45 protein-coding genes and 2 tRNA genes (1 of these 47 running past the window's edge) are annotated in these 57,671 nt (G+C 62.6%); 28 read left to right on the top strand and 19 right to left on the bottom strand.

All coding sequences use genetic code 11. From position 1 onward, the window contains the following. Window positions 1–2,732 carry the 5' portion of a metallophosphoesterase gene (locus BUB62_RS16180; protein WP_073111887.1) on the bottom strand. 1,159 nt of this gene lie to the left of the window's left edge, so 2,732 of the gene's 3,891 nt are visible here — the first part of the coding sequence; it begins with the start codon at window positions 2,730–2,732; the stop codon falls past the left edge of the window. A 242-nt stretch (window positions 2,733–2,974) separates the two neighbouring features. On the opposite strand from BUB62_RS16180, the gene BUB62_RS16175 reads away from it, so the two are divergent. After that, on the top strand, window positions 2,975–4,210 hold the full coding sequence (locus tag BUB62_RS16175; protein ID WP_073111885.1) for a Pycsar system effector family protein: 1,236 nt from the start codon (window positions 2,975–2,977) through the stop codon (window positions 4,208–4,210). Window positions 4,211–4,462: 252 nt separating this feature from the next. Here BUB62_RS16175 and BUB62_RS16170 read toward each other — a convergent pair whose 3' ends face one another. After that, window positions 4,463–5,635, bottom strand: a complete 1,173-nt coding sequence (locus BUB62_RS16170) for a DUF2652 domain-containing protein (RefSeq protein WP_084539134.1) — start codon at window positions 5,633–5,635, stop codon at window positions 4,463–4,465. 123 nt (window positions 5,636–5,758) lie between these two features. Between BUB62_RS16170 and BUB62_RS16165 the strand changes: the two genes are divergently transcribed. Together BUB62_RS16165 and BUB62_RS16160 are read left to right on the top strand one after the other, a co-directional pair. Next, window positions 5,759–5,833: transfer RNA gene (locus tag BUB62_RS16165), tRNA-Arg, on the top strand. Between the two features lie 150 nt (window positions 5,834–5,983). Next, window positions 5,984–6,637, top strand: coding sequence for a response regulator (locus tag BUB62_RS16160; protein WP_073111881.1), 654 nt, complete (start codon window positions 5,984–5,986; stop codon window positions 6,635–6,637). A gap of 30 nt (window positions 6,638–6,667) precedes the next feature. Here BUB62_RS16160 and BUB62_RS16155 read toward each other — a convergent pair whose 3' ends face one another. The 6 genes from BUB62_RS16155 to BUB62_RS16130 all read right to left on the bottom strand — a co-directional run bounded on the left by BUB62_RS16155 (window position 6,668) and on the right by BUB62_RS16130 (window position 13,517). After that, a complete protein-coding gene (locus tag BUB62_RS16155) occupies window positions 6,668–7,978 on the bottom strand; it encodes a sensor histidine kinase (protein ID WP_073111879.1) in 1,311 nt (436 codons plus the stop codon). Window positions 7,979–8,200: 222 nt separating this feature from the next. Then, window positions 8,201–9,577: a sigma-54-dependent transcriptional regulator gene (locus BUB62_RS16150; RefSeq protein ID WP_073111877.1), complete on the bottom strand. Its 1,377-nt coding sequence runs from the start codon at window positions 9,575–9,577 to the stop codon at window positions 8,201–8,203. A 189-nt stretch (window positions 9,578–9,766) separates the two neighbouring features. Next, on the bottom strand, window positions 9,767–10,087 hold the full coding sequence (locus BUB62_RS16145) for a hypothetical protein (RefSeq protein ID WP_073111875.1): 321 nt from the start codon (window positions 10,085–10,087) through the stop codon (window positions 9,767–9,769). Window positions 10,088–10,228: 141 nt separating this feature from the next. Then, entirely contained in the window at window positions 10,229–11,431 is a 1,203-nt protein-coding gene (locus tag BUB62_RS16140; protein ID WP_073111873.1) for an ABC transporter permease, read from the bottom strand. Between the two features lie 45 nt (window positions 11,432–11,476). After that, entirely contained in the window at window positions 11,477–12,736 is a 1,260-nt protein-coding gene (locus BUB62_RS16135; RefSeq protein WP_073111871.1) for an ABC transporter permease, read from the bottom strand. 112 nt (window positions 12,737–12,848) lie between these two features. After that, window positions 12,849–13,517, bottom strand: a complete 669-nt coding sequence (locus BUB62_RS16130) for an ABC transporter ATP-binding protein (protein WP_073112101.1) — start codon at window positions 13,515–13,517, stop codon at window positions 12,849–12,851. A 373-nt stretch (window positions 13,518–13,890) separates the two neighbouring features. Here BUB62_RS16130 and BUB62_RS16125 point away from each other — a divergent pair, with 373 nt between their 5' ends. Then, on the top strand, window positions 13,891–14,286 hold the full coding sequence (locus BUB62_RS16125) for a YybH family protein (RefSeq protein ID WP_073111869.1): 396 nt from the start codon (window positions 13,891–13,893) through the stop codon (window positions 14,284–14,286). 109 nt (window positions 14,287–14,395) lie between these two features. Here the strand turns inward: BUB62_RS16125 and BUB62_RS16120 are convergent, their stop codons facing one another. Both BUB62_RS16120 and BUB62_RS16115 read right to left on the bottom strand, forming a co-directional pair. Continuing rightward, a complete protein-coding gene (locus tag BUB62_RS16120) occupies window positions 14,396–15,835 on the bottom strand; it encodes a TolC family protein (protein WP_073111867.1) in 1,440 nt (479 codons plus the stop codon). Between the two features lie 6 nt (window positions 15,836–15,841). Next, window positions 15,842–17,089 (bottom strand): efflux RND transporter periplasmic adaptor subunit, encoded by a 1,248-nt coding sequence (locus BUB62_RS16115; protein WP_073111865.1) that lies wholly within the window; start codon window positions 17,087–17,089, stop codon window positions 15,842–15,844. Between the two features lie 258 nt (window positions 17,090–17,347). Here BUB62_RS16115 and BUB62_RS16110 point away from each other — a divergent pair, with 258 nt between their 5' ends. Further along, complete coding sequence (locus BUB62_RS16110; protein WP_073111863.1) at window positions 17,348–18,838, top strand: nicotinate phosphoribosyltransferase; 1,491 nt, start codon at window positions 17,348–17,350, stop codon at window positions 18,836–18,838. Between the two features lie 132 nt (window positions 18,839–18,970). Here BUB62_RS16110 and BUB62_RS16105 read toward each other — a convergent pair whose 3' ends face one another. The 5 genes from BUB62_RS16105 to BUB62_RS16085 all read right to left on the bottom strand — a co-directional run bounded on the left by BUB62_RS16105 (window position 18,971) and on the right by BUB62_RS16085 (window position 25,737). Beyond that, window positions 18,971–19,549: a porin family protein gene (locus tag BUB62_RS16105; RefSeq protein ID WP_073111861.1), complete on the bottom strand. Its 579-nt coding sequence runs from the start codon at window positions 19,547–19,549 to the stop codon at window positions 18,971–18,973. Between the two features lie 63 nt (window positions 19,550–19,612). Then, window positions 19,613–20,452: an agmatine deiminase family protein gene (locus BUB62_RS16100; RefSeq protein WP_073111859.1), complete on the bottom strand. Its 840-nt coding sequence runs from the start codon at window positions 20,450–20,452 to the stop codon at window positions 19,613–19,615. Continuing rightward, window positions 20,449–21,177, bottom strand: a complete 729-nt coding sequence (locus tag BUB62_RS16095) for a hypothetical protein (protein ID WP_143164228.1) — start codon at window positions 21,175–21,177, stop codon at window positions 20,449–20,451. The genes BUB62_RS16100 and BUB62_RS16095 overlap by 4 nt, the downstream gene beginning before the upstream one ends. A 346-nt stretch (window positions 21,178–21,523) precedes the next feature. Continuing rightward, on the bottom strand, window positions 21,524–24,679 hold the full coding sequence (locus BUB62_RS16090; RefSeq protein WP_073111855.1) for a cyclic nucleotide-binding domain-containing protein: 3,156 nt from the start codon (window positions 24,677–24,679) through the stop codon (window positions 21,524–21,526). A gap of 77 nt (window positions 24,680–24,756) precedes the next feature. Further along, on the bottom strand, window positions 24,757–25,737 hold the full coding sequence (locus BUB62_RS16085; protein ID WP_084539132.1) for a YitT family protein: 981 nt from the start codon (window positions 25,735–25,737) through the stop codon (window positions 24,757–24,759). A gap of 639 nt (window positions 25,738–26,376) precedes the next feature. Here BUB62_RS16085 and BUB62_RS16080 point away from each other — a divergent pair. The 5 genes from BUB62_RS16080 to BUB62_RS16055 all read left to right on the top strand — a co-directional run bounded on the left by BUB62_RS16080 (window position 26,377) and on the right by BUB62_RS16055 (window position 33,386). Continuing rightward, window positions 26,377–26,916, top strand: a complete 540-nt coding sequence (locus BUB62_RS16080) for a VOC family protein (protein WP_073111853.1) — start codon at window positions 26,377–26,379, stop codon at window positions 26,914–26,916. Window positions 26,917–26,964: 48 nt separating this feature from the next. Then, on the top strand, window positions 26,965–27,498 hold the full coding sequence (locus BUB62_RS16075) for a hypothetical protein (protein ID WP_073111851.1): 534 nt from the start codon (window positions 26,965–26,967) through the stop codon (window positions 27,496–27,498). Window positions 27,499–27,651: 153 nt separating this feature from the next. Beyond that, window positions 27,652–29,808 carry an ATP-binding protein gene (locus BUB62_RS16070; protein ID WP_073111849.1) on the top strand — a complete coding sequence of 719 codons (2,157 nt, stop codon included), beginning with the start codon at window positions 27,652–27,654 and terminating at the stop codon, window positions 29,806–29,808. Between the two features lie 583 nt (window positions 29,809–30,391). Beyond that, a complete protein-coding gene (locus BUB62_RS16060; RefSeq protein WP_073112097.1) occupies window positions 30,392–31,276 on the top strand; it encodes a DNA/RNA non-specific endonuclease in 885 nt (294 codons plus the stop codon). A 355-nt stretch (window positions 31,277–31,631) separates the two neighbouring features. Continuing rightward, the gene (locus BUB62_RS16055; RefSeq protein ID WP_073112095.1) at window positions 31,632–33,386 is read left to right on the top strand and encodes a lysophospholipid acyltransferase family protein; all 1,755 of its coding nucleotides are present in this window, start codon (window positions 31,632–31,634) and stop codon (window positions 33,384–33,386) included. 163 nt (window positions 33,387–33,549) lie between these two features. On the opposite strand, the gene BUB62_RS16050 is transcribed toward BUB62_RS16055, so the two are convergent. Beyond that, on the bottom strand, window positions 33,550–34,122 hold the full coding sequence (locus tag BUB62_RS16050) for a DUF4468 domain-containing protein (RefSeq protein WP_073111845.1): 573 nt from the start codon (window positions 34,120–34,122) through the stop codon (window positions 33,550–33,552). Window positions 34,123–34,844: 722 nt separating this feature from the next. Between BUB62_RS16050 and BUB62_RS16040 the strand changes: the two genes are divergently transcribed. From BUB62_RS16040 to BUB62_RS15980, 13 genes are all read left to right on the top strand, one after another. Continuing rightward, window positions 34,845–35,879: an amino acid--tRNA ligase-related protein gene (locus BUB62_RS16040; RefSeq protein WP_073111841.1), complete on the top strand. Its 1,035-nt coding sequence runs from the start codon at window positions 34,845–34,847 to the stop codon at window positions 35,877–35,879. A 228-nt stretch (window positions 35,880–36,107) separates the two neighbouring features. Further along, complete coding sequence (locus BUB62_RS16035) at window positions 36,108–36,977, top strand: dihydroorotate dehydrogenase (protein ID WP_073111840.1); 870 nt, start codon at window positions 36,108–36,110, stop codon at window positions 36,975–36,977. After that, window positions 36,965–37,726 (top strand): orotidine-5'-phosphate decarboxylase, encoded by a 762-nt coding sequence (pyrF, locus tag BUB62_RS16030; RefSeq protein WP_073111838.1) that lies wholly within the window; start codon window positions 36,965–36,967, stop codon window positions 37,724–37,726. Before BUB62_RS16035 ends, pyrF begins: the two co-directional genes overlap by 13 nt. A gap of 136 nt (window positions 37,727–37,862) precedes the next feature. Continuing rightward, window positions 37,863–38,480, top strand: a complete 618-nt coding sequence (pyrE, locus tag BUB62_RS16025; RefSeq protein WP_073111836.1) for an orotate phosphoribosyltransferase — start codon at window positions 37,863–37,865, stop codon at window positions 38,478–38,480. 127 nt (window positions 38,481–38,607) lie between these two features. Further along, window positions 38,608–41,715, top strand: a complete 3,108-nt coding sequence (locus tag BUB62_RS16020; RefSeq protein ID WP_073111834.1) for a phosphoribosylformylglycinamidine synthase subunit PurL — start codon at window positions 38,608–38,610, stop codon at window positions 41,713–41,715. A gap of 2 nt (window positions 41,716–41,717) precedes the next feature. Continuing rightward, window positions 41,718–43,235, top strand: a complete 1,518-nt coding sequence (locus tag BUB62_RS16015) for a phosphoribosylformylglycinamidine synthase subunit PurQ (RefSeq protein ID WP_073111832.1) — start codon at window positions 41,718–41,720, stop codon at window positions 43,233–43,235. Window positions 43,236–43,349: 114 nt separating this feature from the next. Then, window positions 43,350–44,750 carry a phosphoribosylaminoimidazolesuccinocarboxamide synthase gene (locus BUB62_RS16010; RefSeq protein WP_073111830.1) on the top strand — a complete coding sequence of 467 codons (1,401 nt, stop codon included), beginning with the start codon at window positions 43,350–43,352 and terminating at the stop codon, window positions 44,748–44,750. Window positions 44,751–44,893: 143 nt separating this feature from the next. Next, entirely contained in the window at window positions 44,894–46,183 is a 1,290-nt protein-coding gene (gene purD / locus BUB62_RS16005) for a phosphoribosylamine--glycine ligase (protein ID WP_073111828.1), read from the top strand. Beyond that, complete coding sequence (gene purN / locus BUB62_RS16000; RefSeq protein ID WP_262490516.1) at window positions 46,180–46,905, top strand: phosphoribosylglycinamide formyltransferase; 726 nt, start codon at window positions 46,180–46,182, stop codon at window positions 46,903–46,905. Before purD ends, purN begins: the two co-directional genes overlap by 4 nt. A 91-nt stretch (window positions 46,906–46,996) precedes the next feature. Further along, a complete protein-coding gene (gene purF / locus BUB62_RS15995) occupies window positions 46,997–48,502 on the top strand; it encodes an amidophosphoribosyltransferase (RefSeq protein WP_073111824.1) in 1,506 nt (501 codons plus the stop codon). A gap of 133 nt (window positions 48,503–48,635) precedes the next feature. After that, a complete protein-coding gene (locus BUB62_RS15990) occupies window positions 48,636–49,823 on the top strand; it encodes an AIR synthase-related protein (protein ID WP_073111822.1) in 1,188 nt (395 codons plus the stop codon). Window positions 49,824–49,836: 13 nt separating this feature from the next. Further along, window positions 49,837–50,373 (top strand): Gfo/Idh/MocA family protein, encoded by a 537-nt coding sequence (locus tag BUB62_RS15985; RefSeq protein WP_234988782.1) that lies wholly within the window; start codon window positions 49,837–49,839, stop codon window positions 50,371–50,373. Window positions 50,374–50,502: 129 nt separating this feature from the next. Then, on the top strand, window positions 50,503–51,573 hold the full coding sequence (locus BUB62_RS15980) for a flavin-containing monooxygenase (protein ID WP_073111820.1): 1,071 nt from the start codon (window positions 50,503–50,505) through the stop codon (window positions 51,571–51,573). Between the two features lie 393 nt (window positions 51,574–51,966). Here BUB62_RS15980 and BUB62_RS19385 read toward each other — a convergent pair whose 3' ends face one another. Further along, the gene (locus BUB62_RS19385; protein ID WP_073111818.1) at window positions 51,967–52,290 is read right to left on the bottom strand and encodes a T9SS type A sorting domain-containing protein; all 324 of its coding nucleotides are present in this window, start codon (window positions 52,288–52,290) and stop codon (window positions 51,967–51,969) included. A 228-nt stretch (window positions 52,291–52,518) separates the two neighbouring features. On the opposite strand from BUB62_RS19385, the gene BUB62_RS15970 reads away from it, so the two are divergent. The 3 genes from BUB62_RS15970 (at window position 52,519) to BUB62_RS15960 (ending at window position 55,505) form a co-directional block, all read left to right on the top strand. Further along, window positions 52,519–53,637 carry an NAD(P)/FAD-dependent oxidoreductase gene (locus tag BUB62_RS15970; protein ID WP_073111816.1) on the top strand — a complete coding sequence of 373 codons (1,119 nt, stop codon included), beginning with the start codon at window positions 52,519–52,521 and terminating at the stop codon, window positions 53,635–53,637. 61 nt (window positions 53,638–53,698) lie between these two features. Beyond that, entirely contained in the window at window positions 53,699–54,811 is a 1,113-nt protein-coding gene (locus BUB62_RS15965; RefSeq protein WP_073111814.1) for a type III polyketide synthase, read from the top strand. Then, window positions 54,804–55,505, top strand: coding sequence for a methyltransferase domain-containing protein (locus tag BUB62_RS15960; protein ID WP_073111812.1), 702 nt, complete (start codon window positions 54,804–54,806; stop codon window positions 55,503–55,505). Before BUB62_RS15965 ends, BUB62_RS15960 begins: the two co-directional genes overlap by 8 nt. A 215-nt stretch (window positions 55,506–55,720) precedes the next feature. Here the strand turns inward: BUB62_RS15960 and BUB62_RS15955 are convergent. Beyond that, a tRNA-Val gene (locus BUB62_RS15955) sits at window positions 55,721–55,795 on the bottom strand. Window positions 55,796–55,996: 201 nt separating this feature from the next. Between BUB62_RS15955 and BUB62_RS15950 the strand changes: the two genes are divergently transcribed. Further along, window positions 55,997–56,716 carry a porin family protein gene (locus BUB62_RS15950; protein WP_073111810.1) on the top strand — a complete coding sequence of 240 codons (720 nt, stop codon included), beginning with the start codon at window positions 55,997–55,999 and terminating at the stop codon, window positions 56,714–56,716. Window positions 56,717–56,793: 77 nt separating this feature from the next. Continuing rightward, complete coding sequence (locus BUB62_RS15945) at window positions 56,794–57,315, top strand: DUF6992 family protein (RefSeq protein ID WP_143164227.1); 522 nt, start codon at window positions 56,794–56,796, stop codon at window positions 57,313–57,315. 48 nt (window positions 57,316–57,363) lie between these two features. On the opposite strand, the gene BUB62_RS15940 is transcribed toward BUB62_RS15945, so the two are convergent. Then, the coding region (locus BUB62_RS15940; protein ID WP_143164226.1) for a transposase at window positions 57,364–57,671 on the bottom strand (308 nt) is incomplete at its 5' end.

The raw sequence follows: 57,671 nt of genomic DNA, 5'->3' as shown, positions 1-57,671 counted from the left end.
ACATCAATGCCGGGCTCCAGGCGCAGGCGGGTTTCGCGGCCCGCAACAATGACGTTGCCCGAGTCGCCGTCGTACACCTGGGTTTTGTGCCCAAACCAGCCGCGCACCTGCGAGTCATCCTTGATAGAATCCTGGCCGGTGCCGGCAATGATGCGCAGCAGCGAGCCGCCTTTGGCGCGGCCCGTCACGCGGTACACGTCGTCGCCGGCGAAGCCGTAGAGGCGGATTTCCTGGGTTTTGTTATCGAAGGTTTTATCAAACAGCTCCTTGCTGACCTGGCCTTCCTTGTTGATTTTATTGACCTGCACGCGGGTTTTGTTGCCCTCCAGGCGCGTCACCACAAATTTCTCGCGCTTCTTGCTGCCCTTCACCTCCACAATGCGGTTGAGGGTGCCGTAGTAGTCGGCGGCCAGCTTGGGCAGCAGCTCGCGGCGGCTCTTGAGCTTGGCTACTATTTCGGGGCCGTGCAGGTCGTATATCTCCTTGCTCCAGCGGGTGCGGAAGGCCTTTTCAATCACCTCATCGGTGAGGTCCTTCTTCATGTCTTCCGCAATCTTCACCCAGTCTTCCTTCGTGACGGAAGCCAGAAAGGTGCGGTCGTTGGCCAAGGCTGTCAGGTTCAGGCCGCGGTAGTCGGCGTAGTCGTAGCCGAAGTTCTGAAAGTTGCGGATGGCAAACTTGCGCGAGGCCAGAAACGGAAACAGGCCGTCGCCCTTGAAGAAGGCAATGTCGCGGTCTTCGGGCACGCCCGTATATTTCCGGTCGCCATCCTTGTCCTTTTTCTCGGCCCAGCGCCACTGGTCTTCGTGCCGGTCCCAGTCGCCGATCCACATGTCGAAAAGGCGCGAGCGGGCGAAGGCCTTTTCGTTCACGCGGTTGTCGTTGTCTTCCTGCAGGCGCTCTAGCACCTTGTCGGTGCCCACCAGGTTGGTCGAGTTGCCCAAAGAGGCCACGTTGGCCTGGTTGTCTTTGGCATCTTCCTCGAAGCCGGCGGGGGTGTTGGCGAAGCGGTTCAGGTACTGGCCCAGCAGCGGGTCCTGCGGAATGTACACCGGCTTGGGGTTGGTGTGCAGAATGCCGGCCGCATCGGCCAGCGGCGGAATGGCAAACGAGGCGTACGGGTGCTGCGACGAAATCTGATCCTGCAGAATGTCCTTGGCCGCGCCCTCGCGCAGGGCCTCGGGCAGCACCGCGGCCGGGTCCTTGTTCAGCCCCCGGATGGTGAACAGGCGGCCAGCCTCGTTGCGCACTTTCAGCGAGGCCGTCTGCTTGCCGCCCCCGATTTTGTAGGCTTCCAGCCCGCCCTGCTCAGTGGCCATATCCAGCACGTTGAACTTCACGGGCGTGGCCCACTCGCGGCGGTAATGCTCGCCAAACAGAAACTTATGAAACGCGCCGCGCTTGGCGTAGGCCGGGTTCACGGCCAGCGTGATGGTGCTGTCGCGGAAGTTGGGGCGCTTCACTTGCTTGGTTTCCAGGCGCTGCACTACCTGCTCGGTTTGCTGGGCATAGAGGGAAGTACGGAACACCAAGCGGCCGGATTCGCCCCGGTCATTGGGCACCCAGAACTCGGTCCAGACCTCGCCGTTGTCGTAGTAGTTCACCCGCGACCAGCCCTTTTCCTTGTCCGAAAACACCGAGCCCGCACCTTTGCCGGTGCGTACGTGCTGGGTTTTGCAGCCCGAGCCGCTCACGATGTGGTGCCAGGAGTTCACCTTGAAATACTGCAGGTTGTGCTCGTGCCCGGCAGCATAGATGATGTTCGGGTACTTATCAAAAATCGCCGTGAGGCCATTCTTGTAGGCCTGGTACTGGGGGTGCGGAATGTCCTGGCTCACGCCGCCGTATTTGCGGGCAAACGGGTAGATGGAGCCGATGATGGGCAGCGGCAGAAACGCGTACTTATAGACGATGGACAGCGGGAAGAAGTGGTCGGCCAGGGTGAAGTAGCCGCCATGGATGCCGTCGGAGTACAGCGGGTGGTGGGCCACCACCATAATGTTCTTGCCCTTGTTGCGCTGAATGATGTCTTCGAGCTGGGTGAAGAAGTCGGTTTCGTTGGCCACGCCGCAGCCGCTGTTGGTGCCGTAGGGCCGCTCGCCGTTGGTTTGCAAAAACCACTGCGAGTTCACGGCAATCATCACCACATCGTCCTGCACGCGCACCTCAAACGGGCCGGGGCAGGCATTGCGCGGAATGAAAAAGTCGCCGGTGTAGGCGAAGGCGGCCGAGTCGGAGGTGAGGTAGTTTTCGACGAAGGCCTGCTCGCGGTTCACTTGGTCTACGCCGCCCGTGAGGCCCTGCTTCCAGTCGTGGTTGCCCGGAATCATGTACTTCTCGCCGGCGTAGTCGCGCAGCGCGTCGAGCTGCGAAATCATGCGCTCCTCGGAGGCTTTGCGGTCGTAGGCACCCTCGCGGGGCATGCCATACTCGTATATATTGTCGCCGAGGTACACGGTGGTGCTTTTGGCCCCGGCCTTCACGATCTGCTGGTGCAGAAAGTTCAGCGACGGCTCGCCGCCTTCGGCTTTGGGCGCGGGCTTGCCCACATCCCCGATCAGAAATACGCTGTAGCGAATGTGGGAGCTGTCGGGCGGCGTTTTGCTCTCCCAATTTTCGCCCCCGTGGTGGTAGTTGGGCCGGGTGGGGTGCGCGGTCTGGGTTTTTTGGGCGAAGGCCGCGTTTAGGCCACCCATCAGCAACAGGCAGCAAAACAGGAAATGTCTTCTCATAATGGAAGCAGGAAGCGAAAAGGCCGGTTCGGCCGAACCGGGCCAGGCAGCGTTGTAAAAAAAGGACGTAAACTTAGTGATACGCACGGCCGCGCACGGCGTTGACCGGTCCGTACGCAGACGGCCCCGCCGCGGTTGGGCCCACCCGACGGGCCCCGGCAAAAACCTCCGCTTCCGATTCGCGTTCTAAGCCGGTCAGGCGGCGCGGTTTCGCCACCAGCGCCCCATTCTTTACCCTCCGCATGGAACCAACTGAAACCATTAAGCCGGCGAAAGCCGAAATCGTGAAGAAGGCCAAAGCCTACATTACGGCCCTTTTCGAGGAAAAACTTCCCCAGCAGCTGGTCTATCACTCGCTCAAGCACACGCTGAGTACCGTGAAGGAGGCCAAAGCGCTGGGCGAGGCCAGCCACTTGAGCGAGGCCGACCTGGAAGCGCTGGTGCTGGCCGCCTGGTTTCATGATGCGGGCTACATCGAAGTGTACGACGGCCACGAATACCGCAGCCTGGAAATGGCGGGCCAGTGGCTGCGCGAGCAGGGCTACCCCGCCGACCGCATCAGCGTGGTGCAGGACACCATCCGGGCCACGCACCGCGACGAAGCCCCCGAAACCGAGCTGCAACTGCTGCTCACCGATGCCGACATCAGCAGCATGGGCCGCGAAGATTTTTTCTCCAACGCCGAGCTGCTGCGAGCCGAGTGGGAAACCATGCTGGGCAAAACCTACTCCAATACGCAATGGGCCGAAAGCCAGCTCGACTTTCTGCTCACGGCCAAGTTCAACACCGACGCGGCCAAGGAGCGCTACGGCAAGCAGTTTAAAGACAACCTGAAGGAGCAGCGCAAGCGCCTGAAGAAAACCGAGAAGAAGACCAAGGAGAAGGAGGAGGAAGCCACTGGCAATTTCGCCGACCCCAAGCGGGGCGTGGAAACCATGTTCCGGACCATGTACAACAACCACATCAAGCTCTCGGATATGGCCGACAACAAGGCCAATATGATGATTAGCCTGAACGCGGTGCTTATTTCGGTGATTGTGACCTACGCCGGGGCCAAGATGGGCAAGACGGCGGCGCTGGGAACCATCTTCTCTAAAAACCCGATTCTGGGCGTGCCGATGGGCATTCTGCTCATCACGGCGCTGGGTTCGGTGGTCACGGCCATCCTGTGCGCCCAGCCCGACGTGACCAGCTTCAAGTGGCTCAAGCGCAGCCCCCAGATTGCCACCAACCGCCGCGTGAACCTGCTTTTTTTCGGCAATTTCAGCAAGCTCAGCCTCGACGACTTCCAGAGCGGCATGAACGAAATCATGCGCGAAAAGGACACGCTCTACACCAACATGGTCACGGACATCTACTATCTCGGCCACGTGCTCACCCGCAAATACCGCCTGCTGCGCATCAGCTATACCATCTTCATGGTTGGCCTGATCCTGGTAGCCCTGTCCTTCGGCATCGCCATGCTGTATAAGAGCTGATTCTTTGATGTGCTGGTTCTTTAATGTGCTGATGTGGAAATGGGTTGATGGATGCCAAAGCGTCTGTCATCCTGAGCCCCGCGAAGGACCTTCCTCAGTTGAGTGACAAACCTTTTGAAATGAGCAAAGCCCTTTACCATTCGCGTGGTAAAGGGCTTTGGGCGTTAAAAGGCGTTTTGTAGGGAGGAAAGAGGAAGGTCCTTCGCTTTGCTCAGGATGACAGAACATTTCACAACTTCACCCTTCACAACTTCACCTTTGCCCCATTGCCTCGCAGAGGGCGGCTAGCTGGCGGGTGGCGCGGGCCAGAAACTGCCGCATCCGGCGCAGCTGGCCGAAGCGCACCAGCGGGCGGGCGCTGGCCACGTAGCCGTAGCGAAACTCCAGCGTGACCAGGCAGGAGTCGTCGGGCTGGGGTTCGAGAAAGAAGAACAGCAGCGAGTTGGGAAACAGGCGGAACAGCGAGATTTTCTCCACGTACTCGATGCGGGTTGCGTCTTCGAAGCGCTGCACGGCCTGAAAGTCAATCTGACCGCGGTTGAGCTGCACTTTGTAGCTGGTGCCCAGGCGGCCGGCCTTCGTTACGTCGTAGTGCACGTCGCGCACGCCGGGCATCCAGTTGGGGCGCAGGCGGAAGTTGCTGATGACGCGCAGCGCGTAGGCGGCCGGCACCCGAATGGGGCGCTGCACCTGCAGGGCGTTGCGCTGGCTGCCGGGCGCGGGCGTGCCGTTCTGGTGGCCGTTCAGCAGCAGGCGCAGCGGCGAGAGGTAGGCGTAGCGGTAGCAGATTTCGCCCAGGTAGTCGTAGAGGCAGGTGCCGCGCAGCAGGCGCGTCCAGGTGAAGCTGCGGGCTACTTCGGCCGGGTCCTGGGTGTTGAGGTAGCCGTCGGACAGCAGGATGTACTCGCTGCCGGTGATGTTGTTTTTGAGCAGCCGATGCACCACAATCACGTCGCGGCCCATCAGCTTGGTAAACTGCCGGATCTGGGCCACGCTCACGCGGCCAAAATGCACGATGATCTTGATGGTGAGGTCGTGGCTGCGCAGGGCCGCGCTCAGGTCCGAGTCCAGGTCGCGCTCCACCAAGCGCACGTAGTTCTGAAAATCGAGGAAGATGCGGCGGCACTGTAGCACCAGCTCCTGCACGGGCGGCGGCGGCCCCAGTCGATAAAACAGGATGGCGTCGCCCTGAATCTCGCTCACTTCCAGATCCAGCAGGTTGGCCTCAATCAGGATTTCGAGCAGATCGGCAATGAGCTGCGGGGCCAGCGGGCTGCCCGACTGCTGAATGAAGCGCGTGAAGCCGCTGATATCGGGAATGAACAGCAGCGCGGGCACCATGCCGTCGGCATCGGTGGCGGCGGGGGTGGCCGGCCGGCGACCAGCGGCGCGGCGGGCGGCGTGCATATCATCCAGTAATCCCATAGAGCGGGAAAGCTAGGAAACAAAACGGTTTGGTGCCCATAGCCGGCCCTGGTTGGCCCCAACGCGCCACGCCGGTTTGGGCCGCCGCCCGATTCGGCCTACCTTTGCCCCGCCTAGGGCTACGGCCCCGTAGTTCAACGGATAGAACAAGGGTTTCCTAAACTTTAGATGTGAGTTCGATTCTCGCCGGGGCCACCAACTGAAGCCCGCCGCTCATGGCCGAATGAGCGGCGGGCTTCCTGCTTTTGGGGCCGGCAGCGGGCCTGAGCCGTTCTGCGGCCAATGCCGTAAAGTAGCGGAGCCAGGGGCTGCCACCTGCCTCTCCATCTGCTTCCTTACCTTCCGCCCATGATTCGCATCATTCTCACCGACGACCACACCATTCTGCGGGAGGGCATCCGGGCGCTGCTGCAGGGCGAGCCTGACCTGCAGGTGGTGGGCGAGGCGGCCAGTGGCCAGGAGCTGCTGGCGCTGCTGGCCCACACCCCCGCCGATGTGGTACTGCTCGATCTGAACATGCCCGGCATGGATGGCTTCGCGGCGCTGGGCCTGCTGCAGCTGCAGTACCCGGCGCTGAAAGTGTTGGTGCTCTCGATGCTGGACCACGAGAAATACGTGGCCCGCACGCTGGAAAGCGGGGCGCGGGGCTACATTCTGAAGAATGCCGACAGCGCCGAAATCATGCACGCCATCCGGACGGTGGCGGAGGGGCGGCTGTTTCTGTGCACCGAAATCGGGCTGGATCTGCTGCGCAAGCTGAGCCCGCTCGCGCCGGAAAAAACCTTCGACCCCGCGGCAAAAGCGCCCCACGAGCTGTCGGGGCGGGAGCTGGAAGTGCTCAAGCTCATTGCCGAGGGCCTCACCAACGCCGAAATTGCCGACAAGCTCTTCACCAGCAAGCGCACCATCGAAACCCACCGCCAGAACATCATCGAGAAAACGCAGGCCAAAAACACGGCGGCGCTGGTGAAATACGCCGTTAATCAGGGGCTGATTGAATAGCCGGCCGGTAGCGCAAAACGGATGTTCGCGCTACTTTTCGGTGGTCGTCAGCTCGATGCGGAAGGCGGTGAGGCCGTCGGGCTGGGTTTCGAGGCGGAAGGGGAAGCCATGCTGGAGCAGAATGTCGCGGATGAGGGTGAGGCCGATGCCCTGGCCGTCGCGCTTGGTGCTGAAAAAGGGCGTGAACAGCCGCTGCTGCACCGCGGGCGCGATGCCGGGGCCGTCGTTGAGCACGGTGAGCGTGGGCGGCTGGGCGGTGGTGCGGATGGTTATGGTGCCGCCTTCGCCGATGGCTTCGAGGGCGTTCTTGGCAATGTTCAGCACAGCCTGCTCCATCTGCTGGTGGTCCAGATTGACCCAAAGCGGGCCGGGAGCCAGCGCCCACTCCCACCGGATATGGCGCGCCTCGCTGGGCACCAGCAGCAGCCGATGAATAGCACGCAGCAGCTCGTGCACGTCGCAGGGACGGCGCGTGGGGGCGGGCAGCCGCACCAGGTTGGCGAAGTTGGCAATGAAATTGGCCAGGTGCGTATTGCGGCCGATGGATACTTCCAGCGCCTCCGTGAAGTCGGGCTGGTCCTGGGGGCGCAGCTGGGGGGTGTAGTGGCCGAAGCTCTGCAGAATGGAGTTGATGGCCCCGATGGAATTGTTGATTTCGTGCGACATCATCCGGATCAGCTTCTCGTAGGCCTGCTTTTCCTGCCGGATCAGCTCCTGGGTCAGCTCTTCCAGCACAATGAAATGGCGGGTGAAGCCCCGGTCCAGGAAGTGCGAGCAGTGGGCGCGGTAGGTCTGGATGCCCGAGAGGCGGATAACGCGGGGCTGGCCGCCGCGCAGCTCGCGCAGCACCGCGCCCCACTCGCCGGGCAGTTCGCCGGGCTTGTGGCCCAGCAGCGCGGCGGCCGGCTGGCCCAGGCAGCGCACCGCAGCCGGGTTCACGGTTTCAATGCGGCCCTCAAAATCGAGCAGCAGCACCCCGGCGGGCGAGGCGTGCAGCAGGCGCTCCAGCAGCAGGCTCTTCTCGTGCTGCGCCACGCGCTCCTGCCGCAGGGCATCAATCATGTGGTTGTAGACTTCAATGAGCTGATCCATCTCGGGCTGGCCCACGGGCACGAACTTCATGGAAAAGTCTTTGCTGCGCATGGCCTCGGTGCCCGCCGCAATGAGCTGAAACGGCCGCACAAAGCCCCGGTAGAGCTGCACGGAGAGGTACACGGACACCAGCAGCAGCACTTCCAATGCCACAAACAGCGGCGCGTTGGTATGCATCAGCTGCGCGGCCAGGGTGATGAGGATGCCGTGAATGAGGATGACGAAAAGCAGGAATTTCAGACGGAGCATGGAGCGGGCAAGTTGGTAGCCGAGAGCCAAAGAACGGGCGTGCGGAGCCAACAGAACGTCATGCTGAGCGAAGTCGAAGCATCTCTACCGCTTCGTTGCGCCTCACCCCAACCCCTCTCCGAAAAAGGAGAGGGGCTTAAGTTACTACTCCCACGTCAGCACGCGAGATTCCTCGGCTATGCTCGGAATGACGTTCTGTTGGCGCTCGTTGGCGCTCCACCCCTACCACGGTATGGCGTATTTCTCCAGCCTTCTATACAGCGCCCCGCGGCTCAGGCCCAGGGCTTTGGCCACGCTGCTCACGTTGCCGGCGTAGTGCTCCATCGACTTGCGAATCATTTGGGCCTCCAGCTCATCCAGGGTCATCGAGCCTACGGCGGGCAGCTCGCCGGGCGGGGCGGGGCGGGCGGGGGCGGGCTGAAACTGGGCCTGGAAGTCCTCGGGGCCCAGCTCGTCGTTGCCGCTCACCAGCACGGCGCGTTCCACCAGGTTTTTCAGCTCCCGGATGTTGCCCGGCAGCGGCAGCTCGCGCAGCCAGTGCAGGGCGCGGGTGCCCACCTTCAGGGCGGGGCGGTGGTAGGTGGTGCGCAGATTATTCACGAAATGCTGCACCAGCAGCGGAATATCGTCGGGCCGCTCGCGCAGGGCGGGCAGGCGCACGGTTATCAGGTTGATGCGGTAGAAGAGGTCTTCGCGGAAGCGGCCCTCCTGCACCAGCTCGGCCAGGTTGCGGTTGGTGGCACAAATCACCCGGATATCGAGGCTGCGGGGGCGGCTGTCGCCGAGCACCTCGTAGGTGCGGTCTTGCAGCACGCGCAGCAATTTCACCTGGCTGCCCATATCCAGCTCGCCAATCTCATCGAGGAAGATGGTGCCCTTGTTGGCCAGCTCGAAGCGGCCCTGGCGGTCGGTTTTGGCATCGGTGAAGGCCCCGCGGCGGTGCCCGAACATCTCGCTTTCAAACAGCGAGGCCGAGATGCCGCCCAGATTCACCTTCACGAAGGGCTGCTGGCGGCGGTGGCTGTTTTGGTGAATGGCCTCGGCAATCAGCTCCTTGCCGGTGCCGCTTTCGCCCTCTATCAGCACCGAGGCATCGGTGGCGGCCACCTGGCCCACATTGCGCAGCAGCTGCACGAGCCGGGCATCCTGCCCGATGATGTTTGGGAAGCGGAACTTGCGGTCCAGGTCGCGGCGGGTGAGCAGGGCGGCATTGGGCGGGGCGGCGGGGTGCTCGTGCAGGCTCAGGATGGTGCCGATGGTCTGGAGCAGGGCGGCGTTGTTCCAGGGCTTGGTCACAAATTCGGCGGCCCCGGCCTTCATGCCCTCCACCGCCAGCGTGATGCTGCCCCAGCCCGTGATGAGAATGACGGGCACCTGCGGGGCCAGCGCCTTCACCTGGGCCAGCAGGTGCAGGCCATCCTGGCCGGAGGTTTCCAAGGAGTAGTTCATGTCCATCAGCACCAGGGCCGGGGGCGTGGCGCGCACCACCGCCAGCGCCGCCTCGGGCGTGGCCACGGCCTGCGTGGCATAGCCGGCCTGCTTGAGCAACAGCCCCAGCGAGGTGCGTACGGCCAGGTCATCATCGACAATGAGTAGCATAGAGAGAGAGCGAAGGGCGGAAAAGAGGAGAAATAAATCGGGGGTCCGACCCCCGATTTCGGGAGTCCGACCCTGGAAATCGAGGGTCGGACCCCCGATTTCGAGCCAAAATGGACCGATTTCGGGGGTCTGACCCTCGATTTCGGGCTAAAGTGGCTCGATTTCCAGGGTCGGACCCTCGATTTCGAGCTAAAATGGGTCGATTTCGAGGGTCGGACCCTCGAAATCGGGGGTGCGACCCTCGATTTCGAGCCAAAGTGGACCGATTTCGAGCCAGTGAGGCCCGATTTCCGGGGTCGTCCCCTCTATTTTGAGGGTCGGACCCCCGATTTCGAGGGTCGGACCCTCGAAATCGGGGGTCCGACCCTCGATTTCGAGCCAAAGTGGACCGATTTCGAGCCAGTGAGGCCCGATTTCCGGGGTCGTCCCCTCTATTTTGAGGGTCGCACCCCCGATTTCGGGCCACTTCAGCTCGGTTTCGGGCGGCGGCGGCCCGCGCTCCGGCCGCAAAGGGCGTATTCGCGGCCGGGGGCGCGGCGGCCGGGCCGGTGCAAAATAAGCAGTTCGGGTGGGCTGTTCCAGCGCCCGGCGGCCCGGCGGCTTCAGCGGCCGCCGGACCGGCGTGCCCGTCTGGTTCAGGGCTACCGTCGCCTATTCCTCGCGCAGGGCGGCGGCGGGCTGAATGCGGGCGGCCAGGCGGCTGGGCTGCCAGGCGCACACAGCCGTAATCAGGAACACGACCCCGGTGGCCAGCAGCATGGCCATACCATACACCCGCGGCGGCCCGCCGAAGGCCCCGAGCAGCGGAAACTGCACGGTCAGCAGCAGCCCGGCCGCCACGGCCAGGGTGGTGAGCACCATGGTTTCGAGCAGAAACTGGTGGCCGATGCCCCGGCCCGTGGCCCCCATGGCGCGGCGCAGCCCGATTTCGGCCCGGCGCTGGCTGATATTATACCACAGCACTCCAAACAGGCCCAGCGCCACATTCACAATCAGGAAAATGCCCACCACCGCCAGCGCCGCCAGCGGGGCCAGCGTCACGCGCAGCTTGTCGAGGCGGTCGGCTTCGAGGGTGCGCACCTCCGTGCTCCACTGCCGCGTGACGCCCGCAATGGTGCGCACAATGCGCTGCTGCAGGGCCGGGCCCTGACCGGGCGCCACCTTCACCAGCACCGCCGCGCCCTCCCAGTGGGTGGTGTCGTAGGGCACCAGGCGCAGCCACATACCCGACTGCGGCCCCGAAAAGTCGCTGCCGGGGCGCACGTTTTCCACCACGCCCACCACCTGATACTCTTCCTGGCCGGTGGCCTGAAAGCCCTGGTCGGCGGGCTGAATCAGCTGGCCCAGCACCGGCTCGCCGGGGGCAAACAGGGCCTCGCGCAGGTTCTGGGTGATGACGGCGGGACGGCGCGGGTTGGCATCGTCGCGGGCCTGAAACCAGCGGCCCTCGCGCAGCGTGAGGCCCAGCGTGGTGAGGTAGCGGTCGTCGGCGTCGTAGCGGTCCGTGATGTCCGATTTCCGGTTGCCGTGGCGAAACTCGCTGTTCATGGTGAGGAAGCGGAAGGGCGTGTTGGGGCTGCCCAGCGAGATATCGAGCACGCCGGGCAGGGCCCGCACCTGGCGCAGCACGTCGTCGAGTACGGGGCGGGGCATCTTCTCGCCCTGGGCGGCCGAGATGTTGAGCCGCCACACGTTCTGGTGCGCGAAGCCGCGGGGCAGCAGATAGTTCTGGCCGAAGGTGAAGAGCAGCGTGCCCACCCCAAACAGCACAATGAAGGAGAAGAGAATCTCGGAGAGCAGGAGCAGATTGGCCCGCTTGCGGTTCCAGATCAGGCGAAAAATATGGCGGAGCATGGCAGCAACAGCAGAAAGTGAGAGAGAAAAAACGGGTCGGCCGCGCTACTGCGGGCCGGTGGCCCCGCCGCGCAGGGCATCCACGGCATTCAGGCGCGACATTTTCCAGGCCGGATACACGCCGCTCATCAGCCCAAACACCGTGGCCAGCGCCAACGCCCAGCCGAAAGCCCGCCAGTCGAGCCCGAAATCGGCGTAGGCAAAGAGCTGGCTCTCGTTGATGAGGTGCAGGGCCCCGGCGGCCAGGCCCAGGCCCAGCAGCCCGCCCAGCAGCGTGAGGACCAGGTTTTCGACCAGAAACTGCCCCACCAGCGTGTGCGACGACGCGCCGAAGGCCTTGCGCACCCCAATCTCGCTGGCCCGCTCCAAGATGCGCGTCACGTTCAGGTTGATCAGGTTCAGGGCGGGCAGCAGCATAAAGAGCAGCGCCGCCACGGCACTCACGGTCAGAAACAGCGTCATGCCGTCGTCGGCGGAGGTCTGGTGGTTGGTCAGCTCGCGCACCAGCGTAGCCAGCGAAGGGTCGGCGTGGGCGTGCAGCTTCGCAATCTGCTTCGGGTTAGGAATCTCCACGCGGCGCATCAGCTGCTCAAACTCCTCGTGCATGGCCGACACCTGCGCCGGGCTGGCCGCCAGCAAGATGGGGTAAAACGAGCCATCGAGCCGCTGCTCGCGGGTGAGGCCGGGGCTGAGCGTGTAGGGCATCCAGACATCGGCCCCACTGTGCAGCCGCACGATGGGCACATTGGGCACCACGCCCGCAATGCGGTAGTGGTGCGGCCCTATTTCGATTTGCCGCCCCACTACTCCGCGCACGGTGCCGAAAAAGGCCCGCGCTGTGTGCTCATTCACCACGCACACGCGGTCGGTATTCTGCACTTCCCGCCCCGTGAAGGCCCGGCCCTCAATGAACTCGAAGTCCGTTACCTTCCAGAAGTTGCCGTCGGTATAGCGCACGTCCAGAGTCACGCTCTGGCTGTTGGCGAAGGCCGTGGTGCTGGCCGTGATGGAGGTGAGGCCCACCAGGGCCGGCGTCTTCATGGGCCGCACGTAGCGGTCGATGAAGTAGGCACTGAGCGGCGAGTTCATGGTGCCTCCCCCCTTGAATTCCTGCCGCAGCGCGGGCACAAACAGCATCTGCCTGATGCGCTTTTCGGGCCCGTGCTCCCCGGCAACATGGTCCACCATGGCCACCACCACCAGCAAGATCATCAGTGTGAAGCTGATACCAAACAAGCTGATGAAGGTGAAAAACTTGCGGCGCTGCAGCACCTTCCAGGCAATTTTGAGGTAGTTGAGAAGCATGGCGTTTTCAATTAAAAATTGAGAGTTAAAAATTAAAAGGATGAAGCCAAAAAGCGCTTTTAAAGAAGCTGTAAGGCGCTTTTTAATTCTTCATTTTTAATTTTTAATTGACCTACTGTACCTGGCTGCCGTCGAAGAAGCGGATGACGCGCTCGGTTTTCAGGGCCTGGTGCTCGTCGTGGGTGACCATGATGATGGTCACGCCTTCCGCGCGGTTGAGGGTGAGCAGCAGGTCCATGATTTCCTCCCCCATCACCGAATCGAGGTTGCCGGTGGGCTCGTCGGCCAGAATCAGCTCGGGGCCGCCGGCCAGGGCGCGGGCAATGGCCACGCGCTGGCGCTGCCCGCCCGAAAGCTGACTGGGGAAGTGACCGGTGCGGGCGCTGAGGCCCACTTTATCGAGGGCCGCGAGGGCCAGGCGGCGGCGCTCCTTGCCACTCACGCCGGCGCGGTAGAGCAAGGGCAGCTCCACGTTGTCGAGCACCGAGAGGTCGTTTATCAGGTGGTAGCTCTGGAAAACGAACCCGATTTTCTCATTGCGCAGCCGCGCCAGCTCCTTATCCGAATACGACGTAACGGGGCGGCCCTCGATTTCCACGGTGCCGCTGGTGGGCTCATCGAGCAGCCCGATAATGCTGAGCAGCGTGGACTTGCCGCAGCCCGACGGCCCCATGATGGACACGAACTCGCCCTGCCCAATGGTCAGGTTCACGCGGTTCAGGGCCACTGTTTCGATGGTTTTGGTCTGGTACACCTTCTCAATGTCGGTGAGGCGGAGCATGACCGGGGCGGCAGCGGCCGCGGGGGCCAGGGCGGAAGGTTGGGCGGCAGCAAGATTCATGAGCGGAAGCAGTTTAGGAGGAGATGGCGAAAGGAGTGTCCGGTTTTGCGGGCCGGGGCCGCAGATTCAGGAGTAGTCAGCCAAGCGCTGTGCCAAGTGTAAAAAGCACTGTTTTTCAACTCATTGGGGCATTAAATGCAAAATAGCCCGCAGTAAATATTGTCCGGAAGCGGACAACGTGTTCGGATGTGGGAGGTGGGCCGGGCGTTTTCATCACGAGGAAATGGCCGCGGCCGCCGAGCACTTTTTATTGCTATGAAATATTATCATCTTACAGTTACAGGCGCTCTTGCCGACCTAAAACCCTTTTCTTATGCTCACCACAGCCACCAGCATCCGCGACGAAATCCGGCGGGCCAACGACGCGTTTGAAACCAGCTTCGCGCAGGGCGATGCCGCCGCCATTGCCGGCCTCTACACCAGCACCGGCACGCTCCTGCCCACCGGCATGGACATGATTCAGGGCGCAGCCGGCATCCAGACGTTCTGGCAAAGCGCCATGGCCATGGGCATCAAGCAGGTGAAGCTCAAAACCCGCGACATCGAGGAGCTGGACGATACGGCCATTGAGCTGGGCACCTACACCCTCTTCGCCGCCAACCACCAGCAAGTGGACCAGGGCAAATACCTGGTCGTCTGGAAAGAGGAAGCCGGCCACTGGAAGCTCCACCAGGACATCTGGAACAGCAGCGTACCTGCAGTGAGATAGTGAAATGGTGAGATGGTGAGTTTGATGTTCTGCCTGCGCTAACTGCGCCGTTTGCGCCATATGCGCAGACAGCACATCAAACTCACTATCTCACCATTTCACTATCTCACTACTTCAGCCCCTCCTGCCGCTCGAAATCATACAGTGTGAGGGCGCGGAGGCGGTAGTGGGCGACCCAGGCGGCGCGCAGGGCGGCCACGTAGGCCCGCTTCGACTGATCTTTCTCGGCCAGGGCAATGTTGAGGTCGGTGAGGCTGATGCGGCCCACTTTGTAGGTGGCCTGGGTAATGGCGTAGCGGCGCTGGGCCAGCGAATCGGCTTGGGCGGCCAGGCCGAGTTGCGCGTGCAGGCTGCCAAGCTGGGCGGCCTGCAGCGCCACGGTCTGCTCGAAGGTGGCCTGCTCCTGGGCCACGGCGTGCTGGGTTTGCCGGCGGCTCAGCTCGGCGGTTTTCACCACCGCTTTCTGCCGGCCCCAGTCTACCAGCGGCAGCGCGAAAGCCAGGCTCACCTGCTGCTGGTTCTGGGGGCTGTTGTAGGTGGTCCAGAAGTCGGGGGCGCTGTTCACGTAGCCCAGATTGGCCTGCAGCGTAGCCTGAAAGCCGGTGACGCCCTTGGCCAGCGCCACGTCGCTTTCGGCCTGCAGCAGGCGGCGGCGGAAGGTCAGCGGCTCGCGACGGTTCTGGCGGGCCTGGGCCAGCGCCTGCTCCGGGCTTACCACCAGCGCGGGCGGCGCGGCGGGCACGGCCAGCACCAGGGTTTCGGCGGGCAGCCCGGTGTAGCTCTGCAGGCTCAGGGCGGCGCTTTCGGCATCGAGGCGGGCCTGGGCCAGGGCCCGGCGCGAATTGAGCAGGTTCAGCTCCAGCAGCAGCAGGTCGTTTTCGGAGAGGCGGCCCAGCCGGAACCGCTCCTGGCCCAGTCGGTACATCTCCTCGTTGGCCCGCACGTTCTGGCGGGCCACGTCGGCATTCACCTGCTGCAGCAGCACGTCAAAATACAGCTCGGTCACGCGCTGGGCAATGTTTTCGCGCTCCTCCACGTATTGGCGGCCCGCCTCCTGATACCGCAGTGGCTCAATCAGGCGGTTCCAGCGCAGGGCGTTGTAGCGGCCCAGCGGCTGGGTGAGGCCCAGGCCCACGGGCTGGTTGTTGTAGAGGCGGGCGCGGCGGTTGAAATCGTCGAAGCGCTGCACGGCCGAGGTCACAAACAGCTGCGCTCCGGTCGGGCCGATGGCCTGGGTCAGGGTCAGGCCCGCGTTGGCGTTGTTGATGCGCACGGCCCGGAAATCGGTGGTGCCGTCGGGCTGCACCACGGCCGAAATCACCCGGCTGTAGTTGGGCAAAGTACCCTGCAGGGCCAGCTGGGGCCGGTAGGCGGCCTGGTAGGCGCGGTATTGCCAGTGGCTGGTTTCGCGGCTCGCCACCGCCTGCCGCGCCGCCACCGACTGGCCCAGCGCCAGTCCGATAACGGCGGGCAGCGTCGTATTGGCCTGACCAAAAGCCGCCGGCGCCAGGCCAGACAGCGCCAGAAAAACAAGGAACAACTGTTTCATGGCGGGCTATTCGACGACGGTGAGGCGGGGCGTATCCAGGTGGTCTTTCATATCGCTGACCACGATTTCGTCGCCGGGGCGCAGGCCGCTGGTTATCTGCACCCAGTCGAAGTTGCTGTCGCCGAAGCGCACGGTGCGCCGCTCGGCTTTGCCCTGGCGCAGCACAAACACTGGCTGCTCTTTGCCGCCCTGGTAAAACGGGCCGTTTTTCACCCGCGGCACGCCGTGGTGGGCTTTGGTCACCACAAACACATCGGCGCGCAGGTTGGCGCGCAGGGCTGGGTGGTGGCTTTCGGCCAGGCGGGCGTAGAAGGTCACCACGCCCTTATCCACGGCCGGGCTGATGGTGCTGATGGTGCCGCGCAGGTCGGTGCCGTTGGCCCGCACCACCACCGCGTCGCCCAGGTGCAGGGCATCGGCATACGTGTCGGAAATGGTGGCCCGCACCCGGAAGCTGCTCAGGTCGGCCACGCGGGCCAGCGCGTCGCCCTGCTGCACGGTGCTGCCCAGGTCCTCGTTCACCCACGTCAGCACGCCGGGCTGCCGGCTGCTGATGTTGGCTTGGCTGAGCTGCCGGGCCAGCTCCCCGATGCTGCGCTCCTGAATCTGCATGGTGAAGCCCAGCTCGCGCACATCGGCGGCGTTGGCGGCGCGCTGGTTGCTGATCTGCTCGCGCAGGCGCTGCCATTCCAGCTGGGCCACTTTCAGGCTCAGCTCGGCCTGCCGCACGCTTTCGGCCGTGCCGCCCCCTATCTTGAGCAGGTATTGCTCGTCGCGCAACGCCGATTGCAGGCTGCGCACCTTCACCTGCTGCACTTTCTCCTGCGACTGAAGGTCGTTCAGGGCTTTTTCCAGGCTCAGCCGTAGTTGGGAGCTGCGGTTGCGGTTCTGCTGCTGGCCGTCCTGGAGCTTGGCCAAGGCACTATTGGTCAATTCTTTATCCAGAGCCAGAATGGTTTGCCCCGGTTCCACCTTCTCGCCCACCTGCACCAGCACCTGCCGGATAGTACTCTGAATGGGGCTGGTAATGACGGCCTCGCGGCCCGGAATAACAAGGCCGGCCGCCGTGAGCGAGGCCTCCACGTCGCCGGTTTCGACGGTGGCCGTGAGCAGCCCGGCGCGGCTGATGCGGGGCTGCAGGGCCGTGCGAAAGGCCAGCAGCCCCGCCCCCGCCAGCGCCAGCGTAAGGAGCGCCAGCAGCCACCGGCGGCGGCGGCGGCGCATTTGGATATCGGCAGAAATAGCTCTGTCCATTTTTGGGGAGAAAGATGAAGGATTTCACCCATCTCAGCCAACGGCCGTGCCATTATTACAACAAGCTATAAAACAGGTAGTTGCGACTAAAATTTTAAATTTAAGCCGGCCGATTACTGTCCGAAAACGGACACAGTGTTCGGATGCGCCGGCCGCGTGCTACCGGGCCAGACAGCGCTGGGGCCGCCGCCCGCGTAGAGGCTTTTACCAGGTGGCCCGTACCTTGGCCGCCCGCTCGCTCACGTTCCGCTTTCGCGCATGAATCCAGCCCCGCTTTCCGGCCTCTACGCACCGTCTCTGGCCCTCGTCACCGACCTCTACCAGCTCACGATGGCCTACGGCTACTGGCAGCAGGGCATGCAGGACCGCCAAGCCGTGTTTCATCTCTACTTCCGGCGCGCCCCGTTTCAGGGCGGCTATGCCGTGGCGGCCGGCCTGGCCCTGGCCGTCAACTGGCTCGAAAACTTCCGCTTCTCGGCCGAAGACCTCGACTACCTGGCCGGCCTGCGGGGCAGCAAGGGCACGCCGCTTTTCCCGCGCGAGTTCCTGGATTACCTGCGGGATTTGAAGTTCACCTGCGACATCGACGCCATTGCTGAAGGCACCGTGGTGTTCGGCAACGAGCCGCTGATTCGGGTGCAGGGGCCGCTTTTGCAGGCCCAACTGCTCGAAACGGCCCTGCTCACGCTGGTCAATTTTCAGACGCTCATTGCCACCAAAGCCGCCCGCATCCGCGAAGCGGCCGGGCCGACGGACCAGGTGCTGGAATTCGGGCTGCGCCGCGCCCAGGGCTTCGATGGCGGCCTCGGGGCCAGCCGCGCCGCTTATCTGGGCGGAGTCGATGCCACTTCCAACGTGCTGGCCGGGCAGCGCTACGGCATTCCGGTGCGCGGCACCCACGCCCACAGCTGGGTGCAGGCATTCGGCGACGAGGAAAAGGCCTTCGCGGCCTACGCGCAGGCTTTTCCCGACGATTCGGTGTTTCTGGTGGATACCTATGACACGCTGGAAGGCGTGCGCCACGCCATCAGCGTGGCCCGCCGGATGCGGGCCGACGGCCACGAGTTGGGCGGCATCCGCCTCGACTCCGGCGACCTGGCCTACCTCAGCCGCGAGGCCCGCGCCCTGCTCGACGAGGCCGGCTTCCCCAACACCCGCATCGTGGCCAGCAATGATCTGGAGGAGAATTTGATTCTCAGCCTGAAGTCGCAGGGAGCCCGCATCGATACCTGGGGCGTGGGCACGCAGCTCGTTACGGCCTACAACCAAGCCGCGCTGGGCGGCGTGTATAAGCTGGCCGCTCTGCGCAAAGCGGACGACTCGGACTGGGATTTCACGCTCAAGCTCTCTGAGCAACTCGTCAAAACCAGCATTCCGGGCATTCTGCAGGTGCGCCGCTACCTGACCGAGTACGGCAAGCCCCGCGCCGACATGCTCTACAACACGGCCGAGCCGCTGCCCGAAAACCTCACGCTGGTAGACCCCGCCGACTACACCCGCCGCCGCGCCGTGCGCCCCGAGGCACAGTATAAGGAGCTGCTGGAGCCCATATTCCGCAACGGCCGGCGCGTGCTGGAGCTGCCCACGCTGCCGGAAAGCCGCGCCCACGCCCAGCGCGAAGTACAAAGCCTCGACCCCAGCATCCGCCGCTTCCTAAACCCGCACACCTACCCCGTGGGCCTGGAGCTGACCCTGCACGACTACCGCGACCAGCTGATACTGGAGAAGCGGCCGTTGCGACCGGCGTAGCCAGTAGCCGGAATGGCCGTTCGGCGACGGCAGCTTTGCTGGGTGGTAGCGAGCAGAAGTACGAGCCGGTCCGGCGGCTTTTTCAGCCGTCGGGCCGGTCGCCGTAAGCTGATGTTGTTTTATCGGTGCTGGTTACTTGCCCGGAAGCGCGTAGCTCAGCTGCAGTTGATACAGTGTATTGCGCGGCCCATCCTCGCTGATTCGGCTCAGGTCGTTGGCGTAGCGCAGCGTAAGGCCCAGGCCCATCGGCAGCTGGTAGCCCACCCCTGCCACCGCCCCTACTACCAGGCGGTTGTAATTGTCTATGTTGGAGCCAATACCGCCAAATGCTTCCTGGCGGTCAGCCAACAAGTAGCTGAGTTGGGGACCGGCTTCAAATACGAATCCGTCGGCGTTGAGCTTGGCCAACACAGGTAGCTCCAAGTAGTGCAGCCGGTTTTGGTAAGTGGTGCCTTGAAAGCTCGTTTCCGAGCCTTTGGCGGAGTACAGCAATTCCGGTTGCAGCAAAAAGAAGCCATCCTGCAACAGCGGGACCTGGGCAAATACGCCCGCCGTCAGCCCCAGTATCCGATCAGGCCGCGTAATATTCTTTATGTAGGTAGTGCTGTAATTCGCGCCGGCTTTCAGGCCGAAACGCGTGCTTTGCGCATAAGAATGTGAGGGCAAGCTCCCCAGAATCAGAAGGACACAGGGTACAGATAGTTTTTTCATGGATGCAATATAGAGAGGCTGCTTAGGATGTGGCACCGGAGCGGCCGCTGCGGCCGGCGTGAGCTATTCACACTCAGCAGTCCAGGTTATGCAATGCAGTAGTCCGCCTTCCCGCGCCAGTTCGCGGCATTGGATGGGCTGAATGGTATGCGTCGGGAAAACCCGCTCCAACTGACGCAAGGCCGCTTCATCTTCATGCTGCCCAAAAACCGGAGCCACTATGGTGTGTTTCGTGCGGAGAAAATTGATGTAAATACCCGCCGCGTCAGTCAGGCTCACATTGTGATAAGGGTTGTAAGCCAATGGAATCCAATCGAGTCCGGCGGCATATAGGGCGGACCGCAGTTGCGGCCAGAAAGCAGTTTTTTCCTGGCTGTAATCGTTGAGCAATACTGTGCGCTCATCCAGAAAATGAAGCATACCATCAGCATGGCCCGTGAAATCGACTGGGTCAGCGGGCAGCAGAATCAGGTGATCTGTTTCCAGTTGCCGCGCCAATTCGCGCCGGAGCCGGGACGGTGAAATCTGTGGGTTTTCCCGCACTACTTTATCGGTGAGCAGCACTTTGCCGGCTCCGCGCACTACGTTTCCGCCGTCAATGGTCAGCGTCGATTCCTGGGCCGCAAGGCTCAGTTCCTGGCATACGGAAGTGGCATTGGTAATGAGATGTTGCCATTTTTTAGCTCGCAGATAATCCGGAGCATAGCGAAAGCGCACCAGTTGGCCCGACGGAACCGGCACAGGCATATAGTCGCGAGCCCAGATATCGCGCGTGCCGGGCAGCAGCCGGCTGCTGAGCCCACTGGCCGAAAGAGCTGCCACCAGCTCCCGTACCACGCTGGTATGGCGGCCTGGTAATATATCGGCCAGGTATACCATTCCGGCTTTGGTCGCGTCGCTCATGCTAAGTCTGTGGGAAAGTAGCCCAAAATAGCCTTGGCCTGTTCCTTTGGCATCAGAAGTTGCCGAACTATCTGCGCCCTATCCTTTAGGGTAGCCAAGTACTGCTCCTCGACCAGAAAGCGGTAAGACCGCAGCAGAAAATCGGTATCATCGGCCTGCTTCCGCAACTCGTAACGCGCCACCCGCCAAGGCGTTTGAGTCAGTAAAGATTCTGCTCCAGCCGCGGTCAGATAAAATCCTTGTTGGCTCCCCTCGAATACCCCGTCCAGGCTGGCAACCAGTTCCCGCAGCACATTGCGTGGCCCCGCGATGTATGTTTCTTCCCCAGCTTTGGCTTGCTGGCTTGGTAGGCGGCGCAGTCCGCGCAGCAAAACACCGCCCCAAGTACCTTGTGTTTTGCTACCAAACGTGAAGTCGAGGCAGTCTGCGTCGTTGAAAGACCATCTGCCATACTCCTGCTGCTCACGCGCCCGATGAATGTAGGGGTCGTGATGCCCGGGCCCCCAGTAGTACAGTTCCAACTCCGTAACTCGATAAGCATAGCTACCGGAGCATAACACCAGTTTATTCTGCAGCAGATCAGCAATACTGGCCAGCAGGCCATCCAGGTCGGGAGGCGTGGTTTCAGGCAGCTGCCGCAACACATAATTCAGTCGCACCAGCGGTGATTGGGAGGCTTGCGAGGGGTGCGGCATCTGTTCATTTCTCTTGATAGAAGAGTCCATAAAATTGGGGCTATCCGGTTGATTGATGCCCCAATACTCTGGCATTCCAGTCGCGAAACCTACGCTTTTACTATCTTTTTATCTTGCTGTAATACAATTACTAATACAATACATACAGTAAATACACTTGCTATAACAGCAATTAGACTCGTTTCCGAGTAAAGAAAATCGAGAAAAAGGCGGTCATGCTTCATCTTGTGTCCGCGAAGTCGAAGTATCTCGCGTGCTGACGTTGGCTTACTACTCACACGTCAGCACGCGAGATTCCTCGGCTTCGCTCGGAATGACACGTTCTTCCGACTTTCTAAATAGCTTCTATTGGAAAGCCAGCGCCCTACTTCCCTAACTACGCCGGCTGCCCCACCGGCTCGTTCTCCGGCTCGGCGGTGCGCTCATTCTGCCGGCGCAGGCGCTGGCATAGCTCGTGCATGATGCTGCGCACCACTTCCGCGCAGTTTTCGGTCACGTCGTAAAAGTCTTCCTGGTCGATGCGGAAGGCGCGGACGGAGTGCAGGGCCACGGCGGAGGCCGAGCGGGGCTCGGCATCGAGCAAGGCCAGCTCGCCGAAGAATTCGCCCCGGCCGAAGGTGGTGAGCAGCTGGTGCCGGTTGAAAATCCCGACCTCGCCCTCGTAGATGATAAACAGCGAAGTGCCCAGCGTGCCTTTGGCGAAGATTTCCTCCTCCGGCCCAAACGTCACCTCGTGCATGATGGGCACGATGGTGCTCAGCAGGTTTTCGGAGGTCTGGCCGAACAGGGCCGTGTTTTTCAGCATCCGTACGCGCTCCAGAAACGAGACGGGCGACGCGGCAGCCGGGTCGGAGAGGGGGTGCGCGGCCAGCGACGGGTAGAGCAGCATCAGCTGGTCGTAGGCGGCGGGGCGCTGTAGCGGCAGCCGGCGCAGCAGCGCCCCGGCCGTTTCCTGAATCAGCGGGTCGGAAGTTTGCAGGTGCGGATACAGATGGGCTACGGTGGCGGGCTCGGGGTGCCACTGGCGCAGGGCCACCCCCACCGTCCAGGGCGAAAAGGCCGCCGTGCCGCGCCGAACGATGGTGGTCAGAATGGGCTCGGGCTGGATAGCGGGACCCAGCAGGTCGTCGAGCGTGCGAATCTTCTCCGCGAGCCGGCCCACATCCAGCAGGGCCTGCAGGCCCTGGTAGAGCGGCCGCGGAATCAGGTGTTCGAGCACTTCCAGGGCCAGCAGCTGCCGCTCGCCGCTGGCGTGCGCCAGGCCGCGCTGGGCTTCCACCAGCGGCGGGCGCTCATACAGCTGCATCAGCACGGCCAGCACGCGCTGCTGAATTTTGTGCAGCTCGTGGCGCAGGGCCGTGCGCAGGTCGGCGCTGGCGGCCACCATGCCGTGCAGCAGGTGCTGGGCCAGCCGCATTTCCTCTTCTACCAGCCGCTGAAACATAGGCGCGTCGGTGGGCACCGTGGGCAGGCTGCTCAGCGCCCGCAGCGCCGCGGCCCGGCCGCACAGATTGGCATCCTGCACCAGCTGCAGCAAGAGCCGCCGGCCGGCCGGCGTGCCCAAGCGGGCGCACACCTGCGTGAGGTGGCGCAGCAGCCGCTCATTGGTTTCGCGGGCCAGCACGGTCTGCAGAAAAGGCAGCGTGGCATCACCCATCCGCACCAGGCTATCGGCGGCGGCGGCGCGGGTGGTTTTGCGCTGCAGCAAGCCGATGAGTGGGCTGGTCAGGACGGCGGGGGAAACGGCGGCGGCGGCGGCGGTGGCCGCCTGCACCAGGGCCGGCTCGCGGCTGCTCAGGCCGCTGGTCACCAGCTCCACCTGCTGCGTCGGGGTCAAGAAGCGGATCAGCTCCAGGGCCTGGCGGTGGTGGCTGGCATTGGCTGCCACCGCCGCCAGACTGGCCTGCGCCATCACATCGGTCGGGGCCAACTCCAGCCGGCCCCGAATGGCACCCTTGCGCACGGTTATGTCGGGGTGTTGGAGCAGGTCGTCGTTTTCGGTATGGCGGCCGGCCAGGCGACAGGCCATTTCCCGCACGGCGGGGTCGGGGTCGTGCAGGGTGAGGCGGCGCAGCAGGTCGGGCCCTACCTGGTGGCCCACCAGGATGAGCGTGCGGCTGCGCACCTGGCTTTCGGGGTGGGTAAGCAGGCCCTCGGCGTGCCGCACGAGCAGCGGAGCCTCGGCGCGGTGCAGGTGCAGCAGGGCGCTGAGCGCATCGGTAGTCGGGGCCGCCTCTCTTTGGGCCGGGTGCAGGCCGAGGGCTTGCTTCAGAGCCAGAATATAGGCCCCGTAGGCCCGCTGCAGCAGGCCTAATGCCGCCAGCAGACCCACGCCCATTACGGCCAGCGCAGCCCACGGCACCGCGCCCGCGCCCGGCCGCAACGCCAGTAGCAGCAGCCCGCCCAAGCCCAGCCCCAGCGGCTCGCAGAGAGTGCGCAGCAGCGTGTGGGCCCGCAGGCGACTCAGGGGCGGCAGCGGCTGCAGCAGCACCAGAAAAGCCGGCTCAAACAGCGTGCGCCGCAGCACTTCCAGGCCCAGATACAGCCCGCCGAAGTACAACATTTGCCCCGCCGCCCCCACGCCCAGCGCCCGCAACGTCCCAAACAGCGCCACACCCGCCAGCGCCACCAGCGGCAGGCTCCGCAGCATGCGCCGCACGCCCAGCTGATCGGGGCCGCGGCGGGCTGCCAGCAGCCGGCCCAGCAGCGCCAGCAGATACGTGAGGCCCAGCACGCCCCCTAGGTATTGAATCTGAGTGGCGGCCTGGGTGAAATGCTGCGCCAGCCCCACGAAAAACAAATACTCTACCGCTACCGCTACTCCGGCCAGCGCCAGCAGGCCGAGGCCCATGTAGCGCACCAGCGGCGGGCTGCCCACCAGCTGCTGCAGCAGGCCCGGCGCGGCCGGCGGCGGCACCGGGCGGCGAACGGCGGCCAGCTGCCCGAAGGCGCGGCGCTGCAGGTAGAGCGCCAGCAGATAGGCCCCAAACGCCGTGAGCAGCAGCCAGTGCACCCCAAAGCGCAGGCACAGAAACACGCCCAGCACGGCTCCTATGCCCCGGGCAGGCATGTCGCCGGCGCTCAGGGCCCCGAACAGCCGCCGCCCCTGCCGCACGCTGAACATTGCCGCCGACATGCCCCAAAAGCCCAGATTGGTAAGCAGGTAGATGACGCGGTAGCCGACCATGACGGCCACCGCCGCCGCCACGCCGCCGCCCGACGCGGCCACCACGCTCAGCACGGCCGTGAGCACCAGCGTGGCCAGCAGCGTGCGCACGGCCAGCTTTTGCAGCCGCCACTGCTGCTCGTAGTGCGCGTAGGCGCGGCCCGCTACCAGCATTGCCGCGGCCCCCAGGCAGTAGGCCAGCGGCAGATTTTGGGCCGGCTCGTCTCTGAGCAGTAATACATTGGCCGCCACAAACACCAGCATGGTGCCCAGGCCCAGCAGCAGATTGTGCAGAAAGAAGAGCAGAACGGTTTTCGTCTCATTGGGCCGCACGCCCAGAAAACGATACCATGTGTTTGTGTTCATCGTGCCTCCCGTCTTGGTTTCGCCTTCCCTCCTGCCCTTCCGGCTCCCTCAGCGCCAGCCGCGCCGATGGGCCGCGCTCAGTGCAACGCTCGTTTCTTTATCAGGCCGCCGCGCGTGTCGCTCACGCTTTGCATCACCACAAAGGCCTGCGGATCAATGTTATAAATCTCCCTGGTGAGGCTGATAACTTCCAGCCGGGTAACCACCGTGAAGATGGCTTCTACCTTGAGGTGCTGGTGCCCGTGCGAGCCGTAGCCCTGGGTGCACTCAAACACGGTGGCCCCGCGGTGCAGCTTGTCGGTTATCAGCTGCCTTATTTCGGTGCTGTGGAAGGAGATGATGGTCAGGCTGGTGTATTCCTCAATGCCGACCAGCACAAAATCGACGGTGCGGGCCGCCGACAGGTAGGCCAGAATGGAGTAGAGCGCCGTTTCGACGGACAGCAGCCAGGCCGCCACGCTGAAGATGATGATATTGATAACCAGGATGATATCACCAATAGAGCCCGGCAGCCGGCGGCTGATGTAGACGGCCAGAATCTCGGTGCCATCGAGCACGCCACCGCCACGCATGGCCAGCCCCACGCCCGCCCCCAGGAAGAAGCCGCCAAACACGGCAATCAGGAGCTTATCGTGGGTGAGGGGCGGAAACGACACCACCAGCAGCGCCCCGGCCAGGCACAGAATGGTGAGCAGGGTTTTGAGCGCAAACGTGGGCCCCAGCTGGTAGTAGCCCAACACAATGAAAGGCAGGTTGATAACAACAATCAGCAGGGACAGAGAGACCCCAGTCAGCTGACTGACCAGCAGCGAGATACCCGTCACGCCGCCATCAATAAAGCCATTGGGCAGCAGGAACCCTTTCAGGCCCAGCGCGGCCAGAAACACGCCCGCCAGCAGCAGCAATAGCTGCAATACCCGCTGCCGGAGCAATGCTGCCGGCGAGGCAGCCGGCGGCGCGGCCAGCAGCGGCCCCAGGCCGGCGGGCAGCGGCAGATCCAGCGGCGGAATAGCCGGGTTGGCTGATGGGGGAGCCGCCTTTAATTGGTCGAAAAGCATAGCGCAGATGCGAGCAGAGCCGAACTTACCAAATCAAGAGCCGGGGGCCGCCGCAACAAGAGCGGGCGGCGCGGGCTACGCAGTACAAACCCAGCGGTGCTGGTCCCGAAGACGCCTGAGCGGCCCACTTCTTTGGAAGTGGAGCCGATGTCAGGCGCTATGCTATTTCACGCTCAAACCTTCCATTCGTCAACTTTTCCTCCTTCACTTTCTGCTCTCCTATACGCACAAATCCCTGGTTGCCAGCAGGGTAAAGCAACGCGAATTAGCACGAAGCCTTTTTCGCTTTCAACCTACTAATATGCAAAAAATAAAGCAAAAATTTATAATAACACCTGAAATAATTGCTCTGCTACGGGCCGGCTACTGAGCTGTGACAAGCAGCCGGCACCGGGCCGGCGGGGCGTACAAACCAATTGCTATGGCGGTCAGTAACAAAGAGTTGTTTCTACTGTTGAGGCTGCAAATATTGGGCAAAAATTCTATATATCATATTTTTTATTAACTTGATCCTACGTCGACCTGAACCGTGCGCGGAGCGAGGATTCCGCGGCCCTTCTTCATTAGCCCTGGAGCGCGTCTGGAATGGCGCAATGGCCATAATCGCTTGTCAGCTTTTTCCCTCTTATTTCCTGGCCCATGAAGAATGGTTTACTGGTAGCCCTGCTCATCGGCCTGTTGCTGGCAAGCGGCAGCAGCTTTGCCCAAAACACTCCCCGATTTATGGCTCAGAAAACGGTAATTTATCCCGTCAAAAATCCGGCGGACCTGAAGGCGACTATCGCCTGGTATTCGGCTTTTTTCGGGCAGGAGCCCACAAAAATCAGTACGGCGGAGGCCAATCCGTACGCGGTATATCAGGTAGATGGCATTGAGGTGCGGCTCGAAACGGACCCCAAATTTCTGCAGCTCAAGGAAACCGTTTTCTACTGGGTGTTGCCCACGCCCGACGACGTGGAAAACAAGTTCAACACGCTGAACGCGAATCCGGCCAACCGGTTTGAGGGCGTGCTGTTTCGGCGAATGCAGAAAATTGAAGAGCACGCTCCGGCCCGAGGCACCGAGGGCGCCGTGGCGGAAGTACGGGAATTTGTGGTGCTGGACCCCTCCGGCAACCCGGTGGGAGTGATTAACAACCCCATCTACCCGCCGGCAAAGCCAGCCGATGACGATAAGTAGCCAAGCAGGAGCAGGTTTTGATATTCCCTCACTTAACGCGCATTACCCATGAAAAACAATCTATTGGCAGCCGCGGGGCTGGCTGCTTTCACGGCGTTGGTGGTTAGCCGGCGCAAGCACAATGGGGTGGCGGAGCACGAAGGGCTTGCATTTAAACCCAAGCTAAAAGGCAGAAAAGGGGTTATCTACCCGATTCCTGAAGGCAAGTTGGAGCCCGCTATCATCTGGTACAATGCGCTGTTGTCTGAGCCCGATGGACCCAGAAGAGGCTCAAAAGATGGTTTTGAGTACGCTGTGTACAAGCTTGATGATACTGGTGTACGGCTTGATACAAACCCCAAGTATCCGAAACTTAGCCAGGCCACTTTCTACTTGTCATTGAATACGGCAGCGGAAGTGGCGACGTTATACAGTGAGTTGAAGGAATCTAACGCCCGCTTCGCCGAAGATCTGAAACCTATAAATATCCCTGACCTTAAAGGCCATAATGTCCTCGCCCAAGCAGTCAATGTGTTCGTGGTGTATGATTTGGAGGGGAACCGGGTTGGAGTTACCAACAATCCGATTTATCCGCCGACTTAAAAACAGTCCGGCAACGACACCGCAGGCCGACCAGCATGGAATAAGCACACCGGCTTTTTCTATGCTGAAAATCGCAAAGCCAGCTAATTAACAACCACTTATCCCCCACCCTATTCGCACTATGCCTGCTCCTCCTTAGCACCTTTTGCTCCAATGAAACTTCCCCGAACGATACTGCTGGCGCTGAGCCTGGCGCTGCTGGCCGGGCCGGCCCCGGCCCAGAGCCGGGCGGCCGATAGCCTGCGCCGCCTGCTGGGGGCCCAGCCCCGGCCGGATACTACGCGCGTGCGCCGCCTGCACGCCCTGGTGCTGGAGCTGGCGGCTGTGGATGCGCCGCAGGCCATCGGGCTCAGCCAGCAGGCCCTGAAACTCTCGCGGCAGCTGGCCGATACGGCCGGTATCGGGCGCAGCCTGTTCTGGCTTAGCATCCTGCACCGCCGGCAGGCCGAATACGACGCGGCCCGGCGCTACACGCTGCTCGCCCGGCAGCTCTACGCCCGCCGCCACGACCGCCGCCGCGAGGCCAAAGCCTGCCTGGAGCTGAGCCTTATCGACCTGATGCAGAGCAACCTCACGCCCGCCCTGAGCTGGGCGCTGCAGGGCCTGAAGCTGGCCGAGCAAGCCCAGGATTTGGTGATTCAGACCCAGCTGCGGGCCACCATCGGCAGCATCTACTCCAAGGTGGGCGACTACAACAGCGCCATTGCGGTGCTGCAAACCACCCTGCGCGACGGCCGCAGGTTGGGCGACCAGCAGGTGGAAGCCGCCGCGCTCAGCAGCCTGGCCAGCACCTACCAGCTGCAGCAGAAATGGCCCCAGGCACTGCGCCACTACCAGCAGGCCGTGCTGGTAAGCCGACGCATGGGCGACGTGAAAAACGAAACATCCAATGAAATTGGGCTGGCAGAAGTATACAGCCTGCAGGGCAACCAGGCCCAGGCCCTGCGGCACGGCTACCGCGCCCGCGCCCTGGTGCGCATCCACCACGACGACTACAACCGGCCCGGCGTGGAGCTGATGCTGGCCCGCTCGTTTCTGCTCAGCCAGCGCCCCGACAGCGCCATTGCCCTGGCCGGCCACGCCCTGCGCCTCAGCCAGCAGAGCCGCAGCAACGGCACCATCAGCGGGGCGGCCAAGGTGCTGGCACAGGCCCACGCCGAGGCAGGCAATTTTGAGGAAGCTTACCGGTATCAGAGCATGTTTGCGGCCTACCAGGATACGCTGGCGGGCGAGGAAACCCAGCGCAAAACCAGCGCCCTGCGCTACGGCTACGAGCTGGACAAAAAGCAGAGCCAGATTGCGCTGCTCAACAAAACCCGCCAGCTGCAGGCCCAGACCAGCGAGCGGCAGCGCCAGCAGCTGTACGCCCTGCTGGCCGGCCTGACGGGGCTGCTGCTGCTGGCTGGCCTGCTGTGGCGCAACGTGTATATAAAGCAGCGGGCCAACCGTAATCTGAACGAGAAAAACGCCCAGATTGCCATGCAGCGCGACGATCTGACCAGGGCCCTGGCTAGCCTCAAGGCGGCGCAGAACCAGCTTATTCAGCGCGAGAAGATGGCCTCGCTGGGCGAGTTGACCGCCGGCATTGCCCACGAGATTCAGAACCCGCTCAACTTCGTCAATAACTTCTCGGAGGTGAGCGTGGAGCTGGTGGCCGAGTTTATGGAGGGGCCGTGGCAGCGCCTGCCCGAGAGCGAAAAAGCCTATGCCACCGAGCTGCTGGATACGCTGACCGAGAATCTGCAGAAGATAACGCACCATGGCCATCGCGCCGACAGCATCGTGAAAGGCATGCTGCAACACTCGCACACCAGCGTGGGGCACCGCGAAACCGTTGATTTGAATGCCTTGGTGGCCGAAAACCTGCCGCTGGCTTACCAGAGCTTCCGGGCTAAAAACAAGTCGTTCCACGTCAAGCTCACCTCCGACCTGGATGCGCTGGTGTCCAAGGTGGCCGTGGTGCCGCAGGATATCGGGCGGGTGCTCGTCAATCTGTACATCAACTCATTTTATGCCCTGCAGCAGCGCCTCAGCAAGCACGAGGCCGGCTACGTGCCCGAGCTGGTGGTGCACACCAAGCGCGTAGACCATCAGGTGCAGATTGAGGTGCACGACAACGGCCTGGGCATGAGCGCGGAAGTGCAGCGCAAGATCTTCCAGCCCTTCTTCACCACCAAGCCGCCGGGCGAAGGCACCGGCCTGGGCCTGTCGTTGAGCTACGACAGCATCGTGACCGGGCACGGCGGCACGCTGGCCGTGAGCAGCCAGGAAGGCCAGGGCACCGACGTGACCATCTGCCTGCCCGCCTGAGCCAGGCCGCCGGGTGCCGACCATGCCTGATACCGGCGGGCACGTGGCGTTGCCCACGGCACTATTACCAGCTTCCGGGCAGGGCTTGATGATTGTATTCAGGCCACATGCTGCCCTCGTTGCCTGGCGGACTGGCCGCATGGGCATGGCCAGCGCGGCAGGGTGGCGGCGTGGCCCGGCGCAGATCATCAGGCTTTTCGCCAATGCAGTGGCTGCCAAAATGCTACTCAGCGCTAGCGGGCCGGGCCGGGCCACAGCTCAGCACGCCCGGCTGGTGCCGGCGGCATGGTGAAGTGGCCAGCTTGGCGGCTGCCAAAGCGCCCGGTTATTGGCAAGGCGCAGTCAGCGGCAACAGATGATTATCAACGCCAAAAATGCCATAATCTTATATAAACAATATATTTTATTTTTTTCATCTTGCTAATACCATATGCCGGCGGCAAAACACCAGGCAATGGTAATATTCTGGTAACCTGTTTCTTTTTTCGCTCTGCCATCTTTGCGGCAGATTTCGGCTACCAGCCTGCTCCGCTCTTCCGCTCTTTCTTTTCACACCTTTTCCGCAACCATTCACCCCTTTCGTATGAAGCGTACCCTCTACCGAGTACTGAGTTTCTGCCTGCTGGGCACCCTGGCCGTATCGTGCGCCAAAGACGAAACCGTGAAACCCGGCCCGCAGGCCGTAGAGCAGTCGGCAGATGCCACGGCCACCCGCGACAGCCACCTAGCCTTGGGCAACCCCAGCGGAGCCACCACCGATGCTGCCAACTACACCAACTACCTGCTCTCCAAAACGCAGTATGCCGCTTCCTATCACCGCGACCGGGGCATTCCGAACTGGGTGAGCTGGCACCTGAGCAGCGCCTGGCTCGGCACCACGCCCCGCCAGGATAACTTCGCCTCCGATGCCACGCTGCCCACCGGCTGGTTCCGCGCCACGAGCAGCAGCTACACCGGCTCCGGCTTCGACCGCGGCCACAACTGCCCCTCAGCCGACCGCACCGGCTCGGTAGCTGACAACTCGGCCACCTTCCTGATGACCAACATGATGCCCCAGGCCGCCAACAACAACCAGCGTACCTGGGCCGGCCTCGAAAACTACTGCCGCACGCTGGTAGATGCCGGCAATGAGCTTTATATCATCTGCGGCAGCTACGGCACCGGCGGCACCGGCCTGAACGGCTACACCACCACCATTGCCAGCGGCAAGATAACCGTGCCTGCCAACTGCTGGAAGGTGATTGTGGTGCTGCCAAACGGCACCGGCGATGCGGCCCGCGTGACCACTGCCACCCGCGTCATTGCCATCAACACCCCCAACACCCAGACCGTAAACACCGATTGGTCTACGTACCGTACCACGGTCGATGCCATTGAGCAGGCCACCGGCTACAACCTGCTGTCCGCTGTTTCCTCCACCGTGCAGAGCACCATCGAAGCCCGCGTCGACAACGGCCCGACGAACTAATGCGGGGCTGAGCCCACTATTTCCGAATGAAGATGCCCCGGTTGCTATGCGGCGGCCGGGGCATTTTGGTGCCTCTGGAGGCTGCGCACATAAATATGAATATTATATAGACCTTATAGTGAATCTATTCGCCGCGGAATCGTATATTTAGAAGTGCGTGAAGCAGATTAAAAAGGTGATTATGAACAGGAAAGCCGCGCTGCAACGCGGCTTTCTGCGTTTTTAGGCGCTCCGGAGCTAACCCACACATCCTTAATGGTTTCGTAATTCATCGGTAATGGCGGGCTAATATGCTTTTGCCAAGTTTGCAGTACTGCCGCCCGATACCTCGTCGGGCGGGGCTGTGCTGCTGCCGATGGATCTGCTTTCCCATTCCAACTTCGCTTTTCCTGCCTTCCTGGGGGCCCGCTCCCGGCACCTGCTCCGGCCGGTGTGGCAGCAGTTTGCTCAAGTGCGGCAGCTGCACGACCTCTACGAGCAAAGCCGGCACCTGCAGGGGCGCGAGTTTATCGGCAGCCTGCTGCGCAGCCTCGACATTACCCTCGACTATGACCCCGCCGAGCTGCGCCGCCTGCCGCCGGGCGCGTTTGTGGCCGTGGCCAACCACCCCTGCGGTCTGCTCGATGGGCTGGTGCTGCTCTACGTGCTCAGCGGCGTACGCCCCGAGTTCCGGATGGTGGCCAACGAGCTGCTGGCCCCGCTGCTGCCCCACCTCACCGACCACCTGATTCTGGTGACCCCGGAGCGGGCCCTGGCGGGCCAGAACACGCCCGGCGTGCGCCAGATGCTGCGCTACCTGCACAACGACGTGCCGCTGGGCCTGTTTCCGGCCGGCGAGGTGGCGCACCGCCCCACCCTGTTTCGCACGCCCCCCGATGCAGACTGGCACCCCACAGCCGGCCGGCTGCTGAGCAAGGCCCGCGTGCCGGTGGTGCCCGTGTGGCTGAGCGGGCAGAACAGCGAGTCGTTTGGGCTGCTGGGGCTGGTGCATCCGTGGCTGCGCACGGCCCGCCTGCCCGCCGAGCTGCTCAACAAGCGCGGCCAGACCATTCAGCTGCGCATCGGGCAGCCCGTGGCGGCCGCTACCCTGGCCGGGCTGCCCGCCCCCGAGCAGCTGCCCTATCTGCGGGCCAGGGTGTATGCCTTGAGCACGCTGCCAACGGTGGCCGCCGCCTTCGCCCTACGCCAGGCGCCCACGGTGCCGCCCGTCATTGCCGAAACCGACCGGGCGCTGCTCGAAGCCGACATTGCCGCCCTGCGGCCCGGCCGCCGGGTGCTGCAAAGTGGCCCCTGGGAAGTGTATATGGCCCGCCAGGCCGAAATCCCGAATGTGCTGCGCGAAATAGGGCGGCTGCGCGAGCTGACGTTTCGGGCCGAGGGCGAAGGCACTCAGCAGCCCACCGACCTGGACCAGTACGATGCCTACTACCGGCACCTGTTTCTCTACCATCGGGGCGCGGGGCAGCTGGTGGGGGCCTACCGGGTGGGACTGGGGCGCGGCATTATGCGGCAGCGCGGCAAGCGGGGCTTCTACCTGCATTCGCTGTTTCGGCTGAAGAAGGAGCTGAATCCGGTGCTGCGCGAGTCGCTGGAGCTGGGCCGCTCGTTCATCCGGCCCGAGTATCAGCGGCAGCCGCAGCCGCTGGCGCTGCTCTGGAAAGGCCTGGCCGACTACCTGGCCCACCACCCGCACTACCGCTACCTCATTGGCCCCGTGAGCATCAGCAACCGGTTTTCGGCCGTTTCGCGGGCCGTAATGGTAGATTTTCTGACCCGGCACTACTTCGATGCCGGGCTAGCCAAGGCCGTAGTGCCCCGCAAACGCTTCCGCTACCGCCCCCTGGACGACCACGCCGCCCCCACCCTGCTACAAACTGGCCTCGACACGCTGCCCGACCTGCAGAAGCTGATTGCCGGCTTCGAGCCGGGCGGCAGCGGCGTGCCCGTGCTGCTGCGCCAATACCTGAAGCAGAACGGCCGGCTGATCGGCTTCAACCTGGACCCCAGCTTCTCGAATACCCTCGACGGCTTTATGGTGCTGGATGCCCGCGACCTGCCCGCCCGCACCCACCGCCTCCTCGACCGATATCCGACCCAGGACCCGGAGTAGCGAGGCTATTTGTGTGGCCACTCCCAGCGCGTGGGAACTCGCGCTGCTCGTCGCGGAACGAATTTCCGCGCTACTCTTTGCCCAACTGCCGGGAAAATGCGCCAAAAAAGGGCCCGCCGATTCGTCGGCGGACCCTTTTTGGGTTTGAAACTGGTTTTCAGAGCTAGTCCTGGTCGTTGGCGGGCAAGCCTACGGTGCCTTCGGCCCCGGCCGGAATGCTGTTCATATAGGAGCGGAAACTCATGGCTATTTCGCTGGCCAGGGAGTTGGCCTGCGCCGTTACGCGGCGCTCGTTGAAGGTGCGGGCCGCCGCCTTCTCAGTGCTCAGCTGGGTGAGGTAGTCGGCCAGCGGAATTTGCTCAGTGGGCTTATTGGGGTCGGGCACCAGCCGGAAGGAGTCGATGCTGTAGCTGTAGCCGGTATCGGTGGCCTTGAAGGCAAAATCGAAGCGTACGACCTGAGGCTGCTCTTTGCCGCTGGGGCTCACGGGCTTCACCTTGCCGGTGCCCGTCACGCGCACCACGCCGGCGTCGGGCACAAACTTGAGGTCGGTTTTGGGTCCGTAGCCAAAATGGTTTTCCGCCCAGTCGAGGGCGCGGCGATACAGCGCGTCGCGGCCCAGCTCATCGGCCGGCACCTGCTCACTGTACTCAATGCGGGCGGCATCCTGGGCCTGCGCCGTGGGCGCGGTCAGCAGCAGCGCGGCAAACACGAATCCGAGTAACACTTTTTTCATAGCCGAAGGAAGTTGAGAGGCGAGGAAATACGGTTGACAAAGGAAAGACCGGAATCATAATTGGACTTGAGTGGGGCAATTATGATTCTGTTACGTTTGGTGAGCGGGCAAAAAGGCGTTGGGTGGAAGCGGAAACGAAAAAGAGCAGGTAGTGAGCCAACCGGACCGACCGGAAAAAGAACACTATTGAGCAAAGCAGTAGCAGCGCAGCTATTATATAATTAATCAAAGATGAAAAACCACCCTATATAGAGCAGCATAATCAGCTTTGCAACTGCACTACACAAAGATAGCGACGCGGAAGGAAGTTCCGCCAAAAAATCAAAATAAGTCAAATAGTCCTGATCTTCAACCGGCTACCGGGGCAACTCACCTAGTCCGCCGTCGGGCCGGGCGGGCAGGCCCGCCGGGGAGAAGGTAACAGTTTGGTAACATAAACTTAATGTTACCAACTGCACGACCCTGGTAACAATTAGTACTTTTGCGACGTGCTTCACCCAACTACCCAGAACTAATGAAGCGCGGGAATCGACATACCGACGTCCTGCGAGATGACCGGAAGGTCATTTTCCCCGTTAATTTTTTCGTTTTTCTGGTTTTTGCCCCCATCACCGCTCCGGTTTCCGAAGCGGTTTTTTTATGCCCGGCCGGTTTGGCCTGGGCGTTGGCCACTGCGCATTCTTGTCTTCTCTAATCTTTCACTTCATACCCGGTAAACCCTCATGAACGACACCACCACCCTCGCCCAGCAGATGGTAGCCGCCGCTCCCGCCGCTACCCGCAACGTGAACCTGAGCACGGACCCCAAGCGCATGGCCGTGATCAAAGTATGGGATGCCATGTTTCGCGGGGCCCGCAAATACGTGGAGGCCGAAGGCTTCATCGGCATTCACAACATGCCCCACATCGTGGGTGTGACCGGGGCCTGCGAGAATACGGACACGCTGTTCACCATCGACTGGTACGACGGCCGCAAGATGTTTTTGCCCCAGAGCAACCAGCTCTACATCGAAATGCTGACTCAGGCCATTGGGGGTGGCCGCGTGTACGGCGAAATCCAGAGCTTCCGCAAGGAGATGAAGGCCGATGGCCGCCGTCTGGCGCAGTTCAGCCTGTTTGAAATCGAGCACATCGGCGACTTGGACGAGCTGCTGGGCCACCTCTCGGGCATTGTGGCCTCGGCCGCCCGCCAGGTGTCGCAGGACTGCGCCAAGGAGCTGGAGCTGTTTGGCCGCAACCCCGCCGACCTGAGCAACCTGACCTTTAAGCGCATGACCTACGCCGACTCGGTGGAGTTGCTCAAAACCAACGGCTTCCCTGACCTGCAGTGGGGCGACGACCTGGGCGCTGAGGAAGAAGGCCGCCTCACCGAGCTGATGGGCCCGATGTTCGTGACGCACTACCCCGCCGACATCAAGTTCTTCAACATGCGCAACAACGACGACGACCCGCGCGTGGTGAACTCCTCTGACCTGCTGCTGCCCCTGGCCGGCGAATCAGCTGGCTCGGCCGAGCGCGAATTCGATGCCGAAAAGCTGCGCCACAAGCTGGAAACCAGCTCGATGCTGGAAGGCCTGCTGCGCCAGGGCATGAAGCTGTCCGACTTCGACTGGTACCTCGACTTCCACAAAGAAAACGAGGTGAAGCTGCACTCCGGGGCCGGCGTGGGCATGGCGCGGGTGGCCCAGTTCATCCTCGGCCAGACCGACATCCGCGACTGTGTGCCCTTCCTCATCAACCGCGACAACGTAATCTAACCAGCTGACAGACAGAGCGCCCGGTGTTAGCCGGGCGCTCTGCTTTTTGGGGCGGGGCGGCCAGTGGCGCACCGGCTGTCCGGCCAAAGCACCTGTGCCATCCTGAGCTGGTGAGGGCATTCGAAAAATGGCGGCGGCAGGTTTCTGGTGAGAAAAGAGGCTGTCCCGCCAGATTCCGAATCCTTTGCCAGCTCTGGAGGGCACCCGTATTTAATAAAGAGCCAACGCATGCAACTAGGAACCCTGACTCTGCAAAATCCTATCTGTCTGGCGGCCGCGTCGTGGCAGCTGGAAGGGGCTGGCTACGAGCGGCTGGGGGCCATTTTCACCCGCACCGTGACGATGGAGCCCCGGCCGGGGCGCTACGAGGAAGGCATCTGGCAGGTGAACGAGCAAACCCTGCTCAACGCCACCAACATGCGCACCGAAAGCGCCGAGATACTGGTGCAGGAGCACCTGCCGCGCCTGCGGCGCCACGGCGTGCCGGTGCTGGTCAGCATTACGGCGCCCGGCATTCCAGGCTTCCGCAAGATTGCCCGATATCTGCAGCGCGAGGTGGGCAGTCTGATGGCGGGCGTGGAAATCTATATTGCCCAGCCCGACACGGCCGGCGGGGAGGCGCTGAGCGCGAAATTCGTGCGCGAAGCCACCCAGGCCGTGCGCAATGAGCTGGGGCCCGCGGCCGTGCTGGTGGTGAAGCTGCCGCCGTGGCCCGAGCACATCCGGGGCCTCGCGCTGGGGGCGCAGGAAGGCGGGGCCACGGCGCTGGCCGCCACCAATCTGCTCAAGGCCCTGCACCTGCCCGACGATGCCACGGCCGCGCCCGTGGCCGGCGGCCTCTCGGGCGAGGCCCTGCGGCCGGTGGCGCTGCGCTGCGTGTGGGAGCTGGCCCACGACGCACGGATTACGCTGCCCATCTTCGGCACGGGCGGCGTGTTTACCGCGGCCCACGTCACCGACTTTCTGCGCTGCGGTGCCTCGGCCGTGCAAGTGGGCAGCGGCGAGTGGCTGGAGCCCGGCCTTTCGGCCCGGCTGGCAGCTGAGTGCGGGCATCTTATTCCTGAAACTGTATCCTCCCCTACCGTATGGAAAAGCTGATTCAACGCACCCAACACGCTAATAGCCTGCTCTGCGTGGGCCTCGACCCCGTGGGCGACGACGCGCAGGTAGCGCGCCGACTGGCCGAAGTAATCGACCAAACCAGCCTGTACGCCGCCGCCTTCAAGCCCAACCTGGCGTTCTTCCTAAGCCGCGAAAACGGCGTACAGCTGCTAAAGGAAACCGTGCAGCGCATCCCAAAGGATATTCCGGTGATTCTGGACGGCAAGTTCGGCGACATTGCCAACACCGCCGACCACTACGCCCGCTTCGCCTACGACATCATCGGGGCGGATGGCGTAACGGTGAACCCCTACATGGGCGACGATGCAGTGCGGCCGTTTGTGCGGGAAGGCAAGCTGGTGTTTGTGCTGACCAAAACGTCCAACAAGTCGCAGTACTCGATGCAGGACATGGCCCTCACGCGCGGCGGCTCCCTGGCCGACGGCGTGGCCAAAGTAGCCTGCCGCCTCAATGCGGAAATCGGTGGTATCGGGCTGGTGGTGGGCGCCACGCACCCCGCAGCCCTGGCGCAGATGCGCGCCATCTGCCCGCAGCAGTGGTTTCTGGTGCCCGGCGTAGGCGCCCAGGGCGGCGACCTGGCCGCCACACTCCGCGCCGGGCTGCGGACGGATGGCGCCGGGCTCCTGATTAACACCTCGCGCGCTATCTGGCAGGCGGCCGATGCCGGCGCGGTGGCGCGGGAGCTGGTGGAGCAGATGAATCAGCTGCGGCCAGTGGCGGTGTAACTGCCCGTCATGCTGAGCGGAGCCGAAGCATCTCTACCGCGCCGTTTGGTTGGCATTGCAACGAAGCGGTAGAGATGCTTCGGCAAGCTCAGCATGACGGTCTATTTTATAGTACACATCAAATAGTACCTTTCCTTTGATTCCTACCCAACCCACCACCTTCACCTCCGAAACCCTGGAGCAGCAGCTGTTGCAGGAAGATGCGCTGCTGCGCGGGCACTTCCGGCTGTCCTCAGGCCTGCACTCCGATACTTACGTGCAGTGCGCCCGGTTTCTGCGCCGGCCTGACCTCGCCGCGCCAGCCGCGGCGGAACTGGCTCGGCAAATCAAAGAAGCAGGCTTGCAGCCCGATGTGGTGGTAGGGCCGGCCATGGGCGGCGTGGTCGTCGGCTACGAGCTGGCCCGGCAGCTGGGCGTGCCCGGCATCTTCACGGAGCGCGACGAGGCCGGGCATATGACGTTGCGGCGCGGCTTCACGGTGGAGGCCGGCCAGCGCATTGTTATTGCCGAGGATGTGGTGACGACTGGCAAGAGCACCAACGAAGTAGCGCGGGTGCTGGAAGGGCTGGGCGGAAAAGTTTTGGCCGTGGCGAGTTTAATTGACCGCACGGGTGGGAATGCTGCGCTAAGTTTTCCGAACTTTGCCCTGCTGCCGGTTACGGCGGCTACCTACGCACCTGATGATTGCCCGCTGTGCCGGGCGGGTATTCCGGTGGTAAAACCGGGCAGTCGGCCCGATAAAGCGTTTTCTTAAACCTACCGCAACGGCAAACGGCTGGGCGGCAAGGCATTTTCGGCGTACCTCCGCGTGGGGTGTGCTTCCTCACGGCGGTGCTAGTACTGCGCGTGGGAAACCCGAAAAATAGATAACCACTCATCTTTTGGAATCTCCCCAGAGAACTATTCAGCTGCTGCTCAAGCCCGGCCAACACGACGGCGAGGGCCAGCGCATCGCCGAAGCGGCCCAGCGCCACCTTGGCCTGCACACCGGCCGGGTGCAGAGCACGGCGCTCTACACGGTGCGCTACCCGGTGACGGATGCGCAGCTGCGCGACTTCGCCACCCACTGCCTCCAGGACCCGGTGCTGCACGACGTGGCCCTCGACGAGTTCCGCCACGGCCCCGACTACCAGAGCTACATCCTCGTGGCGAAGCTGCCCGGCGTCACCGACGACGAAGGCATCTCGGCCCAGAACGCCCTCGGCGACTTCCTCAACGAGCCGCTCGACACCCACACCCAGCACATCTTCTCGAAACGGCTCTACTTCCTGGAAGAAGCCCTGCCCGAGAGTAGTCTGCGCCAGCTCGCGCAGGAGCTGATGGGCAACAAGCTGATACACCGCTTCGAAACCGGCCCCATCACCCAGATCCGCGACTACACGCCGCGGCCGGGTGGCGGGGCCGAATCGATTACGGAGACGGTGCAACTGGTGGGCCTGTCGGATGAGGAGCTGCAGAAGCTGTCGAAAGACAACCTCTACGCCCTGAATCTGGAGGAAATGCGCGCCGTGCGCGACCATTACACGAGCATCCGTGACAAGCGCCAGGCCGCTGGCCTGCCCCCGGACCCGACGGATTGCGAGCTGGAAATCATTGCCCAGACCTGGTCGGAGCACTGCAAGCATAAGGAGTTTGCGGCGCTGATTAAGTACAAGGATATTGATACAGGCGAGGCGTTCGAGGTAGATTCCCTGTTCAAAACCTACATCAAAGACGCCACCGCCGAGGTAGACCGCCAGCTGCGGGCCAACGGCAACGACTGGCTGATCAAGGTGTTCTCCGACAACGCCGGGGCTGTGCGCATCAACCCGGAGTCGCTGTTTGTGTGGAAAGTCGAAACCCACAACTCGCCCTCCGCCATCGACCCGTATGGTGGAGCTATTACGGGTATTCTGGGCAACAACCGCGACCCGCTGGCGACTGGCATCGGAGGCGCGCGGCTGCTGTTCAACACCAACGTGCTGTGCTTCGGCAACCCCGAGTTCGACGGCACTCTGCTGAGCAACCAGCTGCACCCACGCCGCATTTTTGAGGGCGTGCGCAAAGGCATCGAGGACGGCGGCAACAAGTCGGGCGTGCCCACCGTGAACGGCAGCATTGTGTTTGATGACCGCTACGCCGGCAAGCCGCTGGTGTATTGCGGCACCGGCGCTGTGATGCCGATGCAGCTGGCCGGCCTCGATTCGTGGGAAAAGAACATCGACGCCCAGGACCGCATCATTATGGCCGGGGGCCGGGTGGGCAAGGACGGTATCCATGGCGCCACCTTCTCTTCTATTGAGCTGGACGAAACCTCGCCCGCTACGGCCGTGCAGATTGGCTCGCCCATCACGCAAAAGCTGGCCATGGACTTCCTGATCCTGGCCACGCGGCGCGGCCTCATCAAGTGCAGCACCGACAACGGCGCGGGCGGCCTCTCCTCGAGCATTGGCGAGCTGGCGACCATCAGCGGCGGGGCCGTGGTGGAGCTGGAGCACGTGCCGCTCAAGTACCCCGGCCTGCGGCCCTGGGAAATCTTCGTGTCGGAGTCGCAGGAGCGGTTTTCGCTGGCCGTGGAGCCCAGCAAGCTGGACGAGCTGCTGGCCCTGGGCCAGGAAATGGAAGTGGAGCTGACCGACATCGGTTACTTTACCTCCGACGGGTTTCTGGACGTGCGGTTTGATGGGGCTTCCGTGGCGCGGCTGGACATGGAGTTTTTGCACGACGGCGTGCCGCGCAAGGTGCTGGAAGCGGAGTGGCAGCGGCCGGAACTGCGGGAGCCAACCCCTCCCCCGTCCCCTCCCCAAAAGGGAGGGGTGCCAGACGACGCGCTAGAGGCTAACATAAGCCCCTCCCTTTTGGGGAGGGGTTGGGGAGGGGTTGAATACACCGACATCCTCACCCGCCTGCTCGGCAGCCTCAACATCTGCTCCCGCGAATCAGTAATCAGGCAGTACGACCACGAGGTGAAAGGCCGCACGATCATCAAGCCCCTGATGGGCGCGACGGGCCAGGCCCCGCAGGATGCCGCCGTGGTGCGTTTCAACTTTGAGAGTTGGGAAGGCGTGGCCGTGAGCAACGGCATTCTGCCCCGCTTCGGTGATTTGGACGCTTACCACATGTCGGCCGGGGCGTTTGACGAGGCCGTGCGCCAGATTGTGGCGGTAGGAGGGAAGCTGCCGAACCTGCGTTACGGCGACGGCAACTTCTGGTCCGTGAACGACAACTTCTGCGTACCCGACTCGGTGTACGACCCCATCGGCAACCCCGATGGCAAGGTGAAGCTGGCCAAGCTGGTGCGCATGTGCCAGGCCCTGCGCGACGCCACGGCAGCCTACTGCATCCCGCTCACGAGCGGCAAGGACTCGATGAAAAACGACTTCAAGGCCGACGGCGTGAAGATTTCGGTGCCGCCCACGGTGCTGTATTCCATGACGGCCAAGATTGAGGACGTACGCCGTACCGTTACCTCCGACTTCAAGCAGGCTGATGACGTAGTGTACCTGCTGGGCGAAACCTACGACGAGCTGGGTGGCTCGGAGTTCTACCAACTCTTTGGCGAGTTGGGCGCCAACGTGCCCCAGGTGCGCTTCGAGCAGGCCAAAGCCTTGTACAAGCTGGTAGGCGAAGCCAACGACCAGAACCTGATTCAAAGCTGCCACGATCTGTCGGATGGCGGGCTGGCGGTGGCGCTGGCCGAGGCTACGTTTGGGTACGGCTTCGGGGCCGAAGTGGAGCTGCCGGCGGGGCTGCCGGTGCACGTGCAGCTGTTTTCAGAGTCTCACTCCCGGTTTGTGGCCACGGTGGCGCCGGAGGATGTAGTGGCGTTTGAGCAGCACTTCGGCCAGCGGGCTACCCGCCTGGGTCGGGTGACGCCGGACGGACAGCTGACGGTGCGGCAGGCGGGCAACACCATCATTGCGGCCAGCACAGCGGCCCTGCGCCACGAGTGGACCAACGGCCCGGTAAACCGCATCATCGGCTTCGGCCACCACGAAGCCGCGCATTAATCATGGAACAAAACCCCCAACTGCCGGACCAGCACACGCCCCCGCGCCCCCAGCACGACGACCCCGGCCACGAAGTGGTAGACCGGGAAGGCAACATCGTGCTGCCCGGCTTCAAAAGCGTGGATCCCGGCCACGAAACCACCGAGCCGCTGAAAAGCACCGAGGAAGAGCCTAAGCCACCAAAAAACGAAAGACGAGTTCGGGCGCTCATCCTGACCGGTTTCGGCATTAACTGCGAGGAAGAGTTTGCCGCCGCCTACCGTTTGGTAGGGGGCGAGGCCACCATTGTGCACCTCAATCAGGTGCTGCACGGCCACGTGAGCATTCACGATTATGACATCCTGAACTTCCCCGGCGGCTTTTCGTTCGGCGACGACCTGGGCTCGGGCGTGGTGCTGGCCAACAAGCTGCGCTACCGCCGCAACGCCGAGGGCCGCACCTTGCTGGACGATATCCGGCAGTTTGTAGCCGACGGCAAGCACGTGCTGGGCATCTGCAACGGCTTCCAGGTGCTGGTGAAGCTGGGTTTGCTGCCCGACCTGAGTGGCACCGTGACGCCCGAAGTCACCCTCACGCACAATGCCTCGGGCCGCTACGAGGACCGCTGGGTGAAGATCACCGTCAACCCCCGCGCCATCACGCCCTTCCTGAAGGGCCTCACGACGCTGGAAGTGCCTGTGCGCCACGGCGAAGGCCGCCTCATTATCAGCGACGAGGCCACCCGCGCCGCCATCGAAGCCCGCGGCCTGAACTGCCTCACCTACACCGATTTCGACGGCGCACCCACCGACGCCTACCCCTTCAACCCCAACGGCGCCGACCTGAACTGCGCGGGGCTGACGGATACGACGGGGCGGGTGTTTGGACTGATGCCGCATCCGGAGGCGTTTTTGTCGCTCTACAACCACCCGGACTGGGCGCGGCGGAAACGGGCGGATGCGGGGTTGAGCGAGGAGGGAGATGGGCTAAGGTTGTTCCGGAACATCGTGGAGCATGTGGCCGCCCTCCCCGGTGGACCCCTCCCCCCGGCCCCCTCCCCAAAAGGGAGGGGGAGCCTGACGACTTTTTTGGTTGCAGATGACTATAAGGAGTCGGTTTTGGTGGTAGAGGAGCCCGCCGGAGATTTTCAAACGGCGCAAGAGCACATCTTCACTACCACGGCTCAAAAATGGAAGACGCTGGGGCCATGGGCGCGAGAGAACCGGAAACAGCCAACTGAGGCGGAAGCCAAACTTTGGGATGGGTTGCGCCGCGAGAAACTGGGCGTGCAATTCCGGCGGCAGCACGCCATTGATTCTTATATCGTTGACTTTGTGTGCCTGTCGGCCAAGCTGATAGTGGAGGCCGACGGTGAAATCCATACCGATGCTGAGCAAGCCGCTTACGACCAGGACCGCACTTCCGTGCTGCAGGAACTAGGATACGAGGTGCTCCGCTTTAATAATCAAGACATTCTGCACCACACAGAAGAAGTGCTTCACCAAATCCAAAGCCGACTGATTCATCACCAGGCGCAATAGAAAAGGCAAAACAATCCAAAAGAAACCGTTCACTAACCATCTAAAGCCGCCCCGTATACCTTCGTCAGGCTCCCCCTCCCTTTTGGGGAGGGGGCCGGGGGGAGGGGTCCACGTATGAATACCCTCAACCACTTCGCCACCCCCCAACTCGAACTCCTCCACCGCGGCAAAGTCCGCGACTCGTACCGCGCCCCGTCCGGCGAGCGGCTCATCGTCGTCACCGACCGCCTCTCAGCCTTCGACTCGGTGCTGGAAACGCCCGTGGCCCACAAGGGCGCGGTGCTCAATGGGCTGGCCACTTTCTGGTTCGATAAGACCCGGCACATCATCCCCAACCATGTCATCTCGCTGCTCGACCCCAACGTGACGCTGTCCAAGGAGGCTGAGCCTATCCGCGTGGAGATGATTGTGCGCAACTACATCACCGGCTCCATGCTGCGTGGCTACCAGAAAGGCCAGCGCACCTTCTCGGGTGTGACGGTGCCGGATGGCCTCACCAAGCACCAGCAATTTCCCGCGCCCATCGTGACGCCGACCACCAAGGAAGAGTCGGACCGCGAGATTACGCCCGAAAACCTCGTGGCAGAAGGCTGGGTGGCGCAGGAGCTATATGAGCAGATGCGGATCAAGTCCTTGGAGTTATTCAACTTCGCTTCGGCATGGATGGCGGAGCGCGGCATCATCTTGGTCGATACCAAGTATGAGTTCGGGCTGCTGAACGGCGAGCTGATTCTGATTGACGAAATCCACACGCCCGATTCGTCGCGGTTCTGGAGCGCCGACGACTACGCCCGCAACCCCGAGGCCGTGGAGCAGATGGACAAGGAGTACGTGCGCCAGTGGCTGATTCAGAATAAAGTTGACGGCCAGTACCCGCGCACCCTCACGCCGGAAGTTTCGCAGGAAGCCAGCCGCCGCTACCTCGACATCTACGAGCGCATCACCGGCGCTCCGCTGCCCACCGGCAACGAAACTACCACCGGCGGCGACGTGCGCACCCGCCTCGTGGGCAACCTCGTGCGCGCCGGTATCATGAAGGATGCCTGGGTGAACATCGTGATGGGCTCGCCCGCCGACAAGGAGCACTGCCAGAAAATCCGCTCTTTCTTCGAGGACTACAACCTCTTCACCCAGCTGCGCGTGACCTCAGCCCACAAAAACGGCGAGGAAATAGCCGGCATGGCCGAAGTATGGAACAACTCGGTGGAGCCCGGCGTGATTATCGCCGTAGCCGGCCTCTCCAATGGCCTCGGCGGCGCCCTGGCCGCCAACGTGAACGTGCCCGTCATCAGCTGCCCGCCGTGGAAGGACTTCGCCGAGCTGAGCGCCAACCTGAACTCGTCGGTCATTATGCCCTCGGCCACGCCCAACCTCACCGTCGTGCGCCCCGACAATGCCGCCCAGGCGGCCGTGCGCGCCCTGAACCTGCCCCGCCTGCGCGAGCAGCTCAGCCGCGAAATCAAGCAAACCAAAGCCAAGCTCCGCGCCGCCGACGCCGAGCTGCGGACGCTGTAAACCCCTGCCCAACCCCGCCCCCAAAGGGAGGGGTTTAGAGTATTATTTCTCGTAATCTCTTTGCCAACAATGCCCATAAACCGTCTGGCACCCCTCCCTTTTGGGGAGGGGCCGGGGGAGGGGTCCACCACCAGAACGACACCGTGACGAACCCAACATCTATAGTTCTCCTCGGCAGCGGGGCCCGCGAACATGCGCTGGCATGGAAGCTGACCCGCGACGGCGCTACCGTGCACACGCTGCCCGGCAACGCCGGCACCCCCGGCAGCCACCCTGAAATCAGCGCCACCGACTTCCCGGCCATCAAAGCCTTCTGTGAGGAAAAAGGCGTGCAGCTGATTGTAGTGGGGCCGGAGGCTCCGCTGGCGGCCGGCGTCACGGATTTCTTCCAGGGCTCCGGTATCCGAGTGTTTGGGCCAGGCCGAGCGGGGGCTACGCTGGAAAGCTCTAAGGTGTGGAGCAAGGATTTTATGCGTCGCCACGGTGTAGCTACGGCCCAGGCCTGGCCCTTCCGCAGTGATAAAATGGACGCTGCCCGCGCCAAAGCTGCCGAGCTGAACGGCCAGGTAGTGGTGAAGTTCGACGGGCTGGCCGCCGGCAAGGGCGTGTACGTGTGCTCGTCGGTGGAAGAAGCCCACGCCGCTCTCGACGACCTAGCCCGCCTCCATAGTGGCTGGTTCAGCTTCCTGCTCGAAGAAAAGCTCACCGGCCCCGAAATCAGCATCATCGGCATCACCGACGGCAACCGCATCCGGCTGCTGGCACCTTCCCAGGACCACAAGCAGCTGCTGGCCCACGACCAGGGCCCCAACACCGGCGGCATGGGCGCCTACTGCCCCGTCCCGTTCTGCGACGACAACATCCTGTCCGCCATCCGCCAGGACATCATCGACCCCACGCTACGCGGGCTGCAAAACGAGCAGTTCGAGTTTCGCGGCTTTCTGTACTTCGGCATCATGCTCACGCCTCAGGGTCCCAAGCTGCTGGAATACAACACCCGCCTCGGCGATCCGGAAGCCGAAGTGCTGCTGCCCGCCCTGGAAAGCAGCCTGCTGGAGCTGATTGAAGCCACCCTCGACGGCAAGCTGCAGCAAACCGTGGTGCGCCAGCGCCGCGGCCACTACGTGGGCGTGGTACTGGCCTCGGACGGCTACCCCGCCAGTAGCTTCCCCACCGGCTTCCCCATCACCGGCCTCGACCAACTGCACCCCAGTATACTGGCCTTCCACGGCGCCACCCGGCGCACCGAAGCCGGCGAGCTGGTCACCAACGGCGGCCGGGTGCTGGTGCTGGTCGGCCACGGCGAGGAACTGGAAGACGCCGTGCAGCACGTCTACCGCGAAGCCGAAAAGGTGCAGTTCGAAGGCCGCTATATCCGCCCCGACATCGGCCAACGGCCGGAGCCCGAGGGCATTTTCAGTGAACTGCGGTGAAGAAGACGCCGTTAACCCCTCCCCAACCCCTCCCCAAAAGGGAGGGGCTTACGTTAGCCTCTGACGAAGCTAAGGCTCAAACTGCGCTGTCGTCTGGTACCCCCTCCCTTTTGGGGAGGGGGCCGGGGGGAGGGGTCGCCCGTCTGGCCATCCTCCTCTCCGGCCGCGGCTCCAACATGGTGGCATTGGTAAATGCCGTGCAAACCGGCGTGCTGCAAGGCTTGGCCGAGGTAGCCGTAGTGTTCAGCAACAAGCCCGACGCGCCCGGCCTAACAACGGCCGCCGCCTTGGGCTGCCCCACGGCCAGCCTCAGCAGCCAGGGCCGGAAGCGGGCCGGGTTTGACGCCGAGGTGGTGGAAGTGCTGCGCCAGTACCAGACCGATTACGTGGTGCTGGCCGGCTACATGCGCATCCTGTCGCCCACGTTCATCCGGGCGTTTGCGGGCCGCATCCTCAACATTCATCCCGCCGACACCCACCAGCACCAGGGCCTGCACGCCTACGAGTGGGCCTTTGACAACCGCCTGCCCGAAACCAAAATCACGGTGCACCTGGTGGACGAAGGCCTCGACACCGGCCCCATCCTGGCCCAACGCCCGGTGGACCTACGCGGGGCCGACACCCTGGCCGAAGTGGAGCGCCGCGGCCTGGCCGTGGAGCACCAACTGTATGCCGAAACGCTGGCCGGTTTGCTTCGCAAGGAATTAAAAATTGAGAATTAAAAATTGAAAATGACCACGCCGATTCACTGCCGGGCCGTTTTCACTTGCTCAATTTTTAATTTTTAATTCTCAATTTTTAATTGAAAACGCCATGTGCGGAATAGTAGGTTTTTACGGTCCCGATTACGTTGCGCACGATATCGTGTTTGGCCTCACCGCGCTTCAGCACCGCGGCCAGGATGCGGCCGGCATTGCCACCTTCGACGAGAACTTCCACCTCTGCAAGGGCAACGGCCTCATTGCCGACGTGTTCCGGCCTAAGCAGCTGCGCAAGCTCAAGGGCAACATTGGCATCGGCCACGCCCGCTACACCACCCAGGGCTCCGGCGACGCCGAATTGGCCCAGCCATTCACGACCAGCTACCCCTTTGGGCTGGCGATGGTGCACAACGGCAACGTCATCAACTTCCGCTCGGCCGCCAAACGCCTGCACGACAAATACCACGTGCTGCCCAAAACCAGCAACGACCTGGAGCTGATCATGTACACCTTCGCCTCGGAGCTGCGCCTGAAAAACCTCGACAACCTCTCCGTTATCGACATTTTCGACGCCGTGGAAACCACCCAGGAGCTGGTGAAGGGCGCCTACGCCACCATCACCGTCATTGCCGGGCACGGGCTGCTGGCCTTCACCGACCCGCTGGGCATCCGGCCGCTGGTGCTGGGCCGCCGCCAGACCGAGAAGGGCCCCATCTACGCCTTCGCCTCCGAAAGCACCTGCTTTGATTACCTGGGCTTCGAGTTCATCAAGAATGTAGGGCCGGGCCAGGCCATCTTCATCGACCAGAACTTCCAGGTGCACTACAAGAACCCGTACAACCTGCCCAAGGCCTTTTGCGTGTTCGAGCACATCTACTTCGCCCGCGAAGATTCCACCATTCACGGCCGGCTGGTGGCGCGGGAGCGTGTGCGCTTGGGCAAAATGCTGGCCCGCAAGGTGATTGAGTCGGGCATTCAGCCGGACATGGTGATTGACGTGCCGTCGTCGGGATACTTTGCAGCTTCCGGGCTGGCAGAGGCCATTGGCGTGCCCTACCGCCGGGCTATGGTGAAGAACAACCACATGGGCCGCTCCTTCATCGTGAGCAGCCAAGCCGGCCGCGAGGACATCGTGAAGAAGAAGCTCAACCCCATCCGCGAGTTTGTGGAGGGCAAGAAGATTGCCGTGGTGGACGACAGCATTGTGCGCGGCACCACCTCGCGGCGCATCGTGCAGATTCTGCGCGAGGCCGGGGCCACGGAAGTGTACTTCATCAGCAGCGCCCCGCCCATCATCGCACCCTGCATCTACGGCATCGATATGGCCATGAGCACCGACCTGATTGCGGCCAACTACACCGAAGAGGAAATCTGCCGCTACATTGGGGCCGACAAGGTTATCTACCAGTCGGTAGAAGACCTGCAGGAGCTGTTTGCCAAGGATAAAGGCCACGGCGGCAGCTGCTTCGCCTGCTTCACCGGCCAGTACCCCACCGGCGACGTGACCAAGTACCTGCGCCACATCCAGGAGGAGCGCCAAAGCCACCGGGGCGATAAAAAAGGCCCCGATACGATTCCATCGGTGAGTGCGAAAGCGCCCGAGCCGACGGAACATTAATCTAACCCGTCTGTCATCCTGAGCTTGCGAAGGATCCTCTCACGTCAGTGTAAAACCGTTTGGTAAGTATACAGACTTGATAGGATCCTTCGCAAGCTCAGGATGACGGATGGCTTTTCAATTTGCCCCTGCCATGAGCCAGACTTCCGCCGATACCACCCTCAAAGCCACCGCCGGCTATTCCATCGAGGAAGGCAACGCCGCTTCCAAAAACGCCTACCAATGGGCGCAGAAAACCTTTAGCACCCGCGCCGGCAAGCCCGGCGAGCCGGCCCAGGACCTGGCCGGGGGCTTCTCCAACGAAATCCGCTTCGGGGCGGAGCGGCTGGGCATTGGCTCTGATGGTATCGGGACTAAGATTGAGGTGGCTGAGCGCATGGACCGCTACGACACGCTGGGCTACGACCTGATTGCCATGGTGGCCGACGACCTGGTAGTGGCCGGTTTCGTGCCCACCAACCTCTCCAACATTATCGACGTCAACACCCTCAACTACGAGGTGGTGGACGAGTTGATGCGCGGCCTGCACGACGCGGCCCAGTTCAGCCAGATGGCCGTAACGGGCGGCGAAATCGCCGAGCTGGGCAACCGCATCGGCGGCTACCCCGGCGCGAAAATGAACTTCAACTGGTGCTCTACGGCCGTGGGCGTGCTGCACCCCAGCCTGGAGCGGCCCCTGAGCGGGGCCAACGTGCGCGCCGGGCAGGCTGTGGTGGCGCTCCGCTCGCCCTCGTTCCGCTCCAACGGCTACTCTCTGGCCCGCCGCGCCCTCACCAAAGCCTTCGGCGAAGCCTGGCACACGGCCCCTTACACCGGCACCGACGCTGCCGCATTCCACAACTACGCTTGGAACAACCCACTTGCGTCGTCAGGCGCCCCCGCTCCTATGGAGAGGGGGCCGGGGGGTGAGGTCACCTGGGGCGATGTCATGCTGGCCCCCTCGCTCATCTACTCGCCCGGCGTGGCTGCCGTATTGGATGCTGGCCTGCCCCTGCACGCGGCCGCCCACATCACCGGCGGCGGCATTGCCGATAATTTCAAGCGTGTGCTCAAAAACGGCTTAGGCGCCGAATTGAACCACCTTTTCGAGCCCCTGCCCGCCATGCAGCAGCTGGCCGAGCTGGCCGGCATCACCCCCACCGAAGCCTACCTCTACTGGAACATGGGCAACGGCATGCTTCTCGTGACCGACGAAGACCAAGCCGAAGCTGTAGCCGCCAGCGTGCGCGGCAATGGCTATGCCGCCCAGGTAGCCGGCCGCATCACGGCCGGACCGGGCGTGACACTGCGCGTGGGAGCCGGCGAGTTGCGCTATACCTAGGCGGACGGCGAAGTTGCGCGAGGGGCCTGTACAAGCCGACACCTGGCGGGTACAGAAAAAGCTGGCCGGGGGCGGCTCTTTGATGGACATCGGCATCTACTCGCTCAATGCCACGCGCTACCTCACGGGCGAGGAGCCAGTGGAAGTGACGGCCGTAGAATCTACCGACAAGAGCGACCCTCGCTTTGCGGAAGTGGAAGACCGGATTCACTTCACCCTACGCTTCCCCAGCGGCGCGCTGGCCTCCTGCACCAGTTCCCACAGCACCGCCGAGGTGAAGCGCTACCGTGTATTCGGCGACAAAGCCTGGCTCGATCTGGACCCCGCCACCGACTACAAGGAGCCCACCATGACCATCGGCGACAAGGAAGGCCAGCGCAAGCCCAAGCTGGCCGAAGGCAACCAGTTTGCCGCCGAGCTGGACCACATGGCCGAATGCGTGCTGAACGACACCACGCCCAAAACGCCCGGCGAAGAGGGCCTGCGCGACATCCGGCTCATCATGGCCATCTACGAAGCCGCCCGCACCGGCAAAAAAGTGAAAGTGTAGCCGATTGTATTTGTCGGCCCGCGCAACGCCCCACTCCCGCCGCCCGGCTCTGGCTGCGGGAGTGGGGCGTTTTCGGTTTCTTTGCGGCCCGGCAGTGCGCGTTGTGCAGGCCCCAGATTCCAGAACAAAATGAGTGATACCGCCGGCCCAGCCCCCATTATCGTCAATACCATCGTCATTGGGGCCGGGCAGGCCGGACTAGCCGCCGCCTACTACCTGCAGCAGCACGGCACTAGCTTCGTGGTGCTCGATAAGCAGGCGGCCGTGGGCGAGGTGTGGGCCACCCGCTTCGATGCCCTCACGCTGTTTTCGCCAGCCTGGGCCAGCGGGCTGCCGGGGCTGCAATGGCCCGGCAGCCCGCTCCGCTACCCCACCAAAGACGAAGCCGCCCGCTATCTGCAAGCCTACGCCGACCATTTCAAGTTTCCCATCCATCTGCAGCAGCGCGTGGTGCGGGTAGCGCCGCGGGCCGGCGGCTACGCCGTAAGCACGGCGGCCGGCCGGCAGTACCACGCCCGCACCGTCATTGTGTGCGCGGGTGCTTACAATGCGCCGCGCCGCCCGGCTTTTGCGCAGGCGCTTTCTTCTACGGTACAACAGCTGCACAGCCAGCAGTACCAGCGGCCGGCGCAGGTGCCAGGGCACGGCCCTGTGGCCGTGGTGGGCAGCGGCAACTCGGCCCTGCAGATTGCCGCCGACCTGGCCGCCACCGGCCGGCCAGTGTTCGTGGCCTACGATGAGCAAACCCCGACCCTGCCCAATAACACGGCCATGTGGGCCTTTCTGACCCTCACGCGCTTCATGCGCATATCGCGGCACACACCCCTGGGCCAGCGGCTGATGCAGCGCCCCGAGCCCGTGGTAAGCGGCGACCTGGCCCGCCTGCGCCGGTTTCCCAACGTGCAGTTCATTGGCCGGGCGCTGGCCGTAGCGGCCGAAACCACCCTGCAGGGCCGCCACGCCACCACGCCCGCCCTGGAAGCCGTGGTGTGGGCCACCGGCTACGGCCCCGCGTTCAATTGGCTCGAGGTGCCCGTCTTCGATGCCGCCGGCGAGCCGCAACACCAGCGCGGCCTTACCGCTGCGCCCGGCCTGGCCTTTCTGGGGTTGCCCTGGCTCAACAGCCGCAGCTCCGCGCTTATGGGCGGCGTGGGGGCCGATGCCCGCTACGTGGTGCAGCAGTTATTGAAAACAACATAATTATACTGAAACCCAACCGTTCGTTTTCAGGTTGATAGTACTGTAACCCATAAGCGGCTGCCTACTCTGTCTATTGCGGTGGCTCGTACTGGTTTTCTCTCGTTTCTAATTCCCCTCTCATGTCATTTTTCATTTTCTCCGGTTTGCTGGTAGCCGCTGCGCTGCTGGTTACGAATACCTTTGGCACGATGAAAAAAACCCTGCAGCCGGTACCGGTGCGGGTACGCAACAACCGCTAAGGCGGACTTGCCAGTATAAAAAGACGACGCCTCCCATCCCGGAGGCGTCGTCTTTTTATGCTGGCCGGAGCAGCTTCTCACCGCACTACTACAAAACAGAAAAAGCAGCCCGAGCAGGCTGCTTTCACTTAAAAAAACAGAAGGGCGGATGCGCTTAGTGAATAACCAGCTTGCGCATGGCGCTGACGTTCTCACCTTCCAGCTTCACGTAGTAGAGGCCGCTGGCAAACTTGGTGAGGTCCAGCGTTTTGGGGCCGTTCAGCTCCATCAGCGTCTCGCGGTAGATGACCGTGCCGATGACATTAAGAATGCGCAGCTCCATGCGGCGACCCTCGAAGCCATTGAGGGTAATATGGACAATGCCGTTGCTGGGATTGGGATATACCAGAAAGGCCTTTTCATCGGCGGGGCGGGCGGCGGCGGTCCGCGGGCCAGTCGTCACCTGCGCCGAGGCAGCCGTGAGGGTGGTAGTAGACAAGGCTCCCAGACACAGGAAAGAGAGCAAAAGGGAAAGGCGTAAGCGTTGCATCATAGCGTACTGTAGCGTGAAGTAGTGCGCGGGCTCGAATAAATTGGTTAACGGCAGGCACTCAATTAGGTTTGCAAAGATAATACGTAATCCTAAGCACAGATGCAAAATATAACTGGACTGCTTTAAATAAATCCTATACTTCCTCTCCCTCACCCTTTTACTACCCGAATCAAGTTGGACGTTCTCATTATTGGCGGCGGGCTGGGCGGCCTCACGGCGGCCCTCGATTTGCGGCGGCGCGGCCATGCCGTACTGCTGGTGGAGCGCAAGCGCTACCCCTTCCATAAGGTCTGCGGCGAGTATGTATCCAACGAGGTGCTGCCCTACTTGCGCCGCCTCGGGGCCGACCCGGCGGCGCTGGCTCCGGCGGCCATTTCGCGCTTTTTGCTCAGCTCGCCGGCCGGCCGCACCCTCACCGCGCCCCTCGACCTGGGCGGCTTCGGCATCAGCCGCTACTCGCTCGATTATTTCCTGTATCAGCAGGCCAGCGCCTTAGGGGTGGTATTTGAGCAGCAGGCCACCGTCACGGACGTGGTGTTCGACGAGGCCAGCGGCCGGCACCGCGTAACGCTGGCTGATGGCCGATCCTTCTTGGCGCGGGCGGTGCTGGGGGCCTATGGTAAGCGCGCCAACCTCGACCGGCAGCTGCAGCGTCCGTTTTTTCAGCGCCGCTCGCCCTACCTGGGCGTGAAGTATCACCTGCGCCTGCCCGGCTTCCCCCAGGATCTGATTGCCCTGCACAACTTCGCCGACGGCTACGCGGGCATTTCCGCCATCGAGGCCGACCAATACTGCTTCTGCTACCTCACCACACGCCTGAATCTGAAGGCCCACGGTACTATTCCGCAGCTGGAGGCCCAGGTGCTGGCCCGCAATCCGCACCTGCGCGACATTCTGCATCAGGCCGAGTTTCTGTATCCGCAGCCTGAGGTCATCAACGAAATTTCTTTTGCCCCCAAAAGCTGCGTCGAAAACCATGTGCTGATGTGTGGCGACGCGGCCGGCCTGATTACGCCGCTCTGCGGCAATGGCATGGCCATGGCTATTCGCGGGGCCGAAATAGCGGCCCGCCACCTACACGAGTTTCTGCACGGCCGCAGCAGCCGCCCCCAGCTGGAGGCGGCCTACCGGCGCGAGTGGCAGCACACGTTTGGGCAGCGTCTGCGCGTGGGGCGGGCCGTGCAGGGCCTGTTTGGGCGGCCTATTCTGAGCGAGGCCGCCGTGAGCGGGCTGCGCTTTTTGCCCGGCGTGGTGCGCGGCCTGATGCGGCAAACCCACGGGCCGGTATTCTGATCCTGATTTTGTACCTCTTCACCGCAAGCCGCCGCCGCGGTAATTGCGTATACTGCGCCCAATGACCAGCTTTCTCTGTGCTATCGGCACTGCCACCCCCGCCCACCGCATTGCCCAGCCCCAGATTGCCGCTTTTATGGCCGAAGCGCTGCAATTCGACGAGGCCAACACCCGCAAGCTGCGGGCGCTCTACCGCGTTACGGGCATCGGCCACCGCCACTCAGTGTTGCCCGACTACGGCCGTGCCAATGGCGACTTTACCTTCTTTCCCAACACGCCCGGCCTGGAGCCTTTTCCGGGCGTGGGCCAGCGTATGGCCGTGTATCGGGAGCACGCGCTGCCCCTTTCGGTAGCCGCCGCGCAGGATTGCTTGCGGCAGGTGCCCGAAACCACCGCCGCCGATATCACGCACCTTATCACGGTGAGCTGCACGGGTATGTATGCGCCGGGCCTGGATATTGAGCTGGTGCAGGCGCTGGGTCTTTCGCCGAATATCCGGCGTACGTGCGTGAATTTTATGGGCTGCTACGCGGCGTTCAATGCCCTGAAGCTGGCGGAGGCTTTCTGCCAGGCCGATGCCAAAGCCTGCGTGCTGATTGTGTGTACGGAGCTGTGTACCATTCACTTCCAGAAAAACCACGAAGACGACCACCTCGTTTCTAATGCCCTGTTCGGCGACGGCTCGGCGGCGGCGCTGGTGCAGGCCACGCCGGCCCAAAGCGGCCCCAGCCTGGCGCTGGCGGCCTTCCACTGCGGCCTGGAGCCCGATGGCCGCGCCGATATGGCCTGGCATATCAACGACTTTGGCTTCGAGATGACGCTGTCGTCGTATGTACCGCGCATGATCCAGCGCGGCATCCGCAAACTCACCGACGACCTGTTGCAAAACCTGCCTGTGCAGTTGCGCGACGTGCATTCGTTTGCCATTCATCCGGGGGGGCGAAAAATTCTGGAAACCATTGAGCAGGAGCTGGGTATGAGCACCGACGACAACCGCTTCGCTTATAAAGTACTGCGCGACTACGGCAATATGTCGTCGGCGACGGTGCTGTTTGTGCTGCGCGAATTGCTGGCCTCGCTCACGCCCGCCGATGCCGGCGCGCCGGTGCTCAGCTTCGCCTTCGGACCGGGCCTCACGCTGGAAGCCATGCTCTTACAGGTGCAGTATGCCTGATTTCAGCGTGCGCGCCCGCGAGGAGGAGCTGATGGACGACCTGACGCTGGCCTCCAATGCCCTGCGCCAGAACCTCGACGAGCTGGAAACCATCAACAACTGGCTGGGCGGCTACCGCGTGGTGCTGAACGCACTGGCGCGCCTGCGCCCCGCCTTCCCGCCGGGCCGCCCCCTGCGCCTGGCCGATCTGGGCAGCGGCGGCGGCGACACGCTCCGACACATTGCGGCCTGGGCCCGCCAAAAACAGCTGAAAACGGAGCTGGTGGGCTTCGATGCCAACGCCTTTATGGTAGCCTACGCCACCGAAAAGGCCCGGTCGTTTCCCGAAATTAGCTTCCGCCAGCAGGATATCTTTTCGGCAGAATTTCAGCGCCAATCCTTCGATATTATCACGTGCAGCCTGTTTTGCCACCATTTCGGCGAGACGGAGCTGGTGGCGATGCTGCGCCAGCTGAAAGCGCAGGCCAGCGTCGGGGTCATCATCAACGACCTGCACCGGCACCCGCTGGCTTACTACAGCATCCGGTGGCTCACGCGGCTGTTTCGCGGCTCCTACCTGGTGCAAAACGATGCACCGCTGTCCGTGGCCCGCGCCTTCACCCGCCCCGACTGGACGCGGATGCTGGCCCAGGCCGGCATTGAAAAGTACGAGCTTCGCTGGCGCTGGGCCTTCCGCTGGCAGGTTATTTTCTGAGGTGTTGACGTTGTAAAAAGGCTATCATCCTGAGCAAAGCGAAGGACCTTATCACGGTAGAACGAGTCGTTGTTGCGCCTGTTGTTCTACCGTGGTAAGGTCCTTCGCAAGCTCAGGATGACAGACGATTTCGATAACAAACAAATTCTGGGCTACAACTAAAACAGAAACAGCTGCCCTTCGTGGGGCAGCTGTTTCTGTTTTTATTACTGATGTGGGACATACTGGGCTCGAACCAGTGACCCCTACCTTGTCGAGGTAGTGCTCTGAACCAACTGAGCTAATATCCCATCATACGCTTCTGGTGGCGGCCGGAAAGGGCCAAAGATACGCGCCGCGGCATTATTTCCGACTTACACGCGTAAGTTTTTTTTGGGCGCGCGGGCTTTGGGTGCAACTTTCTCTTCGGGGCAAAGTATAGCGCCTTACCGATCCATGATTCCGCCACTATTGGCGCGGACGTATTCCCGACTGCAAAAACCGTTGCTCCCATGAAAAAAATCACCCTACTCCTCGCCCTGGCGCTGGCCAGCCTTACCACAGTTGCTCAGGAAGCCGGCAAAATCGGCCCCCGCTCCTCTTCCGATTACGCCGGCGGCTCCGGCGGCCACGATTCCCGCAACACGGGCTTCGGCGTGAAGGGCGGCTTTAACCTGGCCGACGTGTACGGCGACAACAAGAAGAACTACACCAACGGCGAAAACTACAAAGCCTTCCACGCTGGCGTTTATGGCCAGTACGGCTTCAGCGATAAGTTCTCCGTGCAACCCGAGCTGCTCTACAGCCGCCAGGGCTTCAAAGGCACTTCTACTTATACCAACCCCGGCGGCACTACTACCGCTACTGTGAAAGAGCGCCGCCTCGACTATGTGCAGGTGCCGGTGCTGCTGGTATTCAACGTGCTCGACAACGTGAGTATTCACGCCGGCCCGCAATTCTCGCTGCTCACCAAAGTGACCGAAGACGGCAAGGAGCGCAAAATCGCCAACGAGAACAACTCGTATGGCTACAGCTACAGCAGCATCGATTACGGCATTGCGGCTGGTGCCGAGGCCCGCGTAGGTCCGGCCCGCGTGGGGGCCCGCTACACGGCTGGTTTCGCCGATGTCATCAAGGATCAGCAGTCGCTGGCCAGCACCGGCAATAAGGCGCTGGATAACATTAAGAACAGTCTGTTTCAGGTGTACGTAGGCGTTGGTTTCGCCCGCTAGCCTGGCAGTTTTTACTTGAAAAAGGAAGCCTTCGGGCTTCCTTTTTTTGTGCCTGTTTTTCTCTTACTCTTCGCCTAATGCTTTCAATGCCCGCTGTGCTGCTTTACAATGATGTGCTGCCGGTGCTCAACCACGGCCGCGAGCTGCTGGCCGAGCGCGGCATGGCCGTGCTGGCCACCTGGGCGCTGCTGAATCTGGTGGTCAGCGGCTACTATCTGGCCCGCACCGACAGACGCTCGGAAGCGCACTATTTCCACCAGATGAACGTGGGCTGGAACATGGTGAATGCCGTGTTGGCCGTGGTGGGAATGCTGCGGGCGCACCCCAATCAGGTGGCCGGCCTCACATTGGCCAAAAGCCTCACGGAGCAGTTCAATTTTGAGAAAATACTGCTGCTGAATGCAGGCCTCGACGTGGCGTACCTCTGCATCGGGAGCTGGCTGCGGGCCCGCGCCGCCACCACCGAAAAGCTGCCCGCGCGACTGCGGGGCTTTGGCCGCTCGCTGTGGCTGCAGGGCGGCTTTTTGCTGTTGTTTGATGTGAGCTTTTATTTCGTGTATCACCGCTACGCCGGGCTGCTACTGGGGCTGGTGCCGTAGCCGATTGAGCATGGCGCATTACTGCTTCCTAGAGTGTGAGGACAATTATTACCGGAGCCAGTCGATGGCAGCGGCAACATGCCAAAAGGCGAGAAAGGAAACGACGGTTTTGTCATAGCGGGTGGCCAGCCGCCGGTACTGCTTCATTCGACCAAAAAAGCGCTCAATTTTATTTCGGTCGCGGTAATATTCTTCGTCCAGCGAAACTGGTTCTGAGCGGTTGGGCCGATTCGGAATGACGACAGCAATGCCCTTTTCGGCGCAGTAGGCCCGGTTGGCGTCGCTGTCGTAGCTCGTATCGGCGATGACCATGCCCGTGTCCAAGCCCGCGAGCAAGACCAACGCTTGCGGGCAGT

Source organism: Hymenobacter daecheongensis DSM 21074 (assembly GCF_900141805.1).
GTDB classification, from domain to species: Bacteria; Bacteroidota; Bacteroidia; order Cytophagales; family Hymenobacteraceae; genus Hymenobacter; species Hymenobacter daecheongensis.
The sequence above is the reverse complement of the archived record's forward strand: the minus strand, read 5'-3'. Positions and strand labels throughout refer to the sequence as shown.

What these genes read in the sequence shown, in the direction of transcription:
- BUB62_RS16140 (WP_073111873.1), bottom strand. Translation starts at nt 11,431, where the DNA reads ATGCTCCGCCATATTTTTCGCCTGATCTGGAACCGCAAGCGGGCCAAT.
- BUB62_RS16100 (WP_073111859.1), bottom strand. Translation starts at nt 20,452, where the DNA reads ATGAGCGACGCGACCAAAGCCGGAATGGTATACCTGGCCGATATATTA.
- BUB62_RS16130 (WP_073112101.1), bottom strand. Translation starts at nt 13,517, where the DNA reads ATGCTCCGCCTCACCGACATTGAGAAGGTGTACCAGACCAAAACCATC.
- pyrF (WP_073111838.1), top strand. Translation starts at nt 36,965, where the DNA reads ATGGAAAAGCTGATTCAACGCACCCAACACGCTAATAGCCTGCTCTGC.
- BUB62_RS16090 (WP_073111855.1), bottom strand. Translation starts at nt 24,679, where the DNA reads ATGAACACAAACACATGGTATCGTTTTCTGGGCGTGCGGCCCAATGAG.
- BUB62_RS15980 (WP_073111820.1), top strand. Translation starts at nt 50,503, where the DNA reads ATGAGTGATACCGCCGGCCCAGCCCCCATTATCGTCAATACCATCGTC.
- BUB62_RS16095 (WP_143164228.1), bottom strand. Translation starts at nt 21,177, where the DNA reads ATGGACTCTTCTATCAAGAGAAATGAACAGATGCCGCACCCCTCGCAA.
- BUB62_RS16125 (WP_073111869.1), top strand. Translation starts at nt 13,891, where the DNA reads ATGCTCACCACAGCCACCAGCATCCGCGACGAAATCCGGCGGGCCAAC.
- BUB62_RS16110 (WP_073111863.1), top strand. Translation starts at nt 17,348, where the DNA reads ATGAATCCAGCCCCGCTTTCCGGCCTCTACGCACCGTCTCTGGCCCTC.
- BUB62_RS15965 (WP_073111814.1), top strand. Translation starts at nt 53,699, where the DNA reads ATGACCAGCTTTCTCTGTGCTATCGGCACTGCCACCCCCGCCCACCGC.
- BUB62_RS15990 (WP_073111822.1), top strand. Translation starts at nt 48,636, where the DNA reads ATGAGCCAGACTTCCGCCGATACCACCCTCAAAGCCACCGCCGGCTAT.
- BUB62_RS16155 (WP_073111879.1), bottom strand. Translation starts at nt 7,978, where the DNA reads ATGCTCCGTCTGAAATTCCTGCTTTTCGTCATCCTCATTCACGGCATC.
- purF (WP_073111824.1), top strand. Translation starts at nt 46,997, where the DNA reads ATGTGCGGAATAGTAGGTTTTTACGGTCCCGATTACGTTGCGCACGAT.
- BUB62_RS16080 (WP_073111853.1), top strand. Translation starts at nt 26,377, where the DNA reads ATGAAGAATGGTTTACTGGTAGCCCTGCTCATCGGCCTGTTGCTGGCA.
- BUB62_RS16160 (WP_073111881.1), top strand. Translation starts at nt 5,984, where the DNA reads ATGATTCGCATCATTCTCACCGACGACCACACCATTCTGCGGGAGGGC.
- BUB62_RS16015 (WP_073111832.1), top strand. Translation starts at nt 41,718, where the DNA reads ATGGAACAAAACCCCCAACTGCCGGACCAGCACACGCCCCCGCGCCCC.
- BUB62_RS15960 (WP_073111812.1), top strand. Translation starts at nt 54,804, where the DNA reads ATGCCTGATTTCAGCGTGCGCGCCCGCGAGGAGGAGCTGATGGACGAC.
- BUB62_RS16055 (WP_073112095.1), top strand. Translation starts at nt 31,632, where the DNA reads ATGGATCTGCTTTCCCATTCCAACTTCGCTTTTCCTGCCTTCCTGGGG.
- BUB62_RS16135 (WP_073111871.1), bottom strand. Translation starts at nt 12,736, where the DNA reads ATGCTTCTCAACTACCTCAAAATTGCCTGGAAGGTGCTGCAGCGCCGC.
- BUB62_RS16115 (WP_073111865.1), bottom strand. Translation starts at nt 17,089, where the DNA reads ATGGACAGAGCTATTTCTGCCGATATCCAAATGCGCCGCCGCCGCCGC.
- BUB62_RS16150 (WP_073111877.1), bottom strand. Translation starts at nt 9,577, where the DNA reads ATGCTACTCATTGTCGATGATGACCTGGCCGTACGCACCTCGCTGGGG.
- BUB62_RS15945 (WP_143164227.1), top strand. Translation starts at nt 56,794, where the DNA reads ATGCTTTCAATGCCCGCTGTGCTGCTTTACAATGATGTGCTGCCGGTG.
- BUB62_RS16010 (WP_073111830.1), top strand. Translation starts at nt 43,350, where the DNA reads ATGAATACCCTCAACCACTTCGCCACCCCCCAACTCGAACTCCTCCAC.
- BUB62_RS16050 (WP_073111845.1), bottom strand. Translation starts at nt 34,122, where the DNA reads ATGAAAAAAGTGTTACTCGGATTCGTGTTTGCCGCGCTGCTGCTGACC.
- BUB62_RS16060 (WP_073112097.1), top strand. Translation starts at nt 30,392, where the DNA reads ATGAAGCGTACCCTCTACCGAGTACTGAGTTTCTGCCTGCTGGGCACC.
- BUB62_RS16075 (WP_073111851.1), top strand. Translation starts at nt 26,965, where the DNA reads ATGAAAAACAATCTATTGGCAGCCGCGGGGCTGGCTGCTTTCACGGCG.
- BUB62_RS16070 (WP_073111849.1), top strand. Translation starts at nt 27,652, where the DNA reads ATGAAACTTCCCCGAACGATACTGCTGGCGCTGAGCCTGGCGCTGCTG.
- BUB62_RS16170 (WP_084539134.1), bottom strand. Translation starts at nt 5,635, where the DNA reads ATGGGATTACTGGATGATATGCACGCCGCCCGCCGCGCCGCTGGTCGC.
- BUB62_RS16120 (WP_073111867.1), bottom strand. Translation starts at nt 15,835, where the DNA reads ATGAAACAGTTGTTCCTTGTTTTTCTGGCGCTGTCTGGCCTGGCGCCG.
- BUB62_RS15950 (WP_073111810.1), top strand. Translation starts at nt 55,997, where the DNA reads ATGAAAAAAATCACCCTACTCCTCGCCCTGGCGCTGGCCAGCCTTACC.
- BUB62_RS16105 (WP_073111861.1), bottom strand. Translation starts at nt 19,549, where the DNA reads ATGAAAAAACTATCTGTACCCTGTGTCCTTCTGATTCTGGGGAGCTTG.
- BUB62_RS16040 (WP_073111841.1), top strand. Translation starts at nt 34,845, where the DNA reads ATGAACGACACCACCACCCTCGCCCAGCAGATGGTAGCCGCCGCTCCC.
- BUB62_RS16085 (WP_084539132.1), bottom strand. Translation starts at nt 25,737, where the DNA reads ATGCTTTTCGACCAATTAAAGGCGGCTCCCCCATCAGCCAACCCGGCT.
- BUB62_RS16175 (WP_073111885.1), top strand. Translation starts at nt 2,975, where the DNA reads ATGGAACCAACTGAAACCATTAAGCCGGCGAAAGCCGAAATCGTGAAG.
- BUB62_RS16035 (WP_073111840.1), top strand. Translation starts at nt 36,108, where the DNA reads ATGCAACTAGGAACCCTGACTCTGCAAAATCCTATCTGTCTGGCGGCC.